38 protein-coding genes, 3 tRNA genes and 1 pseudogene are annotated in these 50,938 nt (G+C 74.5%); 34 read left to right on the top strand and 8 right to left on the bottom strand.

What is annotated here, in order from left to right:
* The 10 genes and pseudogenes from J5O08_RS12390 to J5O08_RS12345 all read left to right on the top strand — a co-directional run.
* Positions 1-704 (top strand): annotated as a pseudogene (locus J5O08_RS12390) (hypothetical protein); the annotation flags it as partial.
* 49 nt (positions 705-753) lie between these two features.
* A complete protein-coding gene (locus J5O08_RS12385) occupies positions 754-1,203 on the top strand; it encodes a roadblock/LC7 domain-containing protein (RefSeq protein WP_147794822.1) in 450 nt (149 codons plus the stop codon).
* Positions 1,204-1,211: 8 nt separating this feature from the next.
* Positions 1,212-1,586, top strand: coding sequence for a DUF742 domain-containing protein (locus J5O08_RS12380; protein WP_147794821.1), 375 nt, complete (start codon positions 1,212-1,214; stop codon positions 1,584-1,586).
* The gene (locus J5O08_RS12375) at positions 1,567-2,217 is read left to right on the top strand and encodes an ATP/GTP-binding protein (protein WP_147794820.1); all 651 of its coding nucleotides are present in this window, start codon (positions 1,567-1,569) and stop codon (positions 2,215-2,217) included. The genes J5O08_RS12380 and J5O08_RS12375 overlap by 20 nt, the downstream gene beginning before the upstream one ends.
* Before the next feature lie 35 nt (positions 2,218-2,252).
* Positions 2,253-2,669 (top strand): PIN domain-containing protein, encoded by a 417-nt coding sequence (locus tag J5O08_RS12370; protein ID WP_308281594.1) that lies wholly within the window; start codon positions 2,253-2,255, stop codon positions 2,667-2,669.
* 327 nt (positions 2,670-2,996) lie between these two features.
* The gene (locus J5O08_RS12365; protein ID WP_218707182.1) at positions 2,997-4,184 is read left to right on the top strand and encodes a lytic polysaccharide monooxygenase; all 1,188 of its coding nucleotides are present in this window, start codon (positions 2,997-2,999) and stop codon (positions 4,182-4,184) included.
* Positions 4,185-4,266: 82 nt separating this feature from the next.
* Positions 4,267-5,373: a DUF916 domain-containing protein gene (locus J5O08_RS12360; protein ID WP_218707181.1), complete on the top strand. Its 1,107-nt coding sequence runs from the start codon at positions 4,267-4,269 to the stop codon at positions 5,371-5,373.
* 43 nt (positions 5,374-5,416) lie between these two features.
* The gene (locus J5O08_RS12355; RefSeq protein WP_218707180.1) at positions 5,417-6,220 is read left to right on the top strand and encodes an SDR family NAD(P)-dependent oxidoreductase; all 804 of its coding nucleotides are present in this window, start codon (positions 5,417-5,419) and stop codon (positions 6,218-6,220) included.
* A gap of 65 nt (positions 6,221-6,285) precedes the next feature.
* Positions 6,286-7,065: a DUF3800 domain-containing protein gene (locus J5O08_RS12350; RefSeq protein ID WP_218707179.1), complete on the top strand. Its 780-nt coding sequence runs from the start codon at positions 6,286-6,288 to the stop codon at positions 7,063-7,065.
* 146 nt (positions 7,066-7,211) lie between these two features.
* Positions 7,212-7,305, top strand: a tRNA-Ser gene (locus J5O08_RS12345).
* 34 nt (positions 7,306-7,339) lie between these two features.
* Here the strand turns inward: J5O08_RS12345 and J5O08_RS12340 are convergent.
* Positions 7,340-9,178, bottom strand: coding sequence for a glycoside hydrolase family 6 protein (locus tag J5O08_RS12340; protein WP_218707178.1), 1,839 nt, complete (start codon positions 9,176-9,178; stop codon positions 7,340-7,342).
* A 289-nt stretch (positions 9,179-9,467) separates the two neighbouring features.
* Between J5O08_RS12340 and J5O08_RS12335 the strand changes: the two genes are divergently transcribed.
* Entirely contained in the window at positions 9,468-12,251 is a 2,784-nt protein-coding gene (locus tag J5O08_RS12335; RefSeq protein WP_218707177.1) for a hypothetical protein, read from the top strand.
* On the opposite strand, the gene J5O08_RS12330 is transcribed toward J5O08_RS12335, so the two are convergent.
* Both J5O08_RS12330 and J5O08_RS12325 read right to left on the bottom strand, forming a co-directional pair.
* The gene (locus J5O08_RS12330) at positions 12,221-12,613 is read right to left on the bottom strand and encodes a YchJ family protein (protein ID WP_218707176.1); all 393 of its coding nucleotides are present in this window, start codon (positions 12,611-12,613) and stop codon (positions 12,221-12,223) included. The genes J5O08_RS12335 and J5O08_RS12330 overlap by 31 nt on opposite strands.
* A 19-nt stretch (positions 12,614-12,632) precedes the next feature.
* Positions 12,633-15,341, bottom strand: a complete 2,709-nt coding sequence (locus J5O08_RS12325) for an Ig-like domain-containing protein (protein ID WP_218707175.1) — start codon at positions 15,339-15,341, stop codon at positions 12,633-12,635.
* 267 nt (positions 15,342-15,608) lie between these two features.
* Here J5O08_RS12325 and J5O08_RS12320 point away from each other — a divergent pair, with 267 nt between their 5' ends.
* Both J5O08_RS12320 and J5O08_RS12315 read left to right on the top strand, forming a co-directional pair.
* A complete protein-coding gene (locus tag J5O08_RS12320) occupies positions 15,609-16,874 on the top strand; it encodes a threonine/serine exporter family protein (RefSeq protein WP_308161133.1) in 1,266 nt (421 codons plus the stop codon).
* A gap of 76 nt (positions 16,875-16,950) precedes the next feature.
* Positions 16,951-17,039, top strand: a tRNA-Ser gene (locus tag J5O08_RS12315).
* Between the two features lie 172 nt (positions 17,040-17,211).
* Here the strand turns inward: J5O08_RS12315 and J5O08_RS12310 are convergent.
* On the bottom strand, positions 17,212-19,206 hold the full coding sequence (locus tag J5O08_RS12310; RefSeq protein ID WP_218707174.1) for a TPM domain-containing protein: 1,995 nt from the start codon (positions 19,204-19,206) through the stop codon (positions 17,212-17,214).
* Between the two features lie 131 nt (positions 19,207-19,337).
* Here J5O08_RS12310 and J5O08_RS12305 point away from each other — a divergent pair, with 131 nt between their 5' ends.
* The 7 genes from J5O08_RS12305 (at position 19,338) to J5O08_RS12275 (ending at position 27,107) form a co-directional block, all read left to right on the top strand.
* Positions 19,338-19,634, top strand: a complete 297-nt coding sequence (locus J5O08_RS12305; RefSeq protein ID WP_218707173.1) for a hypothetical protein — start codon at positions 19,338-19,340, stop codon at positions 19,632-19,634.
* Positions 19,634-21,985 carry a hypothetical protein gene (locus tag J5O08_RS12300; RefSeq protein WP_218707172.1) on the top strand — a complete coding sequence of 784 codons (2,352 nt, stop codon included), beginning with the start codon at positions 19,634-19,636 and terminating at the stop codon, positions 21,983-21,985. The genes J5O08_RS12305 and J5O08_RS12300 overlap by 1 nt, the downstream gene beginning before the upstream one ends.
* Complete coding sequence (locus tag J5O08_RS12295) at positions 21,982-22,557, top strand: hypothetical protein (protein ID WP_218707170.1); 576 nt, start codon at positions 21,982-21,984, stop codon at positions 22,555-22,557. Before J5O08_RS12300 ends, J5O08_RS12295 begins: the two co-directional genes overlap by 4 nt.
* Before the next feature lie 72 nt (positions 22,558-22,629).
* A complete protein-coding gene (locus J5O08_RS12290) occupies positions 22,630-24,306 on the top strand; it encodes an FAD-binding dehydrogenase (RefSeq protein ID WP_218707168.1) in 1,677 nt (558 codons plus the stop codon).
* Between the two features lie 180 nt (positions 24,307-24,486).
* Positions 24,487-25,077: a hypothetical protein gene (locus J5O08_RS12285; protein ID WP_218707166.1), complete on the top strand. Its 591-nt coding sequence runs from the start codon at positions 24,487-24,489 to the stop codon at positions 25,075-25,077.
* A 25-nt stretch (positions 25,078-25,102) separates the two neighbouring features.
* Positions 25,103-26,071, top strand: a complete 969-nt coding sequence (locus tag J5O08_RS12280) for an ATP-dependent DNA ligase (protein WP_218707165.1) — start codon at positions 25,103-25,105, stop codon at positions 26,069-26,071.
* Positions 26,072-26,162: 91 nt separating this feature from the next.
* Entirely contained in the window at positions 26,163-27,107 is a 945-nt protein-coding gene (locus J5O08_RS12275; RefSeq protein WP_255589734.1) for an ATP-dependent DNA ligase, read from the top strand.
* A gap of 1 nt (position 27,108) precedes the next feature.
* On the opposite strand, the gene J5O08_RS12270 is transcribed toward J5O08_RS12275, so the two are convergent.
* Positions 27,109-28,020 carry a DUF368 domain-containing protein gene (locus tag J5O08_RS12270; RefSeq protein WP_218707163.1) on the bottom strand — a complete coding sequence of 304 codons (912 nt, stop codon included), beginning with the start codon at positions 28,018-28,020 and terminating at the stop codon, positions 27,109-27,111.
* A gap of 164 nt (positions 28,021-28,184) precedes the next feature.
* Here J5O08_RS12270 and J5O08_RS12265 point away from each other — a divergent pair.
* The 10 genes from J5O08_RS12265 (at position 28,185) to J5O08_RS12220 (ending at position 43,091) form a co-directional block, all read left to right on the top strand.
* Positions 28,185-28,257 (top strand) — tRNA-Arg (locus J5O08_RS12265).
* A gap of 1,171 nt (positions 28,258-29,428) precedes the next feature.
* Positions 29,429-37,288, top strand: coding sequence for a DNRLRE domain-containing protein (locus J5O08_RS12260; RefSeq protein WP_218707162.1), 7,860 nt, complete (start codon positions 29,429-29,431; stop codon positions 37,286-37,288).
* A gap of 62 nt (positions 37,289-37,350) precedes the next feature.
* Positions 37,351-38,037, top strand: a complete 687-nt coding sequence (locus J5O08_RS12255) for a hypothetical protein (RefSeq protein ID WP_218707161.1) — start codon at positions 37,351-37,353, stop codon at positions 38,035-38,037.
* Positions 38,038-38,121: 84 nt separating this feature from the next.
* Complete coding sequence (locus J5O08_RS12250) at positions 38,122-39,411, top strand: hypothetical protein (protein WP_218707160.1); 1,290 nt, start codon at positions 38,122-38,124, stop codon at positions 39,409-39,411.
* The gene (locus tag J5O08_RS12245; protein ID WP_218707159.1) at positions 39,408-40,088 is read left to right on the top strand and encodes a hypothetical protein; all 681 of its coding nucleotides are present in this window, start codon (positions 39,408-39,410) and stop codon (positions 40,086-40,088) included. The genes J5O08_RS12250 and J5O08_RS12245 overlap by 4 nt, the downstream gene beginning before the upstream one ends.
* Positions 40,085-40,636, top strand: coding sequence for a signal peptidase I (locus J5O08_RS12240; protein WP_218707158.1), 552 nt, complete (start codon positions 40,085-40,087; stop codon positions 40,634-40,636). The genes J5O08_RS12245 and J5O08_RS12240 overlap by 4 nt, the downstream gene beginning before the upstream one ends.
* 58 nt (positions 40,637-40,694) lie before the next feature.
* On the top strand, positions 40,695-41,051 hold the full coding sequence (locus J5O08_RS12235; RefSeq protein ID WP_218707157.1) for a VOC family protein: 357 nt from the start codon (positions 40,695-40,697) through the stop codon (positions 41,049-41,051).
* Between the two features lie 109 nt (positions 41,052-41,160).
* Positions 41,161-42,390, top strand: coding sequence for a sugar MFS transporter (locus J5O08_RS12230; protein ID WP_218707156.1), 1,230 nt, complete (start codon positions 41,161-41,163; stop codon positions 42,388-42,390).
* Between the two features lie 19 nt (positions 42,391-42,409).
* Positions 42,410-42,724, top strand: coding sequence for a multidrug efflux SMR transporter (locus J5O08_RS12225; RefSeq protein WP_218707155.1), 315 nt, complete (start codon positions 42,410-42,412; stop codon positions 42,722-42,724).
* 1 nt (position 42,725) lies between these two features.
* Entirely contained in the window at positions 42,726-43,091 is a 366-nt protein-coding gene (locus J5O08_RS12220; protein ID WP_218707154.1) for a multidrug efflux SMR transporter, read from the top strand.
* A gap of 137 nt (positions 43,092-43,228) precedes the next feature.
* Here the strand turns inward: J5O08_RS12220 and J5O08_RS12215 are convergent, their stop codons facing one another.
* Complete coding sequence (locus J5O08_RS12215) at positions 43,229-43,435, bottom strand: hypothetical protein (RefSeq protein ID WP_218707152.1); 207 nt, start codon at positions 43,433-43,435, stop codon at positions 43,229-43,231.
* Positions 43,436-43,710: 275 nt separating this feature from the next.
* On the opposite strand from J5O08_RS12215, the gene J5O08_RS12210 reads away from it, so the two are divergent.
* The gene (locus J5O08_RS12210; protein WP_218707151.1) at positions 43,711-44,502 is read left to right on the top strand and encodes a phosphatase PAP2 family protein; all 792 of its coding nucleotides are present in this window, start codon (positions 43,711-43,713) and stop codon (positions 44,500-44,502) included.
* Between the two features lie 39 nt (positions 44,503-44,541).
* Here the strand turns inward: J5O08_RS12210 and J5O08_RS12205 are convergent, their stop codons facing one another.
* Positions 44,542-46,152, bottom strand: coding sequence for an ABC-F family ATP-binding cassette domain-containing protein (locus tag J5O08_RS12205; protein WP_218707149.1), 1,611 nt, complete (start codon positions 46,150-46,152; stop codon positions 44,542-44,544).
* 388 nt (positions 46,153-46,540) lie between these two features.
* On the opposite strand from J5O08_RS12205, the gene J5O08_RS12200 reads away from it, so the two are divergent.
* A complete protein-coding gene (locus tag J5O08_RS12200; RefSeq protein ID WP_218707147.1) occupies positions 46,541-47,152 on the top strand; it encodes a GyrI-like domain-containing protein in 612 nt (203 codons plus the stop codon).
* A 10-nt stretch (positions 47,153-47,162) separates the two neighbouring features.
* On the opposite strand, the gene J5O08_RS12195 is transcribed toward J5O08_RS12200, so the two are convergent.
* Positions 47,163-47,939 (bottom strand): glycosyltransferase family 2 protein, encoded by a 777-nt coding sequence (locus tag J5O08_RS12195; RefSeq protein WP_308281592.1) that lies wholly within the window; start codon positions 47,937-47,939, stop codon positions 47,163-47,165.
* A gap of 276 nt (positions 47,940-48,215) precedes the next feature.
* Between J5O08_RS12195 and J5O08_RS12190 the strand changes: the two genes are divergently transcribed.
* Together J5O08_RS12190 and J5O08_RS12185 are read left to right on the top strand one after the other, a co-directional pair.
* Positions 48,216-49,505 (top strand): threonine/serine exporter family protein, encoded by a 1,290-nt coding sequence (locus tag J5O08_RS12190; RefSeq protein WP_218707146.1) that lies wholly within the window; start codon positions 48,216-48,218, stop codon positions 49,503-49,505.
* On the top strand, positions 49,502-50,824 hold the full coding sequence (locus J5O08_RS12185; protein ID WP_218707145.1) for an amidohydrolase family protein: 1,323 nt from the start codon (positions 49,502-49,504) through the stop codon (positions 50,822-50,824). Before J5O08_RS12190 ends, J5O08_RS12185 begins: the two co-directional genes overlap by 4 nt.
* The last annotated feature ends 114 nt before the right edge of the window (positions 50,825-50,938 follow it).

Here is a 50,938-nt window from a genome sequence, read left to right as displayed (position 1 = left end):
AGCCCGGCGCGTGGTCCGCCGCCCCCGCGTGGTCGGCGCCCGCCGAGCCCGCGTGGTCGCCCGAGCTGCCGGCCCAGGCCGCCGAGCCCGCGTGGGCCCCGCAGGAGCCCGCCGGTGCGGTGCCCCTGCCGACCCGCACCCGCGGCGAGGTCCCGCCCCCGGCCCCGGAGCCCGGCGCGCCCACGCCGTCGGAGCGCCGTCCGCACCGCGACATGAGCGCCTGGGCGTCGTCCTGGTCGCCCGACGGCGCGTCGGTCCCGCAGCCGGCGCCCGCCCCGTCGTGGTCCGCCCAGCCCGCCGCCGCCGCGGCGCCCGCCGCGGACCAGCCCCGCCGGCCCGGCGCGCTCGACGCGGAGGCGGCCCAGATGCTCGCCCTGCGGGCCGACATCCAGGAGCAGGCGTTGAGCGAGCTGAGCCAGCTGTCCGCGTACCGGCCCCAGGTCGACGTGCCGGCCGGCGGATCGCTCACCCGCCGCGTGCCGACCGCGATCCCGGCGGCCCCCGAGATCTCGCAGCCCGAGTCGGGCCAGGCTCCGGCGCGTGACGCCGACAGCCTGCGCGACCGGCTGTCGAGCTTCCAGTCCGGCAGCCGTCGGGGGCGTCGTGCCCTCGCGGACGCCGACGCGGGTGAGGCCGGCACCCAGCCGGAGCAGCCCCGCACCGAGTCCGACTCCCAGCCCGTCCCGCCGTCGCCGTCATGGTGACACCCGTCCCCGCAGCCGCAGCCGCGCCTGCATCACGTCAGGAGGATGTGTGACCACCCTCAGCACCGAGGCAGCCAACTTCGGCTGGCTCCTGGACAACTTCGTCCGGACCGTGCCCGGCACCCGGCACACGCTGGTGGTGTCGGCCGACGGTCTGCTCATGGCCATGTCCGAGCAGCTCGACCGCACCAGCGGCGACCAGCTCGCGGCGATCGTGGCGGGCATGTCGAGCCTGACCCGGGGAGCGGCGCGCCAGCTCCGCGCCGGCGACGTGCGGCAGGCGATCGTGGAGATGGACAACCTGTTCCTCTTCCTGATGAGCGTGTCGAACGGCTCCGTCCTCGCGGTCGTCGCCGACGCCACCTGCGACGTGGGCCTCATCGGCTACGAGATGGCGATGCTCGTCTCGCGGACCGAGGCCACGCTGACCCCGCAGCTCATCACCGAGATGCGCGGCAGCCTCCCCGTCGACGGCGCCACCCGCGCTCCCACCGTGTGAGGTAGCCGATGAGCGAGAGCGAGTTCGAGACCAGGACCGTCCGCCCGTACGCCCTCACCGGCGGCCGGGTGCGGTCCGAGCGGTCCGACTACCCCCTCGAGGCGCTGGTGGAGATGCTGCCCGCCGGCGTCTCGGGCCAGGGCCTCACGCCCGAGAAGCGGGCGATCCTGCAGCACGCGTCGCACGGCTACATCTCCATCGCCGAGCTGTCCGCCCTGCTGCACCTGCCCCTGGGCGTGACGCGCGTCGTCGTGTCCGACCTGGCCGACGCGGGCTACGTCCGCGTGCACTCGTCCACGCCGGTCGAGACCACCACCGGTCAGTCGCCCGCCCTGTCCCTGAGCGTCCTGGAGAGTGTTCTCAATGGCATTTCCGCCCTCTGACGCCGTGGCCACCGGCCAGGCCGCTGCCGTGCCCACCGCCCGCCCCGCCGGCGACGCCGGCGAGATGGGTGCCGCGCCCACCGTCGTGAAGATCGTCGTCGCGGGCGGCTTCGCCGTCGGCAAGACGACGTTCATCGGGTCGATCTCCGACATCGAGCCGCTGAACACCGAGGCCGCGATGACCGAGCACTCGGTCGGCATCGACGACGCGGGCGGGCAGACCGAGCGCAAGACGTCGACCACGGTCGCCATGGACTTCGGGCGCATCGCGCTGCCGGGGTCGCTGTGGCTGTACCTGTTCGGCACCCCGGGCCAGGACCGGTTCCTGTTCATGTGGGACGACCTGGTGCGCGGCGCGATCGGCGCCGTCGTGCTGGTCGACACCGACCGCCTGGACCAGTGCTTCCCGGCCGTCGACTACTTCGAGTCGCGCGGCATCCCGTTCGTCGTGGGCGTGAACTGCTTCGACGGCGTGGCCAAGCACCGCCTGGAGGACGTGCGCGAGGCGCTCGCCATCCCGGCGCACGTGCCGGTGCTCTACACCGACGCCCGGTCGCGCACCGCCACGAAGCAGACGCTGATCCAGCTCGTGCAGCTCGCCATGGAGCGGCTCCGCAGCTCCGCGGCGTGAGCTGACGACCCGCACGCCCCGCTACAGTGCGGGGCGTGCGGGTCTACGCCGACGGCTCGGCCCTCCTGCGCTACCTGCCGTTCCCGGACCACTCGGTGGACTGGCAGCGGTGGGCGGAGGAGCACGAGCCGGAACTCCTCGTCACGCCGCTGTCCCTGAGCGAGCTGCGCCACGCGGCCGCCACGGCGCCGGTGCACGTCCGCGCGCGCGCCCACGCCGCCGGCGAGCGGCTCGAGGTCGTCCGGTTCTCGGACCAGGCGGTCGGCGCGGCCGCGATGACGACCGCCGTGCTGTCGCCCTTCGCCTCGCTGCACCTCGGCGTCGCCCTGGCCTACCCGGAGATCACGGCGTTCGCGACGTACGACGTGCGGCTCGCCGCGGTCGCCGCGATCCACGGCCTGGTCGTCGTGTCCCCGGGCCTGCCCGACCGCTGGTGGGACGCCGCGGCCTGACCCTCTCGCACCCCGGCGGGTTGCTGGTACCTACAGCGATACCACGGGGGTGCACCCGGACCACTCCATCGGGCGTTCCACGCCGTCCGGGTGGCCGCGTGCGCAGCACGAACTTCTGGCGCCACGGGCGGCCGCTCCGCGCCGCGCAGCTCCTGCCGCGGGAAACCGTGCAGATTCGTGCGCACCACGGCAGAGCACCTACGCCCCCGCCGCGTCCCTAGCGTCGACGACGAGCCCGTGGCCGTCTCGGCACGGGCCGTTCGAGCGGGGGCGACTCGATCTCGCGCTCCGCGGGCCGGCCGCCCCCCGGTGCGAGAGGACGCGAAGATGAGACTGATCAGACGCACGCTGGGGACGGGGGCGGCGTTGGCGCTGCTCGCGCCGGTCGCCCTGGCGACGGCACCGGCCGCGTGGTCGCACGGCTACGTCGGCGGTTCCGAGTCGGGCATGGTGGCCCGGGCCGCGCTGCGCACCAACGCGAACCTCGGCGGCGTGCAGTACGAGCCGCAGAGCGTCGAGGGCCCCAAGGGCTTCCCGGAGGCGGGCCCGGCCGACGGGCAGCTCGCCTCGGCGGGGAACGCGCGGTTCTCCGAGCTCGACGAGCAGTCCGCGGACCGCTGGGTGAAGAACGCGATCTCGCCCGGGCCGAACCGCATCAGCTGGGTGTACACGGCACCGCACAGGACCACCCGGTGGGACTACTTCATGACGGTCCCGGGCTGGGACCAGAACGCGCCGCTGAGCCGCGCGTCGTTCGAGAAGATCGGCACCGTGCAGCACGACGGGTCGATGCCGACCGCCGGCGCTGTGCACGTGGTGGACGTCCCGGCGGACCGGGTCGGCTACCACGTCATCTACGCCGCGTGGACGGTCGACGACACCGGTGCCGCGTTCTACAACGTCATCGACGTGGACGTCGCGGGCGAGGAGCCCGGCGTGGTCGACCCGCCGGTCGACCCCGAGACCCCGCCGGAGGTCGACCCGCCGGTCGATCCCACGGAGCCCGAGGCGGGCGACGAGGGGACCGTCGACGTCACCGCGACCGTGCCGCGCCCGGAGCAGACGGACGGCGTGCTGGCCATGTCGGTGGCCGGCTCCGGGCTCGACCTCGGCGCGCCCGCCAACGCCGGGGACCGGCTGCGGTTCGAGGGTGCCCTGCCGACCGTCACCGTGACCGACTCGCGCTCCGACGCGCAGGCCGGCGACGGGGGCTGGACCGTGTCCGGCCGGGGTCGCGACCTCGTCGCGGGCGCCACGACGCTCACCGCCGACAACCTCGGCTGGACGCCGGTCCTGATCAGCGACAAGCACTGCGTCACGCCCGGGTCGCCCGTCGCGACCCGCCTCTCCGGCGGCACAGGGCTCGCGGGCTCCGCGACCCTCGCCACGGCGGCGTCGCACGGCCGTGCCGGTGCGACCGAGCTGACCGCGGGTGTGGTGCTCGACGTGCCGGTCGACGCGCCGGCCGGCAGCTACGCGGGCGCCGTCACGCTCACGCTGTTCCCGGTCGACTGACCCCCTGGTGCCGACGCGGTCGGTCGCCCCGGCCGCGTCGGCACCGCCGTGCCCGACCCCGACACCCCTCACGGAGCCCGCCGTGCCCCGCACGTCCGCCACGCCCCGTCCCCGGAAGCCCGCCGCGCTCGCCGTCGCCCTCGGCCTCGCGCTGCTGCCGGCGCTCGGCCCGCTCGCCCACGGCCAGGCCGCCGCGGCGGCGTCCGCCACCACCACCGAGCGCATCACCTGGGCGCTGGAACCCGCGACCCCCGAGGGCCCCGACGGGCGGGTCTCCTACCGGCACACCCTCGACCCCGGCGCCGAGGTCACCGAGCACGTCGCGCTGACCAACTTCAGCGAGCAACCGGTGGTCTTCGAGGTCTACGCGGGCGACGGCGTGCTCACCTCCGACGGGCAGTTCGACCTGCCCCCGGCGGGGACCGCCCCGGCCGGGGCGGGGTCCTGGGTCGCGATGGGCGACCCGGGGGGCGCCCTCGTCGAGCCCGGCACCGTGCAGCACCTGGAGGTCGTCGGCGGCGGCACCGTCACGCTGCCGTTCGTCGTGCGCGTCCCCGCCGACGCCACGCCCGGCGACCACCCCGCGGGGATCGTCGCCGCCGTGGCCACGAGCACCGCCGACGGGGTCGGCGTCGACAGCCGGGTCGGCGCCCGCCTGCACCTGCGGGTCACCGGCGACGTGGTCACCGCCCTCGCGGTGCCCGAGGTCACCGCCGCCTACGTCCCGTCCTGGAACCCGTTCTCCGCCGGCACGCTGCGGCTGGAGTTCCCGATCGCCAACGCCGGCAACGTCCGGCTCGGCGGCACCGTCGTCACCCGGGTCGCGGGCCCGTTCGGCCTCGCCGAGGGCGGCACCGAGGGGCCGGACCCGCGGGAGGTGCTGCCCGGTGCCTCCGTCCCCGTCACCGCCGAGATCCCCGCCTGGCCGTTGGGGCGGCTCGCCGGGGAGGTGACCGTCACCCCCGTCGGCGTCGGCGCGGACGCGCACACCGGCGCCTCCGTCCTGATCCAGGTGCCGTTCAGCGCGTGGGCGCTGCCGTGGTCGCAGGCCGCCGTGGTGGTCCTGGTCGCCGCCGCCGTGGTCGCCGCGGTGCTGCTGCACCGGCGCCGCGCCGACGCCGCTCGGCGCCGGTTCGACGAGGCGGTCGCCGCCGCCCGCGCGCCCGCCGGCCGCCCGGGGGTCCGCTGACCGCGCCTCGCGGAGTCCGCGCCCGACCGCCTACCGTCGGGGTATGACGCAGCTCGACCTCACCGGGCGCACCGCGCTCGTCACCGGCTCCACCCAGGGCATCGGCGCCGCGATCGCCGCCGGGCTGGCCCGTGCCGGCGCGCGGGTGGCCGTCAACGGCCGCACCGCGGGATCCGTCGACGCCGCCGTCGCGCGGCTGTCGGCGGAGCTCGGCGACGGCCCGGGATCGTTCGTGGCGGCCCCGGGCGACGTCAGCACCGACGCGGGCGCCGAGGCGGTCCGCGCCGTCGTCCCCGACGTCGACGTCCTGGTCAACAACCTGGGCATCTTCGAGTCGCGCCCGGCCCTGGACATCACCGACGACGAGTGGCGCCGCTACTTCGAGGTCAACGTGCTCGCCGCGGTGCGGCTGACCCGCGCCTACCTGCCCGGCATGACCGGGCAGGGCTGGGGCCGCGTGCTGAACATCGCCTCGGACTCCGCCGTCGTCATCCCCGCCGAGATGATCCACTACGGCATGTCCAAGACCGCGCTGCTCGCGGTCTCCCGGGGCTTCGCCAAGGAGGCCGCGGGCACCGGGGTGACGGTGAACTCGGTCATCGCGGGCCCGACGCACACCCGGGGCGTCGAGGACTTCGTCTACTCGCTCGTCGAGAAGGACCTGCCGTGGGACGAGGCGCAGCGGGAGTTCATGCGCCGGCACCGGCCGCAGTCGCTGCTGCAGCGGTTGATCGAGCCGGAGGAGATCGCGAACCTGGTCGTGTACCTCGCGTCTCCGCTGGCGTCGGCGACGACCGGTGGTGCGCTGCGCGTGGACGGCGGGTACGTGGACGCGATCCTGCCCTGAGGGGTTCGGACTGAGTGGGTACTGCTGAGTGGTCGGCGGTCCTCGAGGTGGCGGCAGGATGCCACGTGACGGCGCCGAGCGAGGCCCGGTTCAGTACGACAGACAGGGCGGCGATGCAGCGGCAGGCCGATCGCAGGAACGTCAGCGGACTCCTGCTCGCGTACGTGGACGAGTCCTACTCACCTGACTGGTTCACCCTCGGTGCCGTCATCGGCGATGCTGCCGCGGTGAGGCGGATCGAGGTCGGTTTCGACGCTCTCGTGGCTCGGTACAGGGGCCAGTTCGACCTGGACGCGGGCACCGAGCTGCACGGATACCCGATGTTCCAGGGAGCAGGCGTGTGGCGACGTGTCCCGCTGCGAGCTCGGATCAACCTCTACGCCGGGGCGATGCGGGTGGTCGGGGACTCCGGGGCCAGGGTCATCCTCCGGGGGATCGACGTCGCTCGCCAGAGAGTGCGGTACGTGCACCCCCACCCGCCGCACGAAGTGGCTCTCGCGCACATGCTGGAGCGCATCGACTCCTCCGCAGACGCGCGTCGCGCCCATGCCCTGGTGCTGGCGGACGAGGTGCACAACAGCGAGCGGCACCGGACGAACTTCCGCGACTTCCGGACCGACGGGACGCCCGGTTACCGGAGCAGCACGCTGCCCCGGCTCCTCGACACGATCCACTTCGCGCCTTCACACCACTCGCGGCTGCTGCAGGCGGCGGACCTGGTGACCTTCCTGTACCGGCGCCGGTCCGCGCACGTCGAGAGCGACGAGCGGGCCAGGGCTGCCAACGACCTGATCTGGTCGCACGTCGAGCCCGCCGTCGAGCACGAGCACTGCTGGCGGCCGTAGACGCACGAGAGCCCCGTCCGTCGACGGGGCTCAAGGCAAGGCGGGAGGCCTGTCGGCGTCCTGCTCCGCCAGGTTAGCGAAGGTGAAGGCTCGACCGCCACCCACCTCTGGCTCGGGTCCCCGCTGGTAGGGTCGCCGCGTTCGTGGGAGGGCTGGCTGAGCGGCCGAAAGCGACGGTCTTGAAAACCGTTGGGGCGTCGAAAGGCGTCCTCGTGGGTTCGAATCCCACGCCCTCCGCCAGCGGTCCGCGACCGACCACCGCGCGCCGGACCCGTCACCACGCCGCGCGCGAGGCCAGCCCCAGCGTGTAGTCCTCCCAGTAGGTGCCCGCGACGGGACCGCCGTGGCAGGTCCCGTCCGACCGGCCCACCGTCTTGATCCACAGGTCCGCCACGTGCGGGCCGCCGCTGCCCGTCGCGCCGGGCGCGGCACCGAGCGCGCGGCCCTCCGGGTTGCACCACACCGTGCCGTCCGGGCCGGCGAGCGGCCCGGCGCCGTTCCGCGAGGTGTCGACGACGAACGCCTTCCCGCCGAGCAGCGCCGACAGGTACGTGCCGTACGCGACCTCGTGCTCGCTGCGCTGGAAGTTCGACACGTTCACGGAGAACCCGGCGGCCCGGTCGACGCCAGCCGCGCGCAGCCGCAGGGCCATGTCGCGCAGCTGCTCGGCGCTCCAGCCGAAGCTGTTGCTGCTGGCGGCATCGAGGTAGACCTCGGCGCCGGCGGCCCGGTACGCCTCGACGGACGCCCGGAGCAGCGCGAGCCGCTGGTCCCGGTCGCCGCACCGCTCCAGGTGCAGCAGGGCGTCCGGCTCGACGACGACGACGGGGCGGGAGCCGCGCAGGCCGGCGGCGACCGCGTCCACCCACGCGCGGTACTCGGCTGCGGTCGCGAACCCGCCGGCCGAGTACGAGCCGCAGTCGCGGTCGGGGATGGCGTAGGTGACGAACACCGGCGTGCGGCCGGCCGCCGTCGCCGCTGCGGCGTAGGCACGGACGGCGGTCGTGCCGTCGGCGGGACCCAGCCAGCGTGCGGCGCCGCCGCTCGCGGCCTTGTCGAGCAGCGCGGCGTCGGCGGTGCGGCCCTCCGTGCGGGCGGTGGCCGCGGCGCGGGCGACGTCGGACGCGGGGTCGGCGTACGGCGGGGCGGCGGACAGCACCGTGCGGTACACCCGCTCGCCCGCACCGGCGTCGGTCGAGGCGCCGCCGCCCGAGCCGGAGCCCGGTCGGGACACCACCGGCAGCGCGGCGGGCAGCGGCAGGGTCACGACGGCGGGCACCCGCTCCCCGGTCGGGGCAGCGGTGGACCAGACGCTCGCGCCCGCCGTGGAGATCAGGTAGATCCGCGCGTGGTCCTTGACCACCAGCCGCGCGCCCGGTGCCGACGCGCCGGCGGACCACAGCTCGACGCCGGTGGGGGAGACGACCTGGAGGTCACCGGCGGGGGTCACGCGGGCGGACGCGCCGCGCGCGGTGGTGCCGGTGCGCCAGACCACGACGCCGCCGTGGGTCAGCACGAGGTCGCCGTCGGCGCCCATCGCGAGCCGGACGTCGCCGGTCGCGATCGACTCGCCGGCCAGGAGCAGGCCGCCGGACGGGACGCGGTCCGCCGGGGTGGTCCGGAGCGCGGGGCCGTCGGTGGTCGACTTCCACACCAGCCGGCCCGCGGTGTCGACGGTGTACAGGACGCCGTCGGGCTTGATGATCGAGCGGGCGCCGGGCGAGTCCGCGCCGGTGGTCCAGAGCAGGGTGCCCGAGGCGGAACGCACCTCCAGCGCGCCCGAGGGCTGCTGCACGAGCCGGGCCCCGGGGTTGCCGGTCGTGCCGGTGTGCCAGAGCACGGGACCCGAGCCGAGCCGCACGGTCACGTCGCCGTCGGCGCCGACGGCGAGGACGTGCGCGCTGCCGGCCGCGGTGCGGGACGCACCGGCGGTGATCGCCTGGCCGCCGGTCAGCCGGTCACCCGCCGGGGTGGGGGCGGACGCCGTGGCCGGGGACGGGGCCAGCACGACCACCACCAGCAGCGCGGCGGCTGCCGCGCGGACGGCGGCGACGAGGAGTCGCGACCACGCGACGGTCGGGCGGGACGGATGCGGGCGGGCGGCGCGGGGCATGGCGGGGTCCTCGTCGGGGAACGGCTTTCCCTCCCCATCGGCGACCTGCCCGCTCCCCGGCCCCGTCGGGGCGGGTGAACCGCCGCCGAGGCACGGCGTCCACCTCCCGAAAGGCGGCCGCAGCCACCTACTCAACTGCGATGCCGCCACTCAAAACACCGATCCCGCGGCGTCGGTGCTACTCAAAAGTCGCGATCGCCACCTACGGGCCCAGGAATCACGCGCAGAGCTCCGCTGACATGCGAGTCCAGACGACGGCGTCCGAAGCCGTCCGGAGGAGGACACGCAGATGCCGAGGACACCGGCGCGCCGCGCAGCGCGCGCCCTGGGTGCGACCGTGACGGCGCTGGCGCTCGGGCTCGGGGGAGCCGCGGTGGCGCCGGCGGTCGTGGGGCAGGCCGCGGCGGCGGACGAGGGGTCGGTGCTGCTGATCGAGCCGTTCGACCAGGCCACCGTGGCGGACTCCCGCGTGATCCCGCTCGGGTCCGCCTGCCTGACTGCGGCCCGCTCGGGGCTGACACCGCCCGGGAACGGTGGCGGGTCGGCGCTGGGGCCCTGCCCGCCCGGGACCGGCAGCGGGCCGACGGCGGGCGCGACGCCGGGGTACCTGCAGCTCACCGACGACCTGCTCAACCAGGCCGGTGGGGTGGCGCTCGACCGCGCGGTGCCGGCCGAGGCCGGCCTCGTCGTCGAGTACGACCAGTACATGTACCGTCCCCGCACGGGGGACGGCGCCGACGGGATCGGGCTGGTGGTCGTCGACGGCGCGCACGACCTCCGCGCGCTCGGTGCCTTCGGCGGCAGCCTCGGCTACGCCCAGGACTCCACCACCGCGGGCGTGTCGGGTGCGTACCTCGGCGTGGGGTTCGACCTGTACGGGAACTTCGCCCGGGACGTGACCGGCCGGGGTGCCGGCTGCGCGGCCCCGTCGCCCTACGGGACCACGATGGTGCCGAACGCCGTGACGCTCCGCGGGCCGGGCGACGGCCGCAGCGGGTACTGCTGGCTCGCGACCCAGGCGCTGAACCCGAGCACGCAGCGGCTCGACGCGTCCGGCTGGACGTCGACCGCCGCGCTGATCGACGCCGCGCGCCGCAACGTCCGCGTGACCGTGAGCCCCGACGTGCGGCCGGTCGTCACCGTCGAGATCGACTTCACCGGGACCCGCGGTTCGTACCAGACCGTGCTGACGCACACGATGGCCGAGGACGCCCCCGCGACCTACAAGCTGGGCTTCGCCGCCGCGACCGGAGCCGTGAGCGACGTGCACCTCGTGCGCGACGTCGAGGTCCGCACGGTCGAGCCGCTCGCACCGCTGCACCTCGTCGCCCAGGTGGCGCAGACGGACGACCTCCCGGACGCGTTCCGGACCGGCGACGCGATCCCGTTCGACCTGGTCGTCACGAACACGGACGCCGAGCCGCTGACCGACGTGCGCGTGCACGACCCGTTGGTCGGGCCCGACGAGGTGTGCGTGGTGCCCGAGCTCGGCCCCGCCGGGTCGGCGACGGCGTCGGTGACCTGCCGGGTCGAGGTCGTCGTCGACGCCGAGCACGCCCGGGCCGGCGAGCTGCTGAACGCGGCGCGGGCGACCGCCGTCGGGGCGGACGGCCCGGTCGCCGCGGCCGCCGACGTGCTGGTGCCGATCACCGGGAGCCCGGCGCTGCAGGTCGTCGGCTCCGCGGTGGTCGACGGCGGGCCGGGCGGCCTGGTCACCGCGGGTGACGGCGTGCTCCTCACCTACGAGGTGCGGAACACGGGCGACGTCGACCTGACCGACGTGCGGGTCGAGGAGCAGCTGGGCGTCCCGGTCACCTGCGACGCGACCGGGCTGGCGCCCGGGGACGCGACGGCCTGCGCCGCGGAGCGCTACGCGCTGCGGGACGCCGACGTCCTCGCGGGCGGGGTCACGAGCGTCGCCACCGCGGACGGGTCCGTCCCGGCGCACGCCGACCCGCTGGTGCCCGCGACGAGCACGCTGGAGGTCCCGCTCGTCGCGGCGACCGTCGGGCTGGCGGTCACGCAGGAGGCCGCGCTCGTCGCGGACCACGGCGACGACGTCGCGGACGTCGGCGACCTCGTCCGGTACGCGGTCGTCGTCGAGAACACGGGCGACCTCCCGCTCACCGGGCTCGCGGTGGCGCACGACCGGGCGGGTTCCACTTCCTGCGCGGCGGACGACCTCGAGCCGGGTGGCTCGACGACCTGCGTCGGGGACGCCGACCACCTCGTGACGGAGGACGACCTCGTGGCGGGTGGCGTGGCGGCCGTGGCCCGCGCCACGGCACGGTCGGCCGGCGGGGTCCTGACCTCCGCCGAGCACGCCGTCACCACCCCCACGCGGGCCGCCGTGGCCGGGATCGCGCTCGCGATGAGCGCCGACGTCGAGGAGGAGGGTGTCCCCGACGTCCAGGTGCGGTACGCGTTCGAGGTGACCAGCACCGGCACCGTCACCGTGCACGACGTCGCGGTCGCCGACCTGCGGGTGGGCGACGTGCCCGCCGGCCTGGTCGTGTGCGAGCGCGCGCAGCTGGCACCCGGCGAGGTGACCGGGTGCGTGGCGGAGCAGCCGTACGTCGTGACCGACGCCGACCGGGAGGCGGGGGAGGTACGGGCGACCGCCACCGCGCACGCCCGGGCGCCCGAGGGCGTGCCGGCCGTCGAGCCCGTCGCCGCGGAGGCGACGGCGGTCGTGCCGGGGATGGTCGTCGACCCGGAGCCGGAGCCGGAGCCCGAGCCCGAGCCGAGCCCGGAGCCGGAGCCCGAGCCGAGCCCGGAGCCGAGCCCGGAGCCGGAGCCGAGCCCGGAGCCGAGCCCGGAGCCGGAGCCGAGCCCGGAGCCCTCGCCGATCGCCCCGCCGGGCGGCGGCGACGGCGGGACCGTCGACACCCCGCAGGGGTCCCCGCCGGGCGCCGGCCCGACCGGCGGCGTGGACCCGGTCGCGGATCCGGGCGGCCTCGCCGTCACGGGCCCGGCGGTCGCGGGGGCGTCCGTCCTCGCGCTCGTTCTGGTCGTGGTCGGCCTGCTGGTCGCCCGCCGGCGTCAGGCGGGCTCGACCGACCCGTCGACGTAGGTCCACGCGCCGTCCTCGCGGACGAACCGGCTCACCTCGTGCAGCGACCCGCGGCCCTGCGGGTCGCTGTACGAGGCGCGGAACTCGACCGTGCCGGCGGAGTCGAACGGTCCGCCGCGGTCGGTGGCGAGGACGTCCAGCCTCCGCCACACCATCGCGTCGTCGAGGTCGACCGTCCGGGGGCGGGTCGAGGGGTGCCAGGTCCTCAGGAGGTACGCGGCGTCCCCGACGGCGAACGCGCTGTACCGGGACCGCATGAGCGCCTCGGCGGTGGCGGCGGTCCGCTCGCCCCGGTGCAGCGGCCCGCAGCACTCGTCGTAGGGCAGGCCGCTCAGGCAGGGGCAGCGGGTCGGGGTCGGCACTCGACCAGTATCGGGCGGGTCAGCGGCGGGCGTCCCGCCCGCGGATCCGGACCCGCGCCGGCCGGGACCGGAGCACGGCCACCCGCAGTGCGACGCCCGCCCCGGCCAGGCCGAGCGCCAGCACCGCGAGCTGCAGGGTGTCGGCGCCGGTGCGCGGCAGGTCGCCGGCCGCGAGCACGCCCGACCCGCCGCCCGGCGCCCCGCCGGAGCCCCCGGTCGACCCGCCGGTCCCGCCGCCGGAGCCGCCCCCGCCCCCGCCTGAGTCATCCGCGCCGGTCACCACCACGGTGACCACCGCGTCCGCGCACGCGGGCGACACGTCGGCCGCGCACACCTGGTAGGTGAACGTGTCCGTCCCAACGAACCCGGGCGCCGGCGTGTAGACCAGCACGCCGTCGACCAGCGCGACCGTGCCGTTCGCCGGCGGCACGGTGACGTCCGGCGGCAGGACCGTGCCGAGGTCGTTGGCGCCGACGTCGATCGTCACCGGCGTGCCCTGGGGCGTCGTCGCGGCGTCGTCCACCGCGACCGGGTCGACCAGCACCGTCACCAGCCCGGTGCTGCACAGCACCGGGATCCCGTCGTCGCACACCGTGTACTGGTACAGGTCGCGCCCGGCGAACCCGGGCGGCGGCGTGTAGGTGGTCGTGCCGCCGGTGAGCGTCACGGTGCCGCCCGCGGCGGTCAGGAACGTCTGCACGATCGTGACCGCGTCGCCATCGGGGTCGCTCACGGCGGGGTTGCCCGAGACGGGGGTGTCGACGGTCGTCTCGAGGGAGAGCAGCGGCGCGTCCGGTGGCTGGTTGTCCGGCCACACGTGGACCGTCACCACGGCGGTGGCGCAGTCGGTCGGGTCGTCGGGCGCGCAGGCCAGGTAGGTGAAGGAGTCCGTGCCGAGGTAGCCGGGGCCGGGGGTGTAGACGACGGACCCGGTCGCGGGGTCGACCGTGACCAGGCCGTGGTCGGGCAGGTCGACCAGCGTCGTGGACAGCACCGCGCCGGGCGGGTCGTTGGCGAGCACGTCGATGGTGACGGGCGTGTCCACGAGCGTGGTCGTCTCGTCGTCGACCGCGAGCGGGTGCACGATCAGCGTCACCGTGGCGGGGGCGCTGCACCGCACCGGGTCCTGGTTGTCGCACACCCGGTACGTGAACGAGTCCGTGCCGACGAACCCGGCGTCGGGCAGGTACCCGAACCGCCCGCCGGGCAGCAGGACCAGCCCGCCGTCGGAGGGGCCCGTCACCGTGCTGAACCGCAGCTGCAGGTCGGGGTCGGGGCTGCTCCCGGTGACGGTCGAGACGATCGGCCGGCCGACGACGGTCTCCCGCACCAGGTCGTCTGCGGTCGGCGGGTCGACGACGTCCGTCCCGGGGGTCACCTCGGTGGTCACCGTCTCGGAGCCGGCGGTGCCGTCGTTGTTCGAGGCGTCCGGGTCGGGCGTGGTCGCGGTGGCGCTCACGGTGTTGACCAGCACGCCGCTGTCGGGCGCGGCGCCGGTGACCGTCAGCGTGATCGTGGCGCCGACCGCGAGCGTGCCCAGCGACCAGGTGACCGTCGGCGGGGCGACCACCCCGCCGCCCGAGGCGGTGACGGCGGTGAGGGCGGGCGGCAGCGCGTCCGTGACGGTCACGCCCACCGCCTCGTCGGGTCCGGCGTTGGTGACGTCGATCGTGTAGGTGAGCTGTCCGCCGGGCCCGATGAAGGCCGGCCCCGTCTTGCTGACCTGCACGTCGGCGGACGCGGGCCCGACCGGGTCGGCGCAGTCCGGGGCGGGGTAGTCGGCGGGCCCCGGCACCGTGAGGGCGCGGAGGTCGACGTTGGTCACCGACCCGGCACCCGTGTCGGGGAAGGTCGCGCCGGGGACGTCGACGAAGATCGGCACGAACCCGGAGTCGCCGTCGAACCCGCCCTGCACCCCCGTCGTGCCGGCGAACACGTACCGGCCGAACCCCGTGACGGCGCCGTCGTCGGCCAGCGTGGTCGCGGTCAGGGCGGCGGTGGGCGTCTGCCGCCAGGTGCCCTGGTTGACGAAGCCGCCGCCCAGCGCGACCAGGCCGGTGCTGCTCGACCCGCCGTTGTTGGTGAACCCGCCCGACGCCTGGAGCACGCACAGGTTGGTCAGCGCGCCCGAGCCGTTCACCACCAGGTCGCCGGCGAGCGTCGCGGTGCCGGCGTTCCGGAACGGGCCGTCGACGATCGTCGTGCCCGCGGCGGTGAGCGTGCCGTTGTTGGTGAGCGACACCGGGGAGTTGAGGGTCGCGCCGCCCGGCAGCGCCAGCGTGCCGTCGTTGACGACCGTGCCGGCGGCGGGGGTGAACGCGCCCGTGATCGTGAGCGTCGCCCCCGCCGCGTTGGTCACTGTCCCGGGTCCGTTGAGCGCGAGCCCGGCGAACGTGGCCGTCCCGGCGTTGTCCAGGACGAACCCCGCGTTCACCGCGACGGACGGCATCGTCGCCGTCCCGCCCGGCGCGACGTAGATCGTGCCGGCGGCGTTGTTCACGTAGGCCGGCGCGAGCGTCGCCCCGGCGGCGACGCACAGCGTCGCGCCCGCCGGCAACGAGTTGACGCCCCCCACCTGGGTGCCGCCGGCGAGCAGGACGACCTCGCCGGCGGCGATGTCGAGCGCCGCGCCGGTCGCCCCGCCGCTGACCGTCCGGGTGGGCGCTGCGCAGTCGTCCGCGGGGGCGGCCTGCGCCGGCCCGCCGGGGACCAGGGCCGCGAGCAGCAACCCGCCCACCGCGGCGGCGGCCCACCGGCGACGCGCGCGCGGTCGCGACCCCCGTGCCGTCGCCGTCGTCGTGGCGTCCCGCCGCGCTCCGCTGCCCGACCTCGTCCGCACCGTGCCCCCGATGCCTCGTGCGCCGGCCCCCGACCAGCGCGTCCGGTCACGGTACCGACGTGTGCGCCGCCCGGCGAGGGGTGGCGGTGACGGGCCGCGCGCCACCCGGTACCGACGTCCCGCTCAGGACCGTGCCGGGCCGTCATCATGGTGCGCGTGCCGACCCAACCGACCGACGACGAGCTCGAGCTCATCCGCCAGTCCGGCGTCGCCCTGCGCGTCGGGCGGCTCAGCCTGTCCGCGGGGACGGGCTCCTACCGGGTCAAGTCGTCGATGGCCCGGATCGCCCGGGCGATCGGCGTCGACCGGCACGAGGCCCACGTGACGCTCACCGAGATCACCACGACCTCGCACCGCGGCCCGAGCTTCCGCACCGAGGTCGCCGAGGTCCGGTCCGTCGGCATCAACGCGGACCGGCTGGCCGAGCTCGAGCACCTCGCCGGGTCGCTCGCCCGGTCGGGCCGGCGCGCCACCGTCGACGAGGTGTCCGCCGAGCTCGACCGGATCGAGCGCAAGCGGCCGCTCTACCCCGACGCGGTCAACGCGCTCTGGGCGGCGGTCGCGTGCGCGGCGTTCGCGTTCCTCAACAACGGCGGCCCGGTCGAGATGGCCGGCGCGTTCGTCGCGGCCTGGCTCGGCCAGCTCACCCGGCGGCTGCTGCTGCACCGCGGGTTCAACCAGTTCGGCGTCACGATGCTGGCCGCCGCGCTGGCGTGCCTGGCGTACCTCGGGCTGGTGTCAGCCGTGCACGAGCTCGGCGCCACGGAGGTGCGGCACGCGGCGGGCTACGTCTCGGCGGTGCTGTTCCTGGTGCCGGGCTTCCCGCTGGTGACCGGGGGCCTCGACCTCGCCAAGCTCGACTTCTCCGCGGGCGTCGCCCGGCTGACCTACGCACTGATGATCCTGACCTCGGCGGCGCTCGCGGTGTGGGGCGTGTCGATCGCGGTCGGGCTGTCGCCCGACCCGGAGGCGGCGCCGGTGCTGCACTCGGGGTTGCTGCTGGTGCTGCGCATGGTCGCGAGCTTCGTCGGCGTGCTGGGCTTCGCGCTCATGTTCAACAGCCCCTGGCGGATGGCCCTGGGCGCCGCCGTCGTCGGGATGGTGGCCAACACGGGCCGGCTGTACCTGGTCGGGGAGGTCGCGCCGCAGGCGGCCGCCGCGGCCGCCGCGCTGCTCGTCGGGCTGCTCGCCGCCGTGATCGCGCCGCGGCTCGGGGTCCCGCGGATCACCGTCTCCGTCCCCGCCGTCGTGATCATGGTGCCGGGCGTCTCGGCGTACCGGTCGGTGTTCTACCTGTCGAACGGCGACACCACCCAGGCCCTGGCGTACGGCGTCCAGGCGGGTCTGGTGGTCGTCGCGCTGTCGGTCGGGCTGGCCGTCGCGCGGATGCTGACCGACCGTGAGTGGGGCTTCGAGCACTGACCCGACGCGCGCCGCGGGCCGCCCGCGGGGGCCGCTTTGCCGGGTGCCCGGGACGCCCGGTACTGTGTCGCAGTCTGGAGACGTCGCATAGCCAGGTCTAGTGCGCGACCCTGCTAAGGTCGTGAAGGGGCAACCCTTCCGTGGGTTCAAATCCCACCGTCTCCGCTTCCACGAGGGCCCGGTCATGGCGACCGGGCCCTCGTCGCGTCCGCCGTGCGCGCTGCGGTGAGGTCGGCACTCGTCGGTGAGGTCGTCACGTACCAGTGACGACTTCACCAGGACGTGACGACCTCGGTGCCCGTGCCGGCGCCCCTCCCGCGCGCACGCGCGCCGCGCGTCAGAAGCGCCCGCCACCGCCCCGGCGGCCGCCGCCCGAGCGGCTGCCGCTCGACCGCGAGCCCCCGGACCGACCGCTCGACCGGCTGCTCCCGGACCGGCCGCCGCCGGACCACCCGCCCGACCGCCGCGCACCGCCCGACCGGCTGCTCGACCCGCCGCCGCCCGACGACCACGACCAGGACCACGACGACGACCCGCCCGACGACCAGGACGGCCCGTCGTCCGCCGCCTCGGCCCGCCGCCGCGCGGACTCGATGTCCGCCAGAGCCGCGCGCTGCGCCTCCTCGGCCCGCTCCGCGGCGGCCCGCAGCACGCGGAGCGCCGTGACGGGGCCGCTCGCGGCCGCCGCCTCGCCCTGCGCGGTCAGGCGCGCGGCCTCCGCCAGCCGCGTGCGGGTCGCGGCGCCGATCGACCAGCGGCCGCGCGCGATCGTCGACTCGACCCCGGCGATGCGGGCGCGCGCCGTCGCCGTCGCCTGCGGCAGCCGCTCCTGGGCGTGGGCGCGGGCGGCCTCGGTCTCGCGCAGAGGGTCCAGCACCCCGTCGAGCGCGCGCTCGGCCTCCGTGAGCGCGCCGAGCACGGCGAGCGGGTCCTGTCCGGCCTCCGCGGACCCGGCACGGTCGCGCGCCCGCCCCGCGGCGGCCACGACCTCCGCGAGGCCCGGCACGTCGAACCGCCGGGCGTCGACGAGGTCGGCGTCGATCTCCGCGACGACCGCGGCGATCGCCTGGGGCGCCGTCCCCAGGTCGGCCGCGCGCCGGTCGAGGGCGTCGAGCACCGCGACCGCGCGGTCGAGCGCCGTCCGAGCCTCGCGGGCGTGCGCCACGGCGGCCGCCCGGTCGGTGTCGATCACCGCCAGGCCGGCGCCCGCCTCGGTGCCCGCGCGCGCCGCGAGCGTCGCCGCGTCGGCGAGCACGCCCGTCACGTCCGCGGTCGCCGACAGCGCGTACCGGGGGCGGATCGCGTCCCACACCGCCCCGGTCTCCCCGGCCCGCACGGCCGCGGCCGTGGCCGCGTCGCGCACCTCCGCCAGGTCCTCGGGCGCGCGCTCGTGCAGCGTCCGGAGCGCCACGAGGGGCTCCCGCTGGGCCGCGAGCACCTGCTCGACCCGCGTGCAGCCGTCGAGGACCGCGTACGCCAGGCTGGTGCGCCGGGCGTCGGTGTCGTGCTCGTCGTCGTCCAGCAGCTGCCGCGACCGGAACGCCTCGGCCAGCAGCTCGCGGGCCTGCGCGAGCGCGGAGGCGAACGGCGCCGCCGCCTCGGCCCCGAACTGCGCCTCGGCGAACGCCACCTCCTGCGCGGCCGCGGCCACGGCGTCGTCGGTGGCGACGAGGGCACGCGAGGACCGCTCGTCGAGCGCGTCCAGCTCCGCAGCGGCGCGGTCCGCCGCGCGGCGGTGCCGCACCACCCGCGCCACCCCGTAGCCGAGCAGCGCCAGCGCGCCGAGGACGAGCAGCACCCGCAGCACGATCGTCCCCGCGCCCGCCGGCGGGTTCGCCGCCCGCTCGTAGCCCTCCGCCGCCGCGACGGCCGCGCCCGCCCAGTCGTCGTCGCGGAGCGCCGGCTCGATGTCGTCCTGCTCCACCCGGGTCAGCGCGTCGTCGGTCAGCGCGATGTCACCGTCGACGGACACCTGGTACCGGCGGTCGTCGACCGCGACGGCCAGCAGGATGTCGTCCCTCCCCAGGCCGGACGCCTCGGCGGTGGCGTCCGCCCACGCGCGGTTTCCCAGGCCGTCGAACGAGTCCACGTAGACGACGAACAGCTGGTACGGCGAGGCCTCCGCCAGCCCGGCGAGCGCGTCGGCGACCCGGGCCTCGTCCGCCGGCGAGAGCACGTCCGCCGGGTCGGTGACGGCCGTGGGGAGGTCGAGCGGCGGGTCCGCGACGGCGGGCGCCGCACCGGGACCGGCGGCGAGCAGGACGGCGGACGCGACGGCGGCGACGGCGGCACCGGCGCGCGCGAGGCGGGCGGGTCGGCGATGGCGGGGCATGCGGGCTCCGGGCGTTCGTGCGGGTGGCGGGCACCACCCGGGTGGGCGACGGCGTCCCCAGTGTGGCGTGCGCGACGGTCGTTTCCCCCTACTCTCGTCGGTGGATCACGACGTCAGCAGGGGGAGAGGCCGTGGGAGAGATCGACACGGCGGCCGTTCGCGCGGCCGCCGGCACCATCGAGTCCGTCGCGAGCACCGTGCGGCAGCACGTCCCTTCGGAGGTGGGCGACATCGCCGCCGCCCTCGCGGGGAGCGCCAGCGCCGGCGCGGGGTCGGCTCTGGCCGCCGCCTGGTCCGACGCCTACACCCGCTGGGCGACGAGCGCCGATGCGCAGGCGGAGTCGATGCGCTCCGCGGCCGGGAGCTGGACGTCGACGAACGACGGCGTCGCCACCCGGTTCGACCGCCTCGGGCCGGTGCCGTCCTGATGGTCTCCCCGTCCCAGCTCGCCTCCTGGCAGCCCGCCCGCCTGTCCGAGATCGCGGAGGCGGTCGTCGGGCACCGCCGCAGCCTCACCGGCCTGCACGACGACCTCGACGCCGGGCGGCCGCCCGCCTCCTGGACCTTCGAGGACGCCACCGCCGCGCGCACCGAGCACGACCGGCTGTCGAGCGCGCTCGCCACCCAGGTCGCCGAGACCACGGGCGTGATCGAGGCGCTCGACGCGGCGGCGACGTCGCTCGCCGCCGCCAAGGAGCTGCTCCAGGGCGCCATGCGCCGCGGCGGCTACAACGGCCTGCACATCGACCACGCGACCGGGGCGGTCAGCATCGCGCGGACCTTCGACGACGAGGACGAGCTCGCCTACGCCCGCACCGTCCAGCAGGAGGTCGCCGAGCAGATCGAGACGGCGCTCGCCGACGCGGCCGCCGCCGACCAGGCCCTCGCCGCCGCGCTCACCGCCGCCGCGACCACCGACGTCAACGACATCGGCAGCCTCGCGGACCAGCAGGCGCTGCTCGACTTCCAGGCCAAGAGCCCGGCGGACCAGGTCCGGTACCTGCTCGACCACCCGGAGGCGTACGCGCTGCTCGGCGAGCACCTGTCGCCCGAGGTCAAGGCGGGGCTGGGCGCCGAGGTGGCCGACGGCCTCGACCGCATGGCCCAGGACCCGCAGGCCTTCGGCGACGCCGACACCGTCGCGCGGTACACCGCGCTGCTCGGCGCGCTCGGCGACGACCCCGACGTCATGGCGCCGATGTACCGGCGGCTGGGCGCGGACGGCCTGCTCGGCACCTACGACGGCCTGGCCTCGTTCATGGGCTTCTCGGACGACCCGAACCTCGCGACGCTCGCCGGCGAGCTCCGCTCCGGCCTCCAGGTCGCGACCCGGGCCGAGGGCTTCGACGGCGAGGCCTTCGGCCAGGAGCTCGTCCAGCTCGCCACCCGCACCGCGGACGGCGACACGATGGACGCCTACTTCGACACCTACCCGAGCAGCCCGCTGCACGCCGCCGTGCTCGACTACCTCATGCGGGACGGCGACTACGGCGAGGACTTCGTCCGCGGGGTGGCCTGGCAGCTCGACGAGTTCGAGCGGACCGTGGACCCGCAGCTCGTGCAGAGCTGGATGCACCACACCGGCGACGGGTCGCCGCTCAACGGGCTCGACGCGGAGCCCGGGTCGCTGCTCGGCCGGACGCCGGACCCCATGGGCGCGACGATGGGGCAGCTCGGGAAGCACCCGGCGCTCGGGCTGGAGTTCTTCTCCGACGGCGACGGCGACGGCGAGGAGCGGGCCGAGTTCTACTTCGCGGAGCGGGACTGGAGCCGCGACGGGTTCCAGGGCATCGCGGAGGCGGCGCTCGGGATCGGTACGGATCCCGCGAACATCGAGAACGCGGGCGAGGACACCGGGATGCTGGTCTCCCGGTTCTTCGACCTGCTGCCGGACAACCCGCGGTTCGACGCCGACCACGCGGCGGCGGGCGCCGAGCCGGTCGCGGACCTCCTCAAGCACTACATGCCGGCGGTGGAGTCGGCCCTGCGCGACGAGGGCAGCGCCGACCTGGGTGCGCGGCTGCGCGACATCGACACCAAGCCGTACCTGGGGTCGTTCACGCACTACCCCGTGCTCGACTTCGACGACCTGGACGGGCTGCTCAAGGTCGCGCTCAGCACCGAGGACGGCATGGCCCGGATCGCCGAGGGCGTGGCCGGCTACCGCCAGGTCCAGCTGACGAACTTCGCGATGCAGCACCCGGACGGCGCCGGGTCCGCCGAGATGGGCACGATCCTGGCGGACAGCGCCCGGCTCGAGGGGCTCATGCAGGGCGCGGTGGGCGCCATCGCCATCGACGGGGCGGTGTCCCGGGACCAGCAGGTGGCGGCGTTCACCGGCCTGGTGTCCGAGGCGGCCGGGCTGCTCCCGGTCCCGTACGCGGACGAGATGGGCGATGTCGTCGGCGACCTGGGCAAGAAGGCCTGGGAGACCGCCTGGGGTCACGTGCAGGAGATCCCCTCGGACCGCATCACGGAGACCTTCGGCAACTACGAGGACAGCACGCGGGCCGAGCAGGCACGGGAGGCCCAGGTCGGCCGCTCCCGCATGGTGATCACCACGTACCTGTCGCTCGCGGAGGCGGGGGTCGTCGAGGTGCCGGAGAACATGCGGGACACCTGGATGCCCGGTGGGCGGCTTATCTCGCTGGAGAGCATCCCGCCCGAGCAGTTCCAGGCGTTCCGCTCGGAGGCGGGTGACGCGCTCGGGCAGGTGCTCGACGTGGCGACGCTGGAGCTCACCTACAAGGACCCGATGACGGCGTGGGAGCCGCGGTGACGCACCGACGGCCGGCACTGGTCGTCGCGGGCGCGGTGGTCGTCGCGGCGCTCGCAGCGTGCTCGGCGGACCCGGTGCTGCTCGACGGGGACGACTTCCCCGGCGTCGAGGAGACGACCCAGAACACCCGGTCGGGCAACGTCCCGGGGCCGACGTGGTGCGACGGCATGGCGGCGGACACCGTCGCCGCGCCGAGCTCGCCCGGGACGGTCCTCGATCTCGGCGACCGCGGGACGGCCGGGGCGGTGATCATCGACCGCTCCGCGGACGGCCTCGGCTCCGACCAGGTCCTCGCGCAGCTCCAGGGACAGGCGGACGCGTGCGCCGACTCCTCCGTGGCCGAGCAGGGCTCGGTCATCGAGCCGCTGACCGGGCTGGGTGACGGGGCGATCGGCTGGACCACCCGGCGCGTCGACGGGGAGTGGGGCGAGTACGTGCTGGTCCCTCTGGACGAGTGGCGGCTGCTCGCGGTCGGGTTCTCGACGACGCAGGACGCGGCACCGGTGGACCTCGACGACCTGGTCGACCGGGCGACGGCGGGCGCCGAGCAGTTCCCGCCCGCGGAGGGCTGACCCCACCCGCCCCGCTACAGTCGCCCCAGCCGGTGCCGCGACGGGGCGACGCCGCGAGCGGGGGTGTGGCGCGTGGACGCGGACGTCATCGTGGTGGGCGGCGGCCTGGCCGGGCTGGTCGCCGCCGACGAGCTGGTGCGGGCCGGCCGCCGGGTGGTGCTCGTCGAGCAGGAGAGCCCGGCGAACCTCGGCGGTCAGGCCTGGTGGTCGTTCGGCGGGATCTTCCTGGTCGACAGCCCGATGCAGCGCCGGTTCGGCGTCCGGGACTCGGTCGACCTGGCGTGGCGGGACTGGCAGGGCACCGCCGGCTGGGACCGGCTCGACGGCGACCTGCCCGAGGACGCCTGGGCCGTGCGCTGGGGCCGGGCGTTCGTCGAGTTCGCCGCCGGGGACGCGCTTCCGTGGCTGCGGGAGCGCGGGGTGCGGTTCACGCCGGTCGTCGGCTGGGCCGAGCGCGGCGACGGCCTGCCGGGCGGGCACGGCAACTCGGTGCCGCGGTTCCACGTGCCGTGGGGGAGCGGGACCGGGATCAGCGAGCCGTTCGCGGACCGGGTGCGGGGGGCGGCGGCGGACGGGCGGCTCACGCTGCGGTTCCGGCACCGGGTGGACGGGCTCGTGCGCACGGAGGGCGCGGTGACCGGTGTGCACGGCGCGGTCCTGGCCGACGACGACGCCCCGCGCGGGATGCGGACCAACCGCGACGTGGTCGGCGACTTCGCGCTCACCGCCCAGGCGGTGGTGCTCGCGACGGGCGGCATCGGCGGCGACCACGACCGGGTGCGCCGCTGGTGGCCCGACCGGCTCGGCACCCCGCCGCGCACGATGCTCACCGGCGTGCCTGCGTCGGTCGACGGCCGGATGCTCGACATCGCCGCCGCCGACGGCGTGCGCCTGGTGAACCGGGACCGGATGTGGCACTACACCGAGGGCATCGCGAACTGGGCGCCGGTGTGGCCGGGGCACGGCATCCGGATCCTGCCCGGCCCGTCGTCGCTGTGGTTCGACGCGCTGGGCCGTCGGCTGCCGCCGCCCGGGCTGCCCGGGCACGACACCGTCGGGACGCTCCGCCTGCTCCGCGCCGACCCCGACCTGCAGCCGTACGACCACTCCTGGTTCGTGCTCACCCAGAAGGTGATCGAGAAGGAGTTCGCTCTGTCCGGCTCCGAGCAGAACCCCGACATCACCCGGCGCGACTACCGGCTGCTGCTCCGGACCCGGCTCGGCCGCGGAGCGCCCGGGCCCGTCGAGGCGTTCAAGGAGCGCGGGGAGGACTTCGTCGTCGCGGGGACGCTGCGTGAGCTCGTGGCGGGGATGAACGCGCTGACCGCGGAGCCGCTGCTCGACCCCGCCGGGATCGAGCGCCAGGTCCGGGAGCGGGACGGGCAGCTGACGAACCCGTTCGCGAAGGACGCGCAGGTGCAGAGCATCCGGAACGCGCGGCGGTACCGCGGCGACCGGCTGCTGCGGGTCGCCCGGCCGCACCGGGTGCTGGACCCGGACGCGGGACCGCTGATCGGGGTGCGGCTGCGGGTGATCACCCGCAAGACGCTCGGGGGGATCCAGACCGACCTCGACGGCCGGGCGCTCGGGACGGACGGCGCGCCGGTGCCCGGGCTGTACGCGGCAGGGGAGGCGGCCGGGTTCGGCGGCGGCGGCGCGCACGGGTACCGGGCGCTGGAGGGGACCTTCCTCGGCGGGTGCCTGCTGACCGGCCGCACCGCGGGGAGGGCGGCGGCGGCTGCGCTCTGACCGCGCAGCGTCCGGGTCGCTGCCACCTACACGTGGCCGGCGCCCCAGGTGGCGGCCTGAGCGGACCCCTCAACGCCCCCCGACCCTTCCGGCTGAGTGGTGCGACCGCCGTAGCGTCGACGACGTCGCGGCGTGCCGGTGACACGATCCGGCGCCGCACGACGAAGGGAGTGGGGGAACGTGCGGAGGCTGGTGTCGCGGGTGGTCGCTGCGGCGATCGCGCTGACGGTCGGGGGCGTGCTCGGCGCCGGCGCGCTCGGCGCGTCGAGCGCCCTGCCGACCGCGGGCGTCGACCTGCGCGCGGGGGCCGGCGGCCGTGTGGCGGTGCCCGTCCCGGCACCCGGCGGCTCCTCGACGTTCCACATCACCGCGCGCCCGGTGCCCGGCGCGCCCTCCGCCCTCACGCTCGTGCTGGAGGAGGCCGCCGGGCCCGCCGACGCGCACCTCGAGCTCACCCTGAGCGACGACACCGGCGCGGTGCTGGCCGCGGGTAGCACGCAGGGCCTGCGCGGCGCCCGGGTGGCGCTCGGACCGGTGGGGGACGAGCCGGTGACGGTGCACGGCACCGCGACCCTGCCCGACTCGGCGCCCGCGACGTCGGCGGGCGGCACGGTCGCGCTCGGGGTGCGGCTCGCCGCCGCCCCCGACGGCGCCCGGTGGTCGCCCGGCACCGGGGACCACGCCCCGGGCGGGAACGGCACCGGGGCCTCGGCGCGCGTGGTCCGCACCGTGCCGACGCTGCCGGTGGCCCGCCCGGTCACGAGCACCTGATCCGACACGACCCGAGGAGACGCCCGTGCGCCACCTGCGCGAGGAGCCCGTCGAGCTCGCCCTGGCCGCTCCGGTCCGGGCCATCGGCGACACCCACGGGCTGCCCGGCGGCACGGTCTGGGAGCCGAAGTGGGACGGCATGCGGGTGCTGGCGCTCGCGGACGGCGCCGCGACCGCCCTGCGCTCCCGGCACGGCGAGGACCTCACCCTGGCGTTCCCCGAGGTGGTCGCCGCGGTCGCGGCGCACGTCCCGGCGGGCACCGTGCTGGACGGCGAGCTCGCGGTGCGCCGGGGCGGGCGGCTGGACTTCGGGGCGCTGCAGCACCGGCTCGCGACCAGGCGGGCGGCGGGGTACGCAGCGCGGCACGCCCCGGCGGAGTACCTCGCGTTCGACCTGCTGGTGCGCGAGCACGTCGACGTGCGGGAGCAGCCGTTCCTGGACCGACGGCGCGCGCTCGCCGAGCTCGGGGCGTCCTGGCCGGACGCCCTGCTGCTGTCGCCGCTGACCGCGGACGCCGACGTGGCGGCCGGCTGGTTCCGCGACCTCGCGGGCACCGGCGTGGACGGGCTCGTCGCCAAGGGCCTCGACCAGCCGTACCGCGGCGGGGTCCGCCGCGACTGGCTCAAGGTCAAGCACCGCTCGGCCGTCGACCTCGTGGCGACCGCCGTGACCGGACCGGTGGACCAGCCGGACGCCGTCCTCCTCGCACTCCCCGCGGGAGGGGAGCTGGTGCCCGTCGGTCGCTCGGGGTCGGTCGGCGCCGTCGCGGCCCTGGGGCTCGCACGGGTCCTGACGCCTGTGCCGAGCGGCGGCGCGCCCGCCGATCCGGGGCCCTCCGTGGCGACGGCGATCGTCCCGTTGGTCGTCGAGGTCTCGGCGGACCTGCGCTGGTCCCGCGGCGCCCTCGCCCGGCCGGCGCAGTTCCTGCGCGCGCGACCCGAGCTGCACCCGGACGAGGTGGACCCGGAACCCGCCGGGAGCCCCCACGCCTGACCGCGAGCCCCGACCTCACCCGTCCGAACGAAATCGGACGAAACGCCACATATCCGGAGGAAAGCGGGCGTACAGTTCGCGCGTGGCCCGAATGCCGGACGACCCCAGCGGTCTCGCCCTGGCGCGCCCCGTCCCCGGGCTCGACGACACTGTCGGCCTGCCCGGCGGCACCGCGTGGGAGCCGAAGTGGGACGGCATGCGGCTGCTCGCGCTCGCCGACGGCCCGCGGACCCTGCTCCGCTCCCGGCACGGCGCCGACCTGACGCACGACTTCCCCGAGGTGACGGACGCGGTGGCCCGGCTCGTGCCCGCGGGCACCGTGCTGGACGGCGAGCTCGTCGTCCGCAGCGCCGGACAGGTCGACTTCGGTGCCCTGCAGCGCCGGGCCGGCGCCGCGCAGCCGGGCGCGTTCGCCGCCACCCTGCCGGGCGAGTTCATCGTGTTCGACGTCATCCAGCGCGAGCACGTGGACCTCCGGCCGCAGCCCTTCATCGAGCGGCGCATCGCCCTCGAGGAGCTCGCCGCCGCTTGGGTCGGCCCGTTGTCCACCTCGCCGCTCACCGGCGACGCCGGTCTGGCCGCGCGCTGGTTCCGGGACCTCGCGGGGCTGGGCGTCGACGGCCTCGTCGCGAAGGGTCTCGACCAGCCCTACCGACCCGGCACCCGCGAGTGGCGCAAGGTCAAGCACCGCTCCGTCGTCGACCTCGTGGCCACGGCCGTCACCGGGTCCGCAGCGCAGCCGGGCGCCCTGCTGCTCGCGCTGCCCGTCGACGGCGAGCTGGTGCCCGTCGGGCGGTCGGGCTCGCTCGGGCTCGCGGCGGGGCTCGCGCTCGGGCGGCTCGTCACCCCGCTCGGCCCGCCCGGCGGCGCGACGTCGGCCATCGCGACCCGGATCGCCCCGCTGGTCGTCGAGGTGTCCGCCGACGTGCCGTGGGCCGACGGCGCCCTGGCGCGGCCGGCGCAGTTCCTGCGGGCGCGGCCGGAGCTGCACCCGGTCGAGGTGGCGGCGGGCGCCGTGCTCGTGGGCTGCGGCTGACTCAGCCCGCGTCGGGCAGCGAGCGGGATCGCCGCTCGGCCGCGACCAGCCCGAGCACGACCGCCGCGCCCACCGCGAACGCCGCCACGGCCAGGCCGACCTGGTCGCCCGGCGCCAGCAACGTCCGGTCATCGTCCTGCCACGGCCACAGCGCGCGCAGCGCCCCGGCCATCACGCCGGAGAGCAGCACCAGCGTCGGGCGCCGCTTGTGCTCCAGCAGCCACTGCAGCGCCTTCACGAAGCACGCGAGGCCGAGGACGATCCCGGCGAGGAACACGGCGACGTAGCCCCAGTCCCGGTCGTTCAGCGCCGCGAGCGTGGGCTGGTACAGCCCGAACGTCAGCAGAAGGAACGACCCGGACGTCCCGGGCAGCGCCAGCGCGCACGCGGCGACGGCCGCGGCGACCAGCACCACCGGGTAGGTGGGGCTCAGGTGCTGCGGCGGCAGCCCGACGAGCAGGAACACCGCGGCTGCGACGACCAGCGCCCGCGTCACCTCGCCCGCCGACCACCGCGCGCCGGCCATCCGCACCGGCACCACCAGTGCCGCCGCCGTCATGCCGAGGAACAGGCCGTAGAGAGGGACGGGGTGCTCCTCCAGCAGCGGCGCGATGAACCGCACCGTGATCAGCAGCCCCGGCACCATGCCGATGAGCAACGGCACGATGACCGACCACCGCACCTTCCGGAGCTCCGCGCGGGCGCGGACGCGGTCGGTCGCGGCCAGGCGCAGCGCGGAGATCGCGTGCCCGGCGCCGGTGACGGCGGTCTCGTAGACGCCGGTGACCAGGGCGACGGTGCCGCCGCTGATGCCGGGCAGGGCCTCGGCGGCGCCGACGAGGGCGCCACGGGTCAGGGACCAGGGGGTCGAGGCGGAGCGGGACGTGGTGGCGGCGGGGGCGTCGTCAGGCACCCGGCGACGGTACGTGGCGTGGGGGCGCCGAGGCCAGGCGGCGGGGTACCTACGCAACGTGCGCGGGGGCCGTCCCCGGCCGGGTGTGGCCGGGCGCACGTCGGTCCGGTTTGGGCAAGGGGCGGTGCGACCTGTACTCTCTTTAACGGCCCTCCGGGGCCGATGCGCCCGTAGCTCAATGGATAGAGCATCTGACTACGGATCAGAAGGTTGGGGGTTCGAGTCCCTCCGGGCGCACAGCGCAGAGCCCCTGTCCGACATCGTCGGGCGGGGGCTTCCTGCTTGCCCGTACGCGATCCACCGGTACGGCACGCCGGTCCTCAGCGCCCACATCTTGATGAACGCGGCCCGCGGCGGCGCGCCCTTGTCGTGAGACCACCGGCTGCAGGTCTCACCCGCGGCGCCGCGCAGAAGCGCTACGGCGACGACCGACTGCTGTAACTAGCCACCCCTCCGTGCGCTCATCCTGAGTACTCGAAGAGCGTGAGAGTTTTGTCCACAGATGTGTCCACAGGCCACGCCCGGAGGCCATTTGTGGCGCTGACCTGCGGCCTCGTCCTCTGCAAACTACACGCGTGTAAGTCCAATCCCTGTGGTCACTTATAGAAGTCTGTCGGTCGATCTAGGATGGCACCAGCACCTCGCCTGAACTTCTGTCACGCAGTACTAGGACCCGCTGTACGAGGGCCCTCAAGACCTCGGCAGAGGAGAGGGGGGAGGTGGTGGCGATGCCCAGACAACCGCCTAGGCACCGTCGAAGACGCGAGGCCTCAGAGACGCGAACGACCGGCAGAACGGGGAAGGTGGCAGCCTTCGTGATCCCGTTCGTACCGGTCGTCGTGGAGGTACTTCGCGTCGTGCGTGAACTCGTGAGCTGAGTCCGCAACCGCGAGGCGTTCCCGTCGGTGCCCTACGGTGCCGACGGGGCCGTCTCCGCGGCATACGCCGGGGAAATGTCCCTGGTATCAGGATGCTAGCACCGCAGCGTGCTAGGCGTACGCGGCCGCCTGCGGGAAATGTAGAGCGTCTTGCCTGCGGAATGACAGCCTCGGGGAGCTGCCCCGGGAGCCTCCCGGCGGACCTGCGACCAGCAATTTCACGCGACGTCGCGCCTGCCGCCCGCCAGGTCCCTCGCAGCGAGTCGCCCGCGGGGCTCCTAGCTGCTCGCCTCACCTCGAGCGGTGGACGAGTGCGGTCGACTACCTCGACACCACGTCGCCGACGCGGCTCCACGACATCCTCACAACGCTGCGCCGACCGGGTGAAGAGCGAGTCGTTCGCACACGCGGTTGCCTTTGTCCCATCTACGTTCTGCTCGCTGCCGAACTGTGAACAGTCTGTGCAGTAGCGCGAGGTGGTCGCGCGTGTCTGTCAGGTTCTGCCTGACTCGGGTGAGAGAGGCCCGCGCGTGGCTGCTCTGCAGATTGCCTTCGGCACCACTGACGCCTGGCGTCGTCGTGTTCCGCTCGTTGCGATCGCTGTCGCGGGCGCACTCTGCGCGTCCGGACTGCCTGCAGTCGCGACACCCCCGACACCGGCAGCGCCGACCGTGGAGGAGAACGCCACCTCCTCCGAGCCGCTGACCGCGCCCGACGCCGTCTCCGCCGCTGCGATCGCGCGCCTGGAGGGCCGGCCGGTCGAGGTCCTGGCCGAACGCACCGAGTCCAGCTCCGTGTTCGTCCTGCCCGACGGGACGAAGGCTTCGGGCATGGGCGCCGGACCGGTGTGGGTGCGGCAGGGCGGCGACGGCACGAGGGACGAGGACTGGGCGCAGGTCGACCTGTCGCTGCATGTCGCAGAGGACGGCTCAGTTCGCCCAGTCGCGCACAGCGGTGACCTGGTGCTCGCCGGCGCGACCGACGCGCCCGCGGACGGTGCCCCCGTCGACCTGGCGACGGTCACCGACCCGGCAACAGGCGTCAGTACCTCGGTGCAGTGGGACGGCGCATTGCCCGAGCCGCAGCTTTCCGGTCGTCGCGCGACATACGCGGATGTGCAGCCCGGCGTAGACCTGGTCCTCGAGGCGACCAGCACCGGGTTCCAGGAGTTCTTCGTCGTCGAGGAACGCCCGCAGCCCGGCGCAGACCTCACGTTTCCGCTGACCGTCACCGCGGAAGGAGCAGCCCTCCAGACCGCCGAGGATGGAGCGATCGAGGTCGTCGCCAGCGGCGAGGTCGTCGCCAAGGCCGCCGAGCCGATGATGTGGGACGCCGACAGCGACCAAGGTCGTGCGTTCCCGATCACCCAGGCCCGGCCGAACGAGGCCGAGGACACCCAGGTGCTCTCGCCGATGCCCGCCTGGGTTCTCGAACCTGATCACGGGGCCGCGTCGTCTGACACCGACAGCGTCGCCCGAGCCGCAGCCGAGGCCGAGACCGCCGCCCCGGTCGAGCCAGTCGGCGACCTGACGATCGACCCGCTCGCCCAAGCCGTCGAGGTCGAGCGCACGATCAGTCAGCCCACCACGGACGTCGCCGAGGTCGCCCTCGCACCGCAGGAGGAGTTCCTCCAGGACCCCGAGACGGTGTACCCGGTCGTCATCGACCCGGACATCAACCTCAACTGGGGATTCGACACCTACGTCCTCAAGGGCTACTCGGACAACCGCTCCGAGGAGTACGAACTGCGCGCCGGCACCTACAACGGCGGCACGAACGTCGCCCGCTCATACATCCACTTCCCGATGGGGCAGTTCGCCGGGGCCACCGTCACCAACGCCCGCCTCGAGCTCTTCAACTACTACTCGTGGTCCTGCCAGGCACGGAACTGGCAGGTCTGGAACGTCTACGCCGCCAGCGCCGCCAGCACGTGGGCGAACATGCCCGGCTGGGCGACCCACTACGCGACGAGCTCCGAGACGCACGGGTACTCCAGTGCCTGCGGAGGAGCCTGGTCCAACGCCAACATCACCAGCTTCGCCCAGATGTGGGCGGCCACCAACGAGACCGAGGGCCACGTCGGGATCAAGGCCGAGTCCGAGACCGACAACTACGGGTGGAAGCGGTTCTACTCCTCCAACAACGGCTCCTACATCCCGTCGATCTGGGTCACCTACAACCACACGCCCAACGCACCGACCGGTCTGACCGTCTCCAACGCGACCACCAGCGGAGCGACGGGGACCTGGACCAACGTCGCGACCCCGACGCTCAGCGCCACGCTGACCGACCGGAACGGTGGCACGGTCAACGGCAACTTCACCGTCAAGCGCGCAGACAACGGCACCACCGTCTACTCGGGTGCTGCGAACGGGCTGCTCAGCGGTGCTGTCGGCTCGGTGAAGACGTCCGCCTTGGCCGACGGGCAGAAGTACACCGTGACGGCTCGCGTCAGCGACAACATCGTCGAAGGACCTCCCGCCTCACTGACGTTCGGCGTCGACACGACAAAGCCACTGGCGCCCCGCATCACGTCGACCGACTACCCGGACGACAACACCTGGCACGGCGCTGAGAACACCGCCGGCAACTTCACGATCACACCGGCCGCGATCGACGGCAGTCTGACCACCTACATCTGGGGCCTGGACAAGGTCCCAGACCCCGCCCAGAAGGTGACCGCATCGGCCACGGGAGCCGCCTCCAAGCTCACCGTCACGCCGACCACCGCCGGCCGCCACGTCCTCCAGCTCCAGGCCCTCGACCGCGCCGGCAACGCCTCCGGCGTGCTCAAGTACGCGTTCAACGTCGGCCGTGCAGGAATCGTCACCCCGGACGACGGGTCACGGGTCGTGCGCCGTACGAGGCTCCACGTCACCGGCGAGGACGTGTTCACCTACGTGAAGTTCCAGTGGCGTCGCGGGCCGGACTCCCCGGCTGCCGACATCAAGAACATCCCGACCGCCCAGCTCCAGACCTCCACCGGAGTCTCCTGGCAGGACGTCGCGACCGGCGGATGGGCACCGCTGCCCCGCGGGAACAGCGCCTACACGGCGTGGGACGTCGGCGCCACGCTCGGATCCGTCGGCGGGCCCATCCAGGTCCGCGCGGTGACAGCAACCTCCAGCGCCGGCGCAGGTGCCTACAACACCGGATGGATCACGCTCACCGTCGACTCCGACGCGTCGGGAGCCGCCACAGCCGAGATCGGACCGGGCAACGTCAACCTCCTCACCGGAGAACACACGCTTTCCGTCACCGACGTCGAAGAGTTCGGCCTGTCAGTCGTCCGCACGGCGTCGTCCCGCGACACCGACAGCGGGTACGAACTCCAGGCCGACAAGGTGACCCAAGCGCACTCCGAGGCGACGTCCATCACCGGCGTCGTCGCGGGCAACTCCACCGTCTCAGTCGACACCACCCGATTCCACGACGGCACCAGCTCGTTCAAGGTGACGCCGAACGGGACCTCCGTCGACAGCTACATCGCCCTGGGCGCCGACGGTGGATCCATGGCGCTCGGGATGCTGCCCGGCCGGACCTACCGCGTGTCCACGTGGGTCTACGTCCCCTCGGCGACGACGCTCACGCCGGGCAGCCCCCGGGGCCTGAGCCTCCAGCTGTTCTCTCGCACCGGAGCCGCGGCCTGGGCAGAACCATCAACGCGAGGCGCCGCGTCCGCGAAGCCGACGATGACCAACGCGTGGCAGCAGCTCAGCATGGACGTCACCATCCCCGCGGGCACGACCGAAGCGTTCCTGCGCCTTTACAACGGGAACAGTGCGGCTGCGAAGCCTGTCTACTTCGACGACATCACCGTCAACGAGCTGTGGGCACCCTTCGGCAAGCAGTGGGCATCAGGCACGACCGACTCCAGCGCAGGCACCGCATACACACGGATCTCGCGCCCCTACCCGGACGTCGCCGCGGTACACCTCACCGGCGGGGGAGAGATCTGGTTCACCTCGGGTGACGGTCAGAAGTGGTGGCCCGAGCCGGGTGCGCAAGACCTCTCCCTCAAGGCGGTCAGCGCCACGAGCTGGCGGCTGACCGAGATCGACGGCACCACAACAGACTTCGCCAAGAACGGCGGTAGCGGGGACTTCCCCGTCACGGTCTCCACCGCGCCGGCCGCCAGCGGCGCTGCCCGACACGTCTACGACACATCATTCCCCGGCCAATCCCGACTGATCCGAATCATCGCCCCCATCGAAGACGGCGTGGACGGCTGGCCCGCCAACGCTCAGGCCTGCAACCCGACCGGCAACACCCCACCCGCGCGAGGGTGCGAAGTCCTCGACATCAAGTACGCAATCACGAGCACCGCCAACGCCACCACGAACGGGAACGTCGCCGGTCAAGTCGAGAGCATGAGTCTGTGGGGCACTGATCCCGCTACTGGGGTCGTGGCCTCCGTGCCGGTCGCGCGCTACCTGTACGACGGGAGCGGGCGACTTGTGAAGGTGTGGGACCCCAGAATCGGCTCATCCACCTCGTCGGGACCCGGTCCCGGCGCTCTTGTGACGAGCTACACCTACGACACTGCCACTGGCCGGCTTACTTCTGCTGCAGCCCCGGGTGAGGAGGCCTATCGCTTCGAGTACGGCCGTGCGGGCGGGACGACGTCGGGCGCCGGCGACTTCATTGACGCGTCGAGCGGCAGGTTGCTCACCGTCACGCGGCGCTCGCTCGTCGAGGGGACGACCGGTACATGGGGACCCGACAACATCAGTCGAGTGGTCTATGACGTGCCCCTCACCCGCAGCGCGGGAGGCCCTTACGATCTTGACCCGGCATCCCTCGCTTCGTGGGCGCAGCAAAATGGCCCGACTGACGCCACCGCCGTATTCGGTCCGCAGGACGAGGTCCCGGTCAGCACGGCCACGTCCACCATCCCCGGAGCGGACGGTTACCGGGGCGCGACGGTGCACTACCTCGACGCGAGCGGGCTGGAGGTAAACACGGCCACACCTGCGGGCGCTGATGCGCCCGTCGAGGGCTACATCGACACGACCGAGTACGACAACCAAGGAAAGGTCGTGCGCACACTCGACGCGACCAACCGTTTGCTCGCACTCGGCAAACTTGAGGAAAGCGCGGACGTCGCGTCGTGGGGGCTGCCGAGCACCGACTCCTCATACGTCGCGCAGTTGGTTGACTCGCGAACGACGTACACGCAGGACGGCCTCGATGTCGTGAGTGAACGAGGACCCGCGCAGCGCCTGGCCTTAGCGAACGACGCGAACGCAGTCGTCACGATGCACGCGATAACGCGCTACTCGTATGACGAGGGCGCTCCTGACGGAATGAAGTACCACCTCCCGACCACCGTGACCGCAGGAGGGCTTCTGGTCGGTGCGGACATCGACGGCGGCGCGGTGCAGGACCCAGTCGTTACGGTCAATGACTACAATCCGGTGGACGGTTCTGCTGCACTCAGCCCCCAGTCGGGATGGGTGCACAAACAGCCGACGCGAGTGATCGTGAACCCTGGCCGTGCTGACGAGCTCAGATCGTCGGTCCTCTACGACCCGTTCGGACGACCGCTGAAGTCGGTCAAGCCGGGGTCGAGCGGCAATGACGCAGCCACGACTCTCACGGTTCTCTACTCAGCGTCGCCGAACGCCTCCGAGCCAGCGTGCGGGGGGCGGCCGGAGTGGGCGGGACAACCATGTGTCACGCGCGCCGCGGGTGCCGTCACTGGCCACGACGCGAGCCGCATGTCCACCGTCCTGCCAGAGAAGCGAGTTCTCGGTTACAACCGTTTCGGGTCGCCCACCGTGGTGACGGAGACGGCGAGCGGGCCTGTTGACGGATCTGTCGCGAGCGTCACCCGGACGACGACAACGACATACGACGCAGCAGACCGTGTCATCGCGGTGGCGGTCTCGGCGACAGGTGGTGCTGCCGGGACCGCGATCGAGCGGACAGGAACGGTCTATGACGCCCTGACGGGCGATGTGCTCGAGACGACCTCGCTCGACAGCAACGGGGCCGTCACGGCATCGATCCGCCGGTCGTTCGATGAACTGGGTCGTTTGACGAGCTACACCGACGCTGACGGGGCGACAACGACGACGACGTACGACCGTTTCGGAGCGACCACCGCATCGACTCAGGTGATCGCCGGTCGAACCCTCACGACTACCTACGAATACGACCGGGAGATTGAACCCCGGGGTTTTGTCACCTCAGTCACCGACCCAGTCGCAGGGGAGATCAGCGCCACCTGGGGCCCGGATGGCCAGATGGAGTCGGAGATCCTTCCGGGTGGCATCGAACTCGAGATCGACTATGACGCTGCGCGCGTTCCGGTCTCACGCACCTATCGCAAGCTCGCACAGCCCTTCTCGGAGGATCAAGCCAGCAATATCATCTGGGCCGACACGGTGGTGGAAAACCACCGAGGGCAGTGGATTCGGCACGAGGCGAGTACTGGAACTTTGAATTACGCGTACGACGGGCTCGGGCGCCTCATCACCGTTAACGACACGGAAGCCGCGACGGCATCGTGCACCACTCGTGTCTACGGCTTCGCGGGATCCGATCGCTCGACTCGCACTCAGTTCGCTACTGCCACGGGCGATCCCGGCGCAACCTGCCCAACTGCGACTCCGGAAACAATCGTTGCCTACGACTCGGCTGATCGCCTCCAGGGCATTGCCGGCCAGGATGCGCAATGGTCTTATGACCCATTCGGACGGGTCACGGCGCTGCCGATCGGCTCCGCATTGCTCCGCAACGAGTTCTATGTCAACGACTTGGTGCGGTCCCAGACGATCGAGGGAGAAAGCCGCCAGACGTGGTCGCTGGATCCGACGCAGCGACGGACGACCATGCTTCGCGAGAAGTGGAATGGCGGAAGCTGGGTGGAGGAAATCACCTCGACATCGCACTATGCGAATGATTCGGACGAGCCGACCTGGATCGCCGAGGATGCGACCTTGGCGACGGATGTCACACGAATGGTGAGCGGACTAGAGGGCGACCTTGCGGTCACAACCGACCTCGAGGGTGGTCGAGTAATCCAGCTGGTCGATCTGCATGGAGATGTCGTCGGAACTGTCCCGGTTGCTGATGGTGCTGCCGCAGCCACGTGGTCCGAGATCCGATTCATGCGATCTGACGAGTTCGGCAACCCCCTGCCCATGAGCGGGGCTGCTGATGCGAATTCTCCTCCCGCCAGATATGGTTGGCTGGGCGCTGCTCAGCGATCGAGCGAGGCTCTTGGTGGAGTCATCCTGATGGGCGTCCGGCTATACCTGCCGGCGGCGGGCTTGTTCCTTTCACCCGACCCGGTGGCGGGTGGATCCGCGAACGCGTACGACTATTGCAACGCGGATCCTGTGAATTGCACAGATCTGGACGGCACATTCTCCTTCAAGTCGATCATTTCTGCTGTCGCTGTCGTAGGTGAGGTCGCCTCGCTCGTGCCGGGGCCGATCGGAGCGGCGGCCGCGGGTATCTCCGCCGTGGCATACGCCGCAAAGGGCGACCGCTCGAAGGCGCTGGAAATGGGCGTCACCGCCGTTGCCCAGTTGGTAGGTGCAGGTCCAGTCGTCCGCGTCGCGGCCCGGGTGGTGTCGACGGCCCGCGCGACGGGGCAGGTGGCCATGCGTGCTGCCCCCCGTGTAGCGCGCGCAGCCGCCGGGCGGGCCGCGAACATCGCGCGACGGACGTGCAACAGCTTTGTCCCAGGCACGCTCGTAACAATGGCCGACGGCAGCCTGGTGCCGATCGAGAGCGTTCAGGCCGGTGATCTCGTGCTCACGCAGGACCCGGAGACGGGCGCGCGCGGGAGCCAGCCGGTCCTCACTCCTATCGTCGGAGTGGGGACCAAGCACCTCATCGCGGTCCAGACCGAGGGGTCAAGCTGGATCGCGACCGCCTTCCACCCTGTTTGGGTGAATGAAACAGGCTGGGTGGATTCGGAAGATCTCCGTGTCGGAGACCACCTGCGGACGGAGCAGGGGAACGCCACGCCGGTGATCGCCGTGCAGGACCTAGGGGCGCTCGACGCTCAAACGGTGTTCAACCTCGCGGTTTCGGACGATCACACCTTCTTCGTCCAGGGGCCTAACAGCAACGAGTCGGTTCTCGTGCACAACGCTCGCAGTTGCGGGATCGCGAAGTTCGATGTGCCGAAGAAGTCTGGAATTTACATACTTCATTACAGTGACGGCAGAGCCCCGTATGTTGGGCGTTCGGTTAACATGCATCGACGTGTCCACCGCCACGCCGCGACGAGCCGAGGTGGGTTCACCCGGGTAGAGGTGCGCCGCGTCAGGGCGCCTTGGCTGCCAGTGGCCGAACTCGCACAGTGGAGGCGACTCGGAGGCGCGGCGGGCACCTCCAACAAGATCAGGCCGTCTATCCCGCGGGCACGATGAGTAAGGATGTTCGAGTGCACGGAGTAGCCATCAGCCGGCCCGACGGGCGAGTGTGGGCGGACGTGACCACGGCGTGGTCCGCCGAGGTGCTGGCGATGCTCGAAGACCACGGTGTCGAGGCTCTGGGGCTCGGCGCGGACTCCGAGGTCAAGGATGATCGCGGACTCGCCGGGCTCGAGCGCCTGACCTCGTTGCGCGTGCTCCACCTGGACTGGGCGCGGGTTCCAGCGATTCCCGAGGCGGCCTTGCAGCGGCTCGAGGACTTGTCGGTCATCGGGCGCAGTGGGCACAAGATCTCCGTCGAGAGCATCCCTCGGCTCCGGTCCCTTGAGTACCGCCCCGGGCGCGTGGTGGGCGCGCTCGCCGAGCTGCCGGACCTTGAGGCCGTGGTGACCAGAGGGATGCCCGAAGGTGGCTTCGGTGCGTTCGACTCCTGTGCAGCGCTCCGTGTCGTCCGCATGAACGGCCGAGGGGTCACGACGCTCGCCTGCGACGCGCCGCCGAGAGCGGTGGTGAGCGTCATCCTGTCGGGGATCGCGCTCTCCACGTTGGACGGGATCGGGAGTCTTCCGGTGATCAACGACCTCACCGTCGAGGGGGGTCGCGCTGCGGCAGGTCTGACGCTCGACCTCGCGCCGCTGCGGTCCGCTCCGAGCCTTCGCGTGTTCGCGGCGAGCGGTTACGGCGCCTACGAGGCGGTGGACTCGGTGGAGGGCACGCTGGAAGGTCTCTATCTCGGAGATCGATAGCTGGCGACCACCGCTGCGTACACCGACCGCGCCACCGCCACGACCGACGTCTTCCGGACCCCCACCACCAGGTTCGTCCCCCAGGTGACCTACCTCAACGGCACGTTCACCGCCGTGCAGGACGACGGGACGCTGGCGATCTGGGGCTTCCGCGGCAACGGGCTGTCGGGAACCGGGGCCACCACCGTCGCCGCGAACGCCCCGGTCACGCTGCTCACGCTGCCGTCCGACGACCACCCCGACGGCGCGCGGCGGGTCGTCCGGACCGCGGGCACCAGCCTGGACAACTTCTACCCGACGAACGTCGCGTACACCGGCATCGCGGCGCTGTCCGACGATGGCCGGGTCTACACCTGGGGCGGCAACCAGTCCAACAACGTGATGGGCCGGCCGAGCACCACCGTCCCGTTCACCCAGCCGGGCCAGGTCGACATCCCGGGCACGGTCGTGGACCTGAAGTCCTCGTCCGGCGTGTTCATGGCGCTCACCGACACCGGCGACGTCTACACCTGGGGCTACGCGCAGGCCCGCGGCATCACGGGCCAGGGCGGTGCGTCCACCTCGAGCGCGACACCGACCCGGATCCTCACCGGCGTGCACTCGATCGGCGCCGGCATGTGGAACGGCTGGGCGATCCGGGGGAACACCGACCCCGCCGACCCGCTCAGCGGCGTGCTGTGGTGGGGGTTCTCGAACGCCGCCGGCACCCTGGCCGGTGCTCCTGGCGGCGACAACACGACCGCCAACGCGAACAGCCCGATCCAGTCCGCCACCCTGTCCACGTACACCACCTCGGGCTGCGAGGCCGTGGGCGTCGTGGCGAACTCCCCGGAGGACACCTGCGGCATCTGCTCGCTGACCGGGCACTACTACGGCAACCAGGCGATTCTCGCGGACGGGACCGTGCTCGGCTGGGGCAACGCGAGCTTCTGGGGCACCGGCCGGGCGAGCGGCACCGCCGCCGTGAACAACACGCCGACCCCGGTCGAGATGCCGATCGGGGCGCGGATGATCGCCCCCACCGTGGACTACGTCCTCGCCCTCGACACCGAGGGCTACGCGTGGGTCTGGGGCCGGTACACGCTGGCCGGCGGCCTGGACCCGGCCACCGGCGGCGCGTCGACGACCAACCCGACGCTGCCAACGCGGCTCGACTCGCTCGGGGTGGTCGAGTCCGTCGCGGGGACGGGGTACACGGGCGCGGCGGTGCGCGCCGACGGGTCCATCGCGCTGTGGGGCGGCGGTCAGCAGGGCGCGCGCAACAACACGAACTCGCTGGTGCGGAACGGCTTCGCCACCACGACCACGCCCACCGGGTCGAACCAGGGCCTGACGGACCTGGTCATGCCGGGCACCGTGGCGGCGACCTCATGACGCCGCGCGGGGCGGGGGACGTCACGGGCGCGCGGCTGCCGGTGCGGCAGCGGCTGGCGACGCTGGCGGTGTTCGCGCTGGTCCTCGTCGCGGGGACGGTCGCCACGGCGGCCGCGTTCACCGACGCCGCGCACCTCGACCTCGGCACCGCGGGCATCGGCTCGGCCGACCCGTTCGCGATCGTGCTGGTCGACGCGGGCGGCCTCGCGCACGACGCCGAGCCGGGCACGCCGATGCCGGTCGACGTCCCGGACCGGGACGCCCTGGTCCCGGGCCGGACCGTGCAGGCCGAGGTGCGGGTGGCGTCGAACCACCCGGCGCTCGCGGCCGACGTGCGGGCCACGGTGGCGGGGGAGCCGGTGGCGGGCACCCCCGACGTCACCCCCTACCTGCGCATCACCGTGCTCGGGCCGGGCGGCGTGGTGCTGCTCGGGAGCGGGGCGGACGCCCCGGAGGGCGGGGCCGTGCTCGGCACCCCCGCCGACCTCGGCGTGCTGGCCGCCCGGGGCGCCGGACCCGTCGGGGACGGGCAACCGTGGACCGCCGGCGCGGCGGGGTCGGACACCACCCTGACGATCCTCGTGCACTACCTCGACGACTCGGCCACGACCGCGCTCAACGGCGGGCAGGCCCGTCTGACGGTGCGGTTCGACGCGACGTCCGTGGCGGTGGCGTGACCACCCGGCCCGCGCCGCGGGCGCTGCTCGCCGCCCAGCGGGTGCTGCTGGACGTGGCCGCCGTCGTCGGGGTGGTCAGCCTGCTCGCCGTCGCGGCGTGCCTCCTGCTCGGCGTGCGACCGGCGATCGTGCTGTCCGGCTCGATGTCGCCCGCCATCCCGGTCGGCGCGCTCACCTTGGCCCGCACGGTGCCCGCCGACACGGTGGAGGTCGGCGACGTCGTCACGGTCCCGCGGCACGAGCGGGACGGTCTGGTGACGCACCGGGTCGTGCAGGTCACCCCGGCCGGCACCGCGGCGGGCACCGCCGGCGGCCCAGCGGTCCAGCTGCGGCTGCAGGGCGACGCGAACGACGAGCCCGACGCCCTGCCGTACACGGTGACCGAGGCGGGCCGGGTGCTGTGGTCGGTGCCGCAGCTCGGGCGGGTGGTGGCCGCGCTGCAGGAGCACGTCGTGCTCGTGGTGGCGCTCCTCGTCGGGATCACGGCGCTGGCGACGTTCCCGGTGCGGCGGGACGGCGACGACGCGGGCGCGGCCCCGCGCGGGTGACGGCGAGCGCTGCCCGGGTCGCGGGTCCGACCGCCTGCGTCGGCTCTACGGTGAGGCCATGACGACGCTCTCCGTAGGCATGATCACCTTCGACACCACCGACGCGGTCGCCCTGGCGACGTGGTGGGCCCGGCACGTCGGCGGGACCGTGCGCGACGAGGCGGGCGGCTGGTTCGTCACTGTCGAGCGGCCCGACGGCCCCGCGCTCGCGTTCCAGAAGGTCGCCGACCCCACGCCCGGGAAGAACCGGGTGCACCTCGACATGCACGCGCAGGACCGGGAGACCGCCGTGCGGGCCCTGCTCGCGGACGGCGCGTCGCTGGTGGCGCAGCAGGAGATGCCTGGGTTCCGCTGGACGGTGCTCTCCGACCCGGACGGCAACCAGTTCTGCATCGCGCAGGCGGACGGCGCCTGACGGCACCGCGGTCGACCCCGACCGGTCGGTAGGATCGCCCGGCAACGCTGCGCTCGCTCGCCGGCGGGGCCAAGGACGTCCGAACCGCGGAAAGGCAGCACAGCAGGCCGTGTACTCGCTCCTCCTGACGATCGTCTACGTCGCCTTCATCAGCCTCGGGCTGCCCGACTCCCTGGTCGGGTCCGGGTGGCCCGTGATGCACGAGGACCTCGGGGTCCCGCTGGCCTTCGCCGGGATCCTCACGATGATCATCTCGGTCGGGACGATCGTGTCGAGCCTGGCGTCCGACCGCCTCACGCGCCGGTTCGGGGCCGGGCTCGTCACCGCCGTCAGCGTCGGGATGACCGCGGCGGCGCTCGTCGGCTTCTCGCTGTCCGGGTCGTTCTGGCTGCTCTGCCTGTGGGCGATCCCGTACGGCGTCGGGGCCGGGGCGGTCGACGCGGCGCTCAACAACTACGTGGCCCTGCACTACGCCGCGCGGCACATGAACTGGCTGCACAGCTTCTGGGGCGTGGGCGCCTCGATCAGCCCGTTCATCATGAGCTACGCCCTCGGCACCCGGCTGGGGTGGTCGGGCGCGTACGGGATCGTCGGCGGCATCCAGATCGCCCTGACGCTCGTGCTGCTCGTGAGCCTGCCGCTCTGGGGCCGGGTGAACCCCGTGCGTGCGGCCGAGCCCGCCGCGGACGACGAGGACGCGCCGGCGTCGGGGGCCCGCACGGCGCACGTCCCGCTCGCCCAGGCGCTGCGCATCCCGGGCGTCCTGCTGATCCTCACCGCGTTCTTCGCCTACTGCGCGCTCGAGAGCACCGCGATCCTGTGGGCCTCGACCTACCTCGTCACCGACCGCGGCGTCGACACCGCCACCGCGGCGGCGTTCGGCTCCCTGTTCCTGCTGGGCATCACCGGCGGGCGGTTCCTGGCCGGGTTCTTCGCCGACCGGATCGGCGACACGCTCCTGATCCGCGGGGGCTTCGTGACGGTCGCGGTCGGGGTCGTGCTCATCGCGCTCCCGGTGGGGACCGACGTGCTCGCGCTCGCCGGCCTCGTCGTCGCGGGGCTCGGCTGCGCGCCGATCTACCCCGCGATCATCCACTCCACGCCGGTGAACTTCGGCCGCAGCAGCTCGCAGGCGATCATCGGCATCCAGATGGCCGCGGCGTACACCGGCTCGACGCTCGCGCCCCCGCTGTTCGGGGTGCTGTCGACCTGGGCGGGGACGTGGATCTTCCCCCTGTTCGCCGCCGTGCTCGTCGCGCTCGGCCTGGTCATGTCCGAGCGGCTCAACCGCCTCGTCGCGCGCCCCGTGCCGAGCACGGCCGGGGTCGCCGCGTCCTGAGGGCGCGGTCGGGTTCGCCATGGCGTGGGTCGTCCTCATCGGGTCCGGCATGCTCGAGGCGGTGTGGGCGACGGCGCTCGCGGCGTCGAACGGCTTCCGGCGCGTGATCCCGACGGTCGTGTTCTTCCTGTCGATGGGCCTGAGCATGGTCGGCCTGGCGTGGGCCATGCAGACGCTGCCCACCGGGACCGCGTACGCGGTGTGGGTCGGCATCGGTGCGACGCTCACCGTCGTGTGGGCCGCGGCGACGGGCCAGGACCGGCTGGGCGCCGCCCGGGTCGCGCTGCTGGTGCTGCTGATCGGCTCGGTCGTCGGCCTGAAGGCGGTGAGCTGACGTGCCGTGGCTCGTCCTGCTGGTCAGCGCCGTCTTCGAGGCGGTGTGGGCGACCGCGCTCGGGATGTCCGAGGGCCTGAGCCGGCCCGTGCCCACGGTCGTGTTCTTCGCGGCGCTCACCGCCAGCATGGGCGGGCTGGCCTGGGCCACCCGGACGATCCCGATCGGGACGGCGTACGCGGTGTGGGTCGGCGTCGGCGCCGCGCTGACCGTCACGTACGCGATGGTGGCGGGGGACGAGGCGGCCTCGCCGGCGAAGGTGCTGTTCCTCGCCGGGATCGTCGGCGCCGTGATCGGGCTGAAGCTGGTCCCGCACGCCCCGGGTCCCCGGGAGCGCGGTCGACCGGACGACGCCGCGTCTTCCTGACGGCGCACGACGGGACGGGCACGACGCAGGGCGGGCGCTTCAGCGCCTGGCACCGGCTGCTGGTGGTGATCGCGTGGCCGGCCGCGTTCGTCGGCCTCGCCGGCGGGGCCCGTGCCTGGCGGTCCGCGCCCGCGGAGTCAGCCGACGGGCCGGCGGACGCGGCGCTCCACGGTCAGCCCGCCCGCACCCACCACGGCGAACGCTGCCGCGACGGCCGCGTTACCGCCCTCGGCGAGGATCGAGATCGCCGCGATCACGAGCAGCGCCGCCGGCACGAGCACGGCCGCTGCGGCACGGGGTGAGCGCGGCGGGAGTCTCGCGCCGACGTCGCTCGTGCCTGTCATGGCGGGATCCGTCACGGTCGGGCCTCCTCGCAGACGGGCACCGGGGCGGTTCCGGGTGGCTCCAGCACGATCCCACGGCGGGGACCGGCGCGTCTGGGACCATCGGTCGCCGCCCGGCCGCCCGGCACCGAGTGGATGCGCGACACGACGAGTGTGCATCCGGCGGATGGGCACTCGACGTGTCGGTTGCGCACTCGCCGCCGGCCGCGGGCGCCTTCCCGCGGCCACAGCCCGTTCCCCGAGCGCGTCCCGGCGCGGCCTGGGACGATCTCCCGATGCCCCCCGAGCCCTGGTACCGGCGGACCGTCGCCACCGCCCGACGGTCGGCGCTCGCCGTGTGGGACCGCCGCGGGGACCTGCGGGACCCGACGTCGCGCGCGGCCGTCGTGCTCGGGCTGCTGCTGGTGGTCGTGGGCCTCACCGGGGTGCTGGTCGTGCACGACGCGGTGGCCGAGGGCGACGACCTCGCCGAGGCCGACCTCCCCGTGCTGGACTGGCTGGTCGCCGCCCGCGGGCCGGGGGTCACGGCGTTCCTCACGGCCGTGTCGGCTGTGACAGGGCCCGGCGTCCTGCCGGTGGTCGTGGTCGCCGCCTGCCTGGTGTGGGGGCTGGTCACGCGCTCCTGGTGGCAGCCCGCGCTGCTGGCCGGGGCCATGGTGCTCTCGACGCTGGTGTCCCTGGCGATCAAGTCGGCGGTGGCCCGGCCCCGCCCGCCGCTGGACACCATGACGGTGCCGGGGTCGGAGTCGACGTACTCGTTCCCGTCGGGCCACACCGTCGGCACCGCGACGTTCCTGCTCACGGCCGGGTACCTGATCTGGATCCGGAGCCCGCACGTGCGCTCGCTCGTGCTCTGGGCCCTCGGGACCGGTGCGGGCATCCTGCTCGTCGCCGGGAGCCGGCTGTACCTCGGCTACCACTTCCTCACCGACGTGACGGCGGGCTTCGCGCTCGCGATCGCCGTGCTGGGCGTGGTGGTCGTGGTCGACCGGCGCCGGGCGGTGCGCGCCGCGCGCATGACGGCCGGTGCCGGGGGCGACGACGCGGGGGCCACGCCGGCGGGCTGACCCCGCCGGCGCGCGCCCGGCCCGCGCCCGGCCCCGCCCTCAGCCGGGCAGCTCCGCGCGCCGCCGCAGCCGCCCGTCCGCGCCCAGCTCGAGCACCGCGTCCAGCCCGAGCCGCTCCAGGAACGGCCGGTCGTGGCTCACCACGAGCAGCGCGCCCCGGTACGCGTCGAGCGCCTCCGCGAGCTGCGCGACGCTCGCGAGGTCGAGGTTGTTGGTCGGCTCGTCGAGGACGAGCAGCTGCGCGGGCGGGTCCGCGAGCAGCAGCCGCGCCAGCGCGACCCGGAACCGCTCGCCGCCGGACAGGGTGCGCACCGGGCGGTCGACGGCGTCGCCGCGCAGCAGGAGCCGCGCGAGCTGGTTCCGCAGCGTGCCCGGCGGCGTGCCCGGCGCCGCGGCCTGAACCGCCGCGAGCGCGCCGGCCTCGTCGTCCAGGCCGTCGAGGCGCTGCGGCAGGTAGCCGACCGCGTCGGTGAGCAGCCGGCCGTGGGGCCGGCCGGGCGCCGGCTCCGACCCGCGGACCAGCTGCTCCAGCAGGGTCGTCTTGCCCGTGCCGTTGGCCCCGACGAGGGCGACGCGCTCCGGCCCCTGGACGACCACCGTGCCGCCTGCGCCGTCGGCGAGCTCGGCGATCCGCCGTCCGCGCGGCACCCCGGGGTCCGGCAGCGTGAGGTGGATGTGCTCGTCGTCGCGCACGCGGGCGTCGGCGGCGTCGACCGCGGTCTGGGCCGCCCGCACCCGGTCGTCGAGCGTGGACCGCAGGGCGCCCGCGGAGTTCTGCGCCCGGCTGGCCCGGTTGCCGGCGAGGATCTTCGGGATGCCGCCGTCCCGCTGGGTCGCCCGGGCGGTGCGGGCCCGCCGGGCGAGCGTCGTCTCCGCCTCGGCGCGCTGCCGCTTCTCGGAACGCAGGGCCTGCTGGGCGGACCGCGCGGCCTGCTCGGCGGCCGCCTGCTCGGCCTCCCGGTGCTGCTGCCAGGCGCCGTACGTGCCGCCGAACGTCTCCAGGGCCCCGTCGTGCAGCTCGGCGATCCGGTCGACGTGCTCCAGCAGCTCCAGGTCGTGGCTGACGACGACGAGGGTCCCCGGCCACGTGTCGACGAGCTCGGCGAGCCGCGCGCGGGTGGGCCGGTCGAGGTTGTTGGTCGGCTCGTCGAGCAGGGTGACCGCGGTGCGGCGCAGGCGCAGGCCGGTGACGGCGATCAGCACGGCCTCGCCGCCGGACACCTCGGCCACCCGCCGGTGGAGGTCAGCCGCCGAGAACCCGATCTGGTGCAGCGACTCGTCGGCGCGGGCCTCGATGTCCCAGTCGTCGCCGACGGCGTCGAAGTGCCGCGGGTCGACGTCCCCGGACTCGATGGCCCGCAGCGCCGCCAGGGTGCGGTCGATGCCGAGCAGCTCCGCGACGGTGGTGTCCCGGGCGAGCGTGAGCGTCTGGGGCAGGTACCCGACGTCGCCGACGACCTCGACCGCGCCGGACGTCGGGACGAGCAGGCCGGCGACGAGCCGGAGCAGCGTGGACTTGCCCGAGCCGTTGCGGCCGACCAGGCCGGTCCGGCCGGCGGTGAACGTGGCGTCGAGGCGGTCGAGGGCGACCGTGCCGTCGGGCCACTCCAGGGTGACGCCGCGCAGGGTGACAGTGGGGGAGGGGGACATGGGCGTGCTCTTCTCTCTCCCGGGCCCGTGGGCGGGGAGGGCTGGTCGGCGTGGGCGGCCGGGCCGGGCGCGGGTCACGCCGGCGACGCGCGGGGCGTGCCGGGGCGGGCGGCCGGGCGGTCGCGCACCGGGTCGGTGCGGCGCCGGACGTGCGGGGACTCGTCGCGGCGCGGTCGACGCCCGTGGCGGGCGGACCGGCGCTGCGCGTCGGACGACGGGGCGAGCCACCGGCGGTCCGGTGGCTAGGCTCTGTCGACCTCGATCGTCTCCACACGGCGACCGTAGCAGCGGTCCCCGCCGCCGGCCGAGGCCTTTTCCGCGCCCGGGGCCCCGCACCGTCCGGCGGCGCGCCATGATGGGCGCACGATCGCCTCGAGGAGGACCGACGATGCCGACGGACGTGCGCCGCGAGCGCGCCGACCTGTACCGCGCGGGTCCCGGGTGGGACGAGGTCGTCGTGCCGCCGGCGGACTACCTCGCGGCCGACGGGCACGGCGACCCGGACTCGGCCGCCTACGCGGACGCCGTCGCGGCGCTGTACACCGCCGCCTACGCGGTGCGCGCGGCGGTGAAGCGGCGCACCGGCGACGCGTTCGTGGTCGGACCGCTGGAGGGCCTGTGGTCGAGCGCGGACCCGTCCGCGTTCACCGAGGGCCGCCGGGGCGACTGGGACTGGACGATGCTGATCCCGCTCCCGGCCGCGGTCACGGGGGAGGACGTCGCCGACGGGCTCACCGCGGCGGCGGCACGCGGGACGGGCCTGCCCGTGGACCGGGTGGTCCCGTTCACGCTCGACGAGGGCCGCTCGCTGCAGGCGCTGCACGTCGGGCCGTACGACGACGAGGGTCCCGCGCTCGCCCGGCTGCACCGCGAGGTGATGCCCGCCCGGGGCCTCACCTGGAACGGCCGCCACCACGAGATCTACCTCGGCGACCCCCGCCGGGTCGCGCCCGAGCGGCTGCGCACGGTGCTGCGGCAGCCGGTCCGCCCCGCGGGCTGACGCGGCCGGGTCAGCGCGGTGGTGCCGACGGCGCCGCCTGCCCCCGCCACCAGGCCGCGCGGCGCCCCGGCGCCCGCCACGGCGCCTGCTCCGGCCAGTGCAGCACCACGGACCGCCACCCGCGGGCCACCCGCCGGCCGAGCCCGCGCGGCGACCGCAGCGGCCGGGCGGAGATCGACACGGCCAGCCCGGCGTCGTACCGGACCGACCCGGGCGGCAGGTGGAAGCTCAGGTCCAGGTCGTCGTGCACGTCGGCCTCGCGGTGCACCTCGTGCCGGGCGGTCCGCCACGCGGCGGCGCGCACGGCGCACGCCGACCCGAACACCGGGGGACCGCCGAGCGCGAGCCCCGCGAGGACGAAGTAGGCGCGCATGTAGAGCAGGTGCACCAGCGCGCTGCCCAGCCCGCCGACCGCGCCGAGCCGGAACCTCCCCGGGCCGGTGACCGCGGCGCACCCCGGGTCGTCCGCGAGCAGCGCCTCGACCCGCGCGAGCCACCCCGGGGGCAGCACGGTGTCCGCGTCCACCCGCGCGATCACGTCGCCGGTCGCGGCGTCGTACCCGGCAGCGGCGGCCGGCCAGATGCCGCGCTGGGCCTCGTGCACCACCCGGGCGCCGGCCGCGGCGGCCACCCGCGCGGTCCCGTCGCCGCTGGCGTTGTCCACGACGACCACCTCGTCGGGGAGCCGGGTCTGGGCCGCGAGGGACGCGAGGCAGCGCGGGAGCCGGTCCTCCTCGTCCCACGCGGGCACGACGACGGAGATGCGCAGCGGGGGCCGGCCGGTCACCGGCGCGTCCCTGTCGGATCAGCGAGCACGCCCCATCCCCGCACGGCGGCGGCCGCCCGGCAACCGGTGGCGCGGGCCGGGCGCGGCGCGGGCCGGGCGCGGCGCGGCACCGGGGCGCGCCGTCCCGGGCACCGACCCGGCGGAGCCGGGCACGGAGGTCGCGCGCCGGGGGCACCGAGCCGGCACCGGGGTCTGGGGGCGGCGGCGACGGGCGCCGATACGGTCGAGCGGTCGGAAGCAGGGCGCGGGGCGCCCGGTCGCGCGCGAGGGGGGTCGATGGGTCCGGAGGACAGGCAGCCGGCCGCCGGGGCGCCGGACCGGCGCGTGCTCGGCGAGCTCGGTGTCCTGATGCTGGAGGCCGGCGCCTCGGTCGGCGAGGTGCGGCGCTCGCTGGAGCGCTCCGGCCCCGTGACCGCGTCGGTGCTCGCCGGGACGGTGGTCGTCACCGACCGCCGGGGCGGCGCCTCCACCCTGGTCGCCTCGGCCGGCGACGACCTGACCTTCGAGCAGGCGGCGCACGCCAGCAGGCTGGCCCGGCTGGTCGAGGCCGGCGCCGTCGGCCTCAGCCAGGTCCCGGACCGCATCGCGGCGGTGCGGGCGGTGCGCCGCCGCTACCCCCGGGCGGAGCAGGTCGCCGGCAGCGCGCTGGTCGCGGGCGGGCTGGCCCTGGTCACCCGCTGCCCGTGGTGGGCGGTCCTGGTGGCGCTCGTCGTCGGCGCGGGCGTCGGCGTCCTGGTCCGGGTGCTCGGCCGCCTCGAGGGCGGGGCGGCCGTGCTCCCCTTCGTGGTGGCGCTGGCCTCGACCCTGGCCGTCGGGGCGGTCGCCGCGGCGGCGTCCTGGGAACCGATCCCGCTGTTCGCGGTGTGCGCGCCGATCGCGATCCTGGTCCCCGGGGCGCTGATCACGAACGCTCTGCTCGACCTGACGGCCACGGACGTCGTCACCGGCAGCGGACGGCTGGTCTACGGGCTGCTCGTGCTCGCGCTGATGGCGCTGGGCATCTTCACGGGGGCGCACCTCACCGGGCTCGCGGTCGACCCCGCGTCGGTGGCCCTGGTCGGCCAGACCGCGGGCCCCGGCCCGGCCGACGCCGCCGGCTGGGAGCAGCTGCCGCCGACCTGGTCGGCCTGGGTCGGTGTCGCGGTGCTCGCGGCCGGGGTGGGCCTCGCCTTCGGCTCGGGCCTCCGGCTCGGCGCGGTCAGCGTCCTGGTGATGACCGCCACCTTCACCCTGCTGCGTGCGCTCACCCCGGCCATCGGCGCGGCCGCCGCGGCGGGGGTGGCGGCGGCGGTGCTGTTCCTGGTCGCGCGGTGGGGCGAGCGCCGCACGCTGGCGCTGCCCGCGGCCGCGACGTTCCAGCCGGCCTTCCTCCTGCTGGTGCCCGGGACCGTCGGCCTGGTCGCCCTCACCGGCACGGACACCGGCGCGCTCGCGACCAGCCTGGCCACGTTCGCGGCCATCTGCCTCGGCGTGAAGCTCGCCGCCCTCGTCGCGGACAACGTCCCCGGACGCCGCCTCACCGCGCCACCCCCGAGCCCACCCCACGAAGGGAGCCCACCCCGATGAGCACCACACCGTTCGCCCTGACCGGCGTCACCGTCGTCACCTGCGACCCGGACGGCACGGTCCTGCCCGACCACACCGTCCTGGTCGACGCCACCGGCACCGTCGCCGGGGTCGGACCGTCCGCCGCGACCGCGGTCCCGGCCGGGTACCGCCGGCTGCGCGGTGCGGGCAGGTACGTGCTGCCCGGGCTGATCAACGCCCACGCGCACCTGTTCGCCGACGGCAAGCCCCTCCCGCCGGTCCTGACGAGCGAGTCCGCGGAGCACCTCGTCTCGGCCGTCTTCCACTCGCGGGTCGGCCGCCGCGTGGTCACCGGCCGCGCGCGCCGCAACGTCGACACCCAGCTCCGGTCCGGCGTCACCACGATCCGCAGCCTCGGCGACGTCGCCTACGAGGTCGTCCAGGTCCGCGACGAGATCGAGGGCGGGACGCGCGTGGGTCCCCGGCTGCTGCCCTCCGGCCCGCTGCTCGCCGGGACCGGCGGGCACGGCACCCCCACGATCGCCCTGGTCGGCGACGACCCCTGGGCGGCCCGGCGCAACGTGCGGACCAACCTGCGCAAGGGGGTCGGCGCGATCAAGATCGCCGCGACGGGCGGGGTCACCGACGCCCGCGCGATCGGCGAGGCGGGGCGCCCCCAGCTCACCGAGGAGGAGATGACCGCCATCTGCGAGGAGGCGCACACGGCCGGGGTGCTCGTCGCGGCGCACGCCCAGAGCCGGGAGGGCATCGCCCGGGCTCTGCGCGCCGGGGTCGACACCATCGAGCACGGCGCGGGGATGGACGCCGAGATCGTCGACCTGTTCCGCGACAACCCCCGGTCGCTGCGCGGCTGGTCCGCCCTGGTCCCGACCCTCCAGGCGTGCCTGCCCCTGGTCCGGCTGCCGCGGTCCGTCACCGGCATCGACGACGTGGTGCACGCCAACGCGGAGATGATCCTCGACGAGATGCTGCAGGGCATCCAGGACGCGCGCGCGAACGGCATCGCGATCGGCATGGGCACGGACTCCGCGCTCACCTACGTCACGCACTACAACACCTGGCGCGAGATCGACCTCCTGGTCCGGTACGGCGGCCTCACCCCGGCGGAGGCCCTGCACGCGGCCACGACCGGCAACGCGCGCATGCTCGGCCTGGAGGCCGTGACCGGTGCCGTCGAGACGGGCAGGGCGGCCGACCTGCTCGTGGTCGACGGCGACCCGCTCACCGACCTCCGGGCCCTCGCGCACCCCGCCTACGTCGTCGTCCGCGGCACCGTGCTGGACCACCCGGACGTGGAGCGGTTCCCGGAGATCGACGAGCGGCTCGACACGCTCTGAGCGGTCCGGCCGGGCGGGGCGTCAGGCGGGCTCGTCCGGGGGCGCGGGCGCGCGGACCGGCGCCCGCCCGCCCGGGTCCCGCCCGCCCGGGTCGCGCCCGTCGGGCGCCCGCCC

It is taken from the genome of Cellulomonas sp. PS-H5 (assembly GCF_019265565.1).
Lineage (GTDB): Bacteria > Actinomycetota > Actinomycetes > Actinomycetales > Cellulomonadaceae > Cellulomonas.
Note: the sequence above shows the minus strand (reverse complement) of the source record. Positions and strands in the feature narration are given on the sequence as shown.

What these genes read in the sequence shown, in the direction of transcription:
- J5O08_RS12210 (WP_218707151.1), top strand. Translation starts at nt 43,711, where the DNA reads ATGCCCCCCGAGCCCTGGTACCGGCGGACCGTCGCCACCGCCCGACGG.
- J5O08_RS12300 (WP_218707172.1), top strand. Translation starts at nt 19,634, where the DNA reads ATGGTCTCCCCGTCCCAGCTCGCCTCCTGGCAGCCCGCCCGCCTGTCC.
- J5O08_RS12335 (WP_218707177.1), top strand. Translation starts at nt 9,468, where the DNA reads ATGCCGAGGACACCGGCGCGCCGCGCAGCGCGCGCCCTGGGTGCGACC.
- J5O08_RS12340 (WP_218707178.1), bottom strand. Translation starts at nt 9,178, where the DNA reads ATGCCCCGCGCCGCCCGCCCGCATCCGTCCCGCCCGACCGTCGCGTGG.
- J5O08_RS12245 (WP_218707159.1), top strand. Translation starts at nt 39,408, where the DNA reads ATGACGCCGCGCGGGGCGGGGGACGTCACGGGCGCGCGGCTGCCGGTG.
- J5O08_RS12215 (WP_218707152.1), bottom strand. Translation starts at nt 43,435, where the DNA reads ATGACAGGCACGAGCGACGTCGGCGCGAGACTCCCGCCGCGCTCACCC.
- J5O08_RS12355 (WP_218707180.1), top strand. Translation starts at nt 5,417, where the DNA reads ATGACGCAGCTCGACCTCACCGGGCGCACCGCGCTCGTCACCGGCTCC.
- J5O08_RS12380 (WP_147794821.1), top strand. Translation starts at nt 1,212, where the DNA reads ATGAGCGAGAGCGAGTTCGAGACCAGGACCGTCCGCCCGTACGCCCTC.
- J5O08_RS12205 (WP_218707149.1), bottom strand. Translation starts at nt 46,152, where the DNA reads ATGTCCCCCTCCCCCACTGTCACCCTGCGCGGCGTCACCCTGGAGTGG.
- J5O08_RS12185 (WP_218707145.1), top strand. Translation starts at nt 49,502, where the DNA reads ATGAGCACCACACCGTTCGCCCTGACCGGCGTCACCGTCGTCACCTGC.
- J5O08_RS12365 (WP_218707182.1), top strand. Translation starts at nt 2,997, where the DNA reads ATGAGACTGATCAGACGCACGCTGGGGACGGGGGCGGCGTTGGCGCTG.
- J5O08_RS12310 (WP_218707174.1), bottom strand. Translation starts at nt 19,206, where the DNA reads ATGCCCCGCCATCGCCGACCCGCCCGCCTCGCGCGCGCCGGTGCCGCC.
- J5O08_RS12200 (WP_218707147.1), top strand. Translation starts at nt 46,541, where the DNA reads ATGCCGACGGACGTGCGCCGCGAGCGCGCCGACCTGTACCGCGCGGGT.
- J5O08_RS12225 (WP_218707155.1), top strand. Translation starts at nt 42,410, where the DNA reads ATGGCGTGGGTCGTCCTCATCGGGTCCGGCATGCTCGAGGCGGTGTGG.
- J5O08_RS12275 (WP_255589734.1), top strand. Translation starts at nt 26,163, where the DNA reads ATGCCGGACGACCCCAGCGGTCTCGCCCTGGCGCGCCCCGTCCCCGGG.
- J5O08_RS12190 (WP_218707146.1), top strand. Translation starts at nt 48,216, where the DNA reads ATGGGTCCGGAGGACAGGCAGCCGGCCGCCGGGGCGCCGGACCGGCGC.
- J5O08_RS12375 (WP_147794820.1), top strand. Translation starts at nt 1,567, where the DNA reads ATGGCATTTCCGCCCTCTGACGCCGTGGCCACCGGCCAGGCCGCTGCC.
- J5O08_RS12235 (WP_218707157.1), top strand. Translation starts at nt 40,695, where the DNA reads ATGACGACGCTCTCCGTAGGCATGATCACCTTCGACACCACCGACGCG.